This is a genomic window from Streptomyces sp. NPDC003248 (genome assembly GCF_055563235.1).
This window is the reverse complement of sequence record NZ_JBVHDT010000004.1, coordinates 1-57,671: the sequence shown is the minus strand read 5'-3', so window position 1 is coordinate 57,671 and position 57,671 is coordinate 1. Positions and strand designations below refer to the sequence as shown.

43 protein-coding genes are annotated in these 57,671 nt (G+C 72.6%); 33 read left to right on the top strand and 10 right to left on the bottom strand.

Going from position 1 to position 57,671, the window contains the following annotated elements:
• Positions 1-240 precede the first annotated feature (240 nt).
• The gene (locus tag ACZ3KJ_RS12035) at positions 241-570 is read right to left on the bottom strand and encodes a DUF427 domain-containing protein (protein ID WP_467526408.1); all 330 of its coding nucleotides are present in this window, start codon (positions 568-570) and stop codon (positions 241-243) included.
• A gap of 51 nt (positions 571-621) precedes the next feature.
• Here ACZ3KJ_RS12035 and ACZ3KJ_RS12030 point away from each other — a divergent pair, with 51 nt between their 5' ends.
• The 13 genes from ACZ3KJ_RS12030 to ACZ3KJ_RS11970 all read left to right on the top strand — a co-directional run bounded on the left by ACZ3KJ_RS12030 (position 622) and on the right by ACZ3KJ_RS11970 (position 15,796).
• Positions 622-1,161 (top strand): LOG family protein, encoded by a 540-nt coding sequence (locus ACZ3KJ_RS12030; RefSeq protein ID WP_467526407.1) that lies wholly within the window; start codon positions 622-624, stop codon positions 1,159-1,161.
• Between the two features lie 23 nt (positions 1,162-1,184).
• The gene (locus tag ACZ3KJ_RS12025) at positions 1,185-1,883 is read left to right on the top strand and encodes an SDR family oxidoreductase (protein WP_467526818.1); all 699 of its coding nucleotides are present in this window, start codon (positions 1,185-1,187) and stop codon (positions 1,881-1,883) included.
• Positions 1,884-1,956: 73 nt separating this feature from the next.
• Positions 1,957-2,958 carry a methionine synthase gene (locus ACZ3KJ_RS12020; protein WP_467526406.1) on the top strand — a complete coding sequence of 334 codons (1,002 nt, stop codon included), beginning with the start codon at positions 1,957-1,959 and terminating at the stop codon, positions 2,956-2,958.
• A gap of 14 nt (positions 2,959-2,972) precedes the next feature.
• Positions 2,973-5,168 (top strand): NAD-dependent DNA ligase LigA, encoded by a 2,196-nt coding sequence (gene ligA, locus ACZ3KJ_RS12015; RefSeq protein ID WP_467526405.1) that lies wholly within the window; start codon positions 2,973-2,975, stop codon positions 5,166-5,168.
• Between the two features lie 277 nt (positions 5,169-5,445).
• Positions 5,446-7,689 (top strand): putative bifunctional diguanylate cyclase/phosphodiesterase, encoded by a 2,244-nt coding sequence (locus ACZ3KJ_RS12010; RefSeq protein WP_467526404.1) that lies wholly within the window; start codon positions 5,446-5,448, stop codon positions 7,687-7,689.
• A gap of 264 nt (positions 7,690-7,953) precedes the next feature.
• Positions 7,954-8,250 (top strand): Asp-tRNA(Asn)/Glu-tRNA(Gln) amidotransferase subunit GatC, encoded by a 297-nt coding sequence (gene gatC, locus ACZ3KJ_RS12005; protein ID WP_095936815.1) that lies wholly within the window; start codon positions 7,954-7,956, stop codon positions 8,248-8,250.
• A gap of 5 nt (positions 8,251-8,255) precedes the next feature.
• Entirely contained in the window at positions 8,256-9,749 is a 1,494-nt protein-coding gene (gene gatA, locus ACZ3KJ_RS12000; RefSeq protein ID WP_467526403.1) for an Asp-tRNA(Asn)/Glu-tRNA(Gln) amidotransferase subunit GatA, read from the top strand.
• Entirely contained in the window at positions 9,746-9,985 is a 240-nt protein-coding gene (locus tag ACZ3KJ_RS11995; protein ID WP_389520410.1) for a hypothetical protein, read from the top strand. Before gatA ends, ACZ3KJ_RS11995 begins: the two co-directional genes overlap by 4 nt.
• Positions 9,986-10,000: 15 nt before the next feature.
• Complete coding sequence (gene gatB, locus ACZ3KJ_RS11990) at positions 10,001-11,509, top strand: Asp-tRNA(Asn)/Glu-tRNA(Gln) amidotransferase subunit GatB (RefSeq protein WP_467526402.1); 1,509 nt, start codon at positions 10,001-10,003, stop codon at positions 11,507-11,509.
• A gap of 138 nt (positions 11,510-11,647) precedes the next feature.
• Positions 11,648-12,088 (top strand): hypothetical protein, encoded by a 441-nt coding sequence (locus ACZ3KJ_RS11985; protein WP_467526401.1) that lies wholly within the window; start codon positions 11,648-11,650, stop codon positions 12,086-12,088.
• A 207-nt stretch (positions 12,089-12,295) separates the two neighbouring features.
• Positions 12,296-14,530 carry an MMPL family transporter gene (locus tag ACZ3KJ_RS11980; protein WP_467526400.1) on the top strand — a complete coding sequence of 745 codons (2,235 nt, stop codon included), beginning with the start codon at positions 12,296-12,298 and terminating at the stop codon, positions 14,528-14,530.
• Positions 14,508-15,083 (top strand): GNAT family N-acetyltransferase, encoded by a 576-nt coding sequence (locus tag ACZ3KJ_RS11975; protein ID WP_467526399.1) that lies wholly within the window; start codon positions 14,508-14,510, stop codon positions 15,081-15,083. Before ACZ3KJ_RS11980 ends, ACZ3KJ_RS11975 begins: the two co-directional genes overlap by 23 nt.
• 35 nt (positions 15,084-15,118) lie before the next feature.
• On the top strand, positions 15,119-15,796 hold the full coding sequence (locus tag ACZ3KJ_RS11970) for a hypothetical protein (protein ID WP_467526398.1): 678 nt from the start codon (positions 15,119-15,121) through the stop codon (positions 15,794-15,796).
• A gap of 548 nt (positions 15,797-16,344) precedes the next feature.
• Here the strand turns inward: ACZ3KJ_RS11970 and ACZ3KJ_RS11965 are convergent.
• Together ACZ3KJ_RS11965 and ACZ3KJ_RS11960 are read right to left on the bottom strand one after the other, a co-directional pair.
• Positions 16,345-17,505 carry a PQQ-dependent sugar dehydrogenase gene (locus ACZ3KJ_RS11965; RefSeq protein WP_467526397.1) on the bottom strand — a complete coding sequence of 387 codons (1,161 nt, stop codon included), beginning with the start codon at positions 17,503-17,505 and terminating at the stop codon, positions 16,345-16,347.
• 399 nt (positions 17,506-17,904) lie between these two features.
• On the bottom strand, positions 17,905-18,924 hold the full coding sequence (locus tag ACZ3KJ_RS11960; protein ID WP_467526396.1) for an aldo/keto reductase: 1,020 nt from the start codon (positions 18,922-18,924) through the stop codon (positions 17,905-17,907).
• 75 nt (positions 18,925-18,999) lie between these two features.
• Between ACZ3KJ_RS11960 and ACZ3KJ_RS11955 the strand changes: the two genes are divergently transcribed.
• The 6 genes from ACZ3KJ_RS11955 to serA all read left to right on the top strand — a co-directional run bounded on the left by ACZ3KJ_RS11955 (position 19,000) and on the right by serA (position 29,099).
• The gene (locus tag ACZ3KJ_RS11955; RefSeq protein ID WP_467526395.1) at positions 19,000-19,980 is read left to right on the top strand and encodes a 2-hydroxyacid dehydrogenase; all 981 of its coding nucleotides are present in this window, start codon (positions 19,000-19,002) and stop codon (positions 19,978-19,980) included.
• Between the two features lie 413 nt (positions 19,981-20,393).
• Complete coding sequence (locus ACZ3KJ_RS11950; protein WP_467526394.1) at positions 20,394-23,462, top strand: putative bifunctional diguanylate cyclase/phosphodiesterase; 3,069 nt, start codon at positions 20,394-20,396, stop codon at positions 23,460-23,462.
• Between the two features lie 243 nt (positions 23,463-23,705).
• Positions 23,706-25,556, top strand: a complete 1,851-nt coding sequence (locus ACZ3KJ_RS11945) for an acetolactate synthase large subunit (protein WP_467526393.1) — start codon at positions 23,706-23,708, stop codon at positions 25,554-25,556.
• 20 nt (positions 25,557-25,576) lie between these two features.
• On the top strand, positions 25,577-26,101 hold the full coding sequence (gene ilvN / locus ACZ3KJ_RS11940; protein ID WP_467526392.1) for an acetolactate synthase small subunit: 525 nt from the start codon (positions 25,577-25,579) through the stop codon (positions 26,099-26,101).
• A 141-nt stretch (positions 26,102-26,242) separates the two neighbouring features.
• Entirely contained in the window at positions 26,243-27,241 is a 999-nt protein-coding gene (ilvC, locus tag ACZ3KJ_RS11935) for a ketol-acid reductoisomerase (protein WP_467526391.1), read from the top strand.
• 268 nt (positions 27,242-27,509) lie between these two features.
• Positions 27,510-29,099 (top strand): phosphoglycerate dehydrogenase, encoded by a 1,590-nt coding sequence (gene serA, locus ACZ3KJ_RS11930; RefSeq protein WP_385068548.1) that lies wholly within the window; start codon positions 27,510-27,512, stop codon positions 29,097-29,099.
• Between the two features lie 151 nt (positions 29,100-29,250).
• Here serA and ACZ3KJ_RS11925 read toward each other — a convergent pair whose 3' ends face one another.
• The gene (locus tag ACZ3KJ_RS11925; protein WP_467526390.1) at positions 29,251-30,825 is read right to left on the bottom strand and encodes an MFS transporter; all 1,575 of its coding nucleotides are present in this window, start codon (positions 30,823-30,825) and stop codon (positions 29,251-29,253) included.
• 124 nt (positions 30,826-30,949) lie between these two features.
• Between ACZ3KJ_RS11925 and ACZ3KJ_RS11920 the strand changes: the two genes are divergently transcribed.
• Positions 30,950-31,534: a TetR/AcrR family transcriptional regulator gene (locus ACZ3KJ_RS11920; RefSeq protein WP_467526389.1), complete on the top strand. Its 585-nt coding sequence runs from the start codon at positions 30,950-30,952 to the stop codon at positions 31,532-31,534.
• Positions 31,535-31,592: 58 nt separating this feature from the next.
• Here ACZ3KJ_RS11920 and ACZ3KJ_RS11915 read toward each other — a convergent pair whose 3' ends face one another.
• From ACZ3KJ_RS11915 to ACZ3KJ_RS11905, 3 genes are all read right to left on the bottom strand, one after another.
• Entirely contained in the window at positions 31,593-34,682 is a 3,090-nt protein-coding gene (locus ACZ3KJ_RS11915; protein ID WP_467526388.1) for a protein kinase domain-containing protein, read from the bottom strand.
• An 83-nt stretch (positions 34,683-34,765) separates the two neighbouring features.
• Positions 34,766-35,950: an FHA domain-containing protein gene (locus ACZ3KJ_RS11910; RefSeq protein ID WP_467526387.1), complete on the bottom strand. Its 1,185-nt coding sequence runs from the start codon at positions 35,948-35,950 to the stop codon at positions 34,766-34,768.
• A 201-nt stretch (positions 35,951-36,151) separates the two neighbouring features.
• Positions 36,152-37,360 carry a PucR family transcriptional regulator gene (locus tag ACZ3KJ_RS11905; protein WP_467526816.1) on the bottom strand — a complete coding sequence of 403 codons (1,209 nt, stop codon included), beginning with the start codon at positions 37,358-37,360 and terminating at the stop codon, positions 36,152-36,154.
• Positions 37,361-37,534: 174 nt separating this feature from the next.
• Here ACZ3KJ_RS11905 and ACZ3KJ_RS11900 point away from each other — a divergent pair, with 174 nt between their 5' ends.
• Together ACZ3KJ_RS11900 and pruA are read left to right on the top strand one after the other, a co-directional pair.
• Positions 37,535-38,461, top strand: a complete 927-nt coding sequence (locus ACZ3KJ_RS11900; protein WP_467526386.1) for a proline dehydrogenase family protein — start codon at positions 37,535-37,537, stop codon at positions 38,459-38,461.
• 39 nt (positions 38,462-38,500) lie between these two features.
• Positions 38,501-40,132: an L-glutamate gamma-semialdehyde dehydrogenase gene (pruA, locus tag ACZ3KJ_RS11895; protein WP_467526385.1), complete on the top strand. Its 1,632-nt coding sequence runs from the start codon at positions 38,501-38,503 to the stop codon at positions 40,130-40,132.
• A gap of 130 nt (positions 40,133-40,262) precedes the next feature.
• On the opposite strand, the gene ACZ3KJ_RS11890 is transcribed toward pruA, so the two are convergent.
• Positions 40,263-40,469, bottom strand: coding sequence for a DUF5988 family protein (locus tag ACZ3KJ_RS11890; RefSeq protein WP_467526384.1), 207 nt, complete (start codon positions 40,467-40,469; stop codon positions 40,263-40,265).
• A gap of 347 nt (positions 40,470-40,816) precedes the next feature.
• Here ACZ3KJ_RS11890 and ACZ3KJ_RS11885 point away from each other — a divergent pair, with 347 nt between their 5' ends.
• The 10 genes from ACZ3KJ_RS11885 (at position 40,817) to ACZ3KJ_RS11840 (ending at position 54,592) form a co-directional block, all read left to right on the top strand.
• Positions 40,817-40,951 (top strand): hypothetical protein, encoded by a 135-nt coding sequence (locus ACZ3KJ_RS11885; RefSeq protein ID WP_389520372.1) that lies wholly within the window; start codon positions 40,817-40,819, stop codon positions 40,949-40,951.
• A 186-nt stretch (positions 40,952-41,137) separates the two neighbouring features.
• Positions 41,138-42,181 carry a 3-isopropylmalate dehydrogenase gene (locus ACZ3KJ_RS11880; RefSeq protein WP_467526383.1) on the top strand — a complete coding sequence of 348 codons (1,044 nt, stop codon included), beginning with the start codon at positions 41,138-41,140 and terminating at the stop codon, positions 42,179-42,181.
• 259 nt (positions 42,182-42,440) lie between these two features.
• Positions 42,441-43,529, top strand: coding sequence for a branched-chain amino acid aminotransferase (locus tag ACZ3KJ_RS11875; protein WP_467526382.1), 1,089 nt, complete (start codon positions 42,441-42,443; stop codon positions 43,527-43,529).
• A 223-nt stretch (positions 43,530-43,752) separates the two neighbouring features.
• Positions 43,753-44,457, top strand: a complete 705-nt coding sequence (gene ureA / locus ACZ3KJ_RS11870) for an urease subunit gamma (protein WP_467526381.1) — start codon at positions 43,753-43,755, stop codon at positions 44,455-44,457.
• A complete protein-coding gene (locus ACZ3KJ_RS11865; RefSeq protein WP_467526380.1) occupies positions 44,454-46,163 on the top strand; it encodes an urease subunit alpha in 1,710 nt (569 codons plus the stop codon). Before ureA ends, ACZ3KJ_RS11865 begins: the two co-directional genes overlap by 4 nt.
• Before the next feature lie 9 nt (positions 46,164-46,172).
• Entirely contained in the window at positions 46,173-47,207 is a 1,035-nt protein-coding gene (locus ACZ3KJ_RS11860; RefSeq protein WP_467526379.1) for an agmatine deiminase family protein, read from the top strand.
• Between the two features lie 9 nt (positions 47,208-47,216).
• Positions 47,217-47,816 carry a TetR/AcrR family transcriptional regulator gene (locus ACZ3KJ_RS11855; RefSeq protein WP_467526378.1) on the top strand — a complete coding sequence of 200 codons (600 nt, stop codon included), beginning with the start codon at positions 47,217-47,219 and terminating at the stop codon, positions 47,814-47,816.
• Between the two features lie 335 nt (positions 47,817-48,151).
• Positions 48,152-49,762, top strand: coding sequence for a citramalate synthase (gene cimA / locus ACZ3KJ_RS11850; protein WP_467526377.1), 1,611 nt, complete (start codon positions 48,152-48,154; stop codon positions 49,760-49,762).
• Between the two features lie 418 nt (positions 49,763-50,180).
• Positions 50,181-53,201, top strand: a complete 3,021-nt coding sequence (locus ACZ3KJ_RS11845) for a glycoside hydrolase family 3 N-terminal domain-containing protein (protein ID WP_467526376.1) — start codon at positions 50,181-50,183, stop codon at positions 53,199-53,201.
• A 44-nt stretch (positions 53,202-53,245) separates the two neighbouring features.
• A complete protein-coding gene (locus ACZ3KJ_RS11840) occupies positions 53,246-54,592 on the top strand; it encodes a hypothetical protein (protein WP_467526375.1) in 1,347 nt (448 codons plus the stop codon).
• A gap of 89 nt (positions 54,593-54,681) precedes the next feature.
• On the opposite strand, the gene ACZ3KJ_RS11835 is transcribed toward ACZ3KJ_RS11840, so the two are convergent.
• Together ACZ3KJ_RS11835 and ACZ3KJ_RS11830 are read right to left on the bottom strand one after the other, a co-directional pair.
• A complete protein-coding gene (locus ACZ3KJ_RS11835; protein ID WP_467526374.1) occupies positions 54,682-55,308 on the bottom strand; it encodes a hypothetical protein in 627 nt (208 codons plus the stop codon).
• Between the two features lie 211 nt (positions 55,309-55,519).
• Positions 55,520-56,146, bottom strand: a complete 627-nt coding sequence (locus ACZ3KJ_RS11830; RefSeq protein WP_467526373.1) for a YceI family protein — start codon at positions 56,144-56,146, stop codon at positions 55,520-55,522.
• Positions 56,147-56,529: 383 nt separating this feature from the next.
• Here ACZ3KJ_RS11830 and ACZ3KJ_RS11825 point away from each other — a divergent pair.
• A partial coding sequence (locus ACZ3KJ_RS11825; protein ID WP_467526372.1) for an acyl-CoA carboxylase subunit beta occupies positions 56,530-57,671 on the top strand: 1,142 nt, incomplete at its 3' end.

The window sequence follows — 57,671 nt, the reverse complement described above, 5'->3', positions numbered from 1 at the left end:
GATTCGGACAGGCCCGCCCCTGTCCGGAACGGAATCCGGACAAGGGCGTGGCCAGCCCGGACAGCCGTCACCCGTCCGGGACAGCCGGACGCCGTTGCCTCCGCGCCCGGCGATCGACAGGCTCGGTCGTGCCGTCCCGGGGGGCCAGGACGGGTCCCGCCGGGGCGTGGGGGGAGGTGCGGCCGGTGACGACGGGGAAGCCACCGGCCGCACCACGGGGAACGTCACGCGGTCCCGCCGTCACGCCGGCGAGACGGTCACCTCGTAGAAGCAGAAGTGGTCCTTGATCGCCGCCACGTCCGGCTTCGGGTCGGGGTACGCCCACACCAGGTCGGGCGCGCCGGGCAGCGACCAGTAGGACGCCGTGCCCTTGAAGGGGCAGTGGGTGTGGGTGTCGGACGGGGTGAGCAGGTCCACGCGGACGTCCTCGGCGGGCAGGTAGTACCGCACCGGACAGCCGGTCTCCCGCAGGACGAGGGGCCGGTCGCTGTCGGCCAGCACCCGGTCGCCGTGGACGGCCCTGACCCGCAGGGCGTCCCGTTCGATCGTGATCGTGTGTCCTTGTGCCATACCGGAACAGCGCGGGCGGGCGCCCGGGTGTTCCCGCGTACGGTGTACGGCATGCGTATCTGTGTCTTCCTCTCCGCCGCCGACCTCGACGACCGCTACACCCGCCCCGCCCGTGAGTTCGCCGAACTGCTCGGCAAGGGCGGCCACACCCTCGTGTGGGGCGGTTCCGACGTCGGGCTGATGAAGGTGGTGGCGGACGGCGTCCAGGAGGCGGGCGGCCGGCTGTGCGGGGTGTCGGTGGACTTCCTCGCGGCCAAGGCGCGCCAGGGCGCCGACGAGATGGTCGTCGCGCGCGACCTCGCCGAGCGCAAGCGGCTCCTGCTGGAGAAGGCCGACGCGGTCGTGATCATGGTCGGTGGTACGGGCACGCTCGACGAGGCCACCGAGATCCTGGAGCTGAAGAAGCACGGGCACACCGACAAGCCGGTCGTCCTGCTGAACACCGCCGGCTTCTACGACGGCCTCAAGGAGCAGTTCCGGCGGATGGAGGCCGAGGGCTTCCTGCCCCGGCCGCTGACCGACCTGGTGCTCTTCGCGGAGGAGCCGGTCGGGGCGCTGGCCTACCTGGAGGAGAGCCAGGGCGTCGTGTGAGTGGTGCGCCCGGTGGTGCGAGCATGGCGGGCATGGCTACTCATGTGATCACCGGAGCGGGCTCCGGCATCGGTGCGGCCGTCGCCCGCCGGCTCCACGCGCGCGGGGACGAGCTCGTGCTGCACGCGCGCGACGCGGGACGGGCGAAGGAGCTGGCGGCGGAGTTCCCGGGGGCGAAGACGCTCGTCGGCGACCTGGCCGACCCCGACAGGCTGTCCTGGGCCTTCTCCCACCAGACGCTCCCCGACCGGGTGGACTCCCTGCTGCACATCGCCGGCGTGGTCGACCTGGGCCCGGTCGGCGACCTCACCCCCAAGTCCTGGCGCCACCAGCTCAACGTCAACCTCATCGCCCCCGCCGAGCTGACCCGGCACTTCCTGCCGCAGCTCCGCGCGACGCGCGGTCACGTGGTGTTCGTCAACTCCGGGGCCGGGCTGCGGGCCCACGCCCAGTGGTCGGCGTACGCCGCCTCCAAGCACGGTCTGAAGGCGCTGGCCGACTCCCTCCGCCACGAGGAGCACGCGGCCGGCGTCCGCGTCACCTCCGTCTACCCCGGCCGCACGGCGAGCCCCATGCAGGCCAAGGTCCACCAGCAGCTGGGCGAGGAGTACGACCCCGCCCGCTGGATCGACGCCGAGTCGGTCGCGACGACGATCCTGATGGCGCTCGACCTGCCCAGGGACGCGGAGGTCAACGACCTGACGGTACGTCCCGGGCGGTGAGGGAGGGGGCGGCCGGGGCGATCGGCCGGGCCGCACCCGCACCCACCGCGCGGACGCTACGTAGGCTTCACCCGTGAACGACGACACTCGCTTCGGCCCCGCCACCGGCATCGGCTCGCTGCCCGGCGGCGACGCCCGAGAGGCCGCGAAGACAGCCACCGGCTCCCTCGAACACTTCCCGTTCCTCGCCGAGCTGCCCGCCCGCGGCCCCGGCGCCGACATGATCGGCCGGACGGCGGGCCTGCTGGTGGAGCTGTACGCGCGCGTGGAGCCCAGCGGCTGGCGCGTGGGGGACCGGCCGGGCCGGGACACCCGGCGGGCGAGGTCGTGGCTGGGGGAGGACCTGGACGCGCTGGAGGAGTTCACCCAGGGCTACGAGGGACCCCTGAAGGTCCAGGCGGTCGGTCCCTGGACCCTCGCCGCCGGTCTGGAGCTCAGGAACGGCGAGGCCGCCCTCTCCGACCCCGGCGCCTGCCGCGACCTGGCCGCGTCCCTCACCGAGGGGCTGCGCCTGCACCTCGCGGAGGTGCGGCGCCGCGTCCCGGGCGCGCGGGTGGTGCTCCAGCTCGACGAGCCCTCCCTCACCGCCGTCCTGCGCGGGCAGGTGCGGACCGCCAGCGGCTACCGCACCCACCGCGCCGTCGACCGCCAGGTCGTCGAGGCCGGCCTCCGGGACGTGGCGGGGGTGCACGGCGACGGTCCCGTCGTCGTGCACTCGTGCGCCCCGGACGTCCCGTTCGCGCTCCTGCGCAGGGCCGGAGTGGCGGGCATCTCGTTCGATTTCTCCCTGCTCACCGAGCGTGACGACGACGCGATCGGGGAGGCGGTGGAAGCGGGTACCCGGCTGTTCGCCGGTGTCGTGCCGGGGACGGACGGCCCATTGTCGGACCCTGCCGGTAGCGTCATGGGTGTCAGGACGCTGTGGCGCAGGCTGGGGCTGCGACCGGGGCTGCTCGCGGACGCGGTCACGATCACGCCGGCGTGCGGACTCGCGGGCGCTTCCCCCGCGTACGCGCGACAGGCACTCGCACACTGCGTCCGGGCGGCGAGATCCCTCGCGGACAACCCAGAGTAACGGAGGACAACACGGTGGCCGGCGACAAGCAAGCGGACACGACGGTGCCCACCGAGGCACGGGAGCAGCACGCGCAGCTCGCTGAGCAGATCGAGGAGCACCGCTTCCGGTACTACGTGAAGGACGCCCCCGTCATCAGCGACGCGGAGTTCGACCGGCTCCTGCGGTCCCTGGAGGCGCTGGAGCAGGAGTACCCCGAGCTGCGCACGCCCGACTCGCCGACCCAGAAGGTGGCGGGCGCGTACGCGACGGAGTTCACGGCGGTCCAGCACCGCGAGCGCATGCTCTCCCTGGACAACGCCTTCGACGACCTGGAACTGGCCGCCTGGGCCGAGCGCGTCCACAAGGACGTGGGCGCGTCCGCGCACCACTTCCTGTGCGAGCTGAAGGTGGACGGCCTCGCCGTCAACCTCACCTACGAGCACGGGCGCCTCACCCGCGCGGCGACCCGCGGCGACGGCCGCACCGGCGAGGACATCACGCCCAACGTGCGCACGATCGCGGAGATCCCGGACCGGCTGTCCGGCGACGGCGTCCCCACGCTGGTGGAGATCCGCGGCGAGGTCTACTTCCCGATGGAGAAGTTCGAGGAGCTCAACGCCCGCCTGGTGGAGGCCGGCGACAAGCCCTTCGCCAACCCGCGCAACGCGGCGGCCGGTTCGCTGCGCCAGAAGGACCCGCGCGTGACGGCCACCCGCCCGCTGCACATGGTCGTCCACGGCATCGGGGCGCTGGAGGGCTACGAGGGCCTCACCCGGCTCTCCGAGGCCTACGACCTGCTCAAGACGTGGGGTCTGCCGACCTCCACCCACAACCGGGTCGTCGACGGCCTCGACGGCGTACGGGAGTTCATCGCCTACTACGGCGAGAACCGCCACTCGGTGGAGCACGAGATCGACGGTGTCGTCGTCAAGCTCGACGAGATCCCCCTCCAGGGCCGGCTCGGCTCCACCTCGCGGGCGCCGCGCTGGGCGATCGCGTACAAGTACGCGCCGGAGGAGGTCAACACCAAGCTCGTCAACATCCGTGTGGGCGTGGGCCGTACGGGCCGTGTCACGCCGTACGCCCAGGTCGAGCCGGTGACGGTGGCCGGGTCCGAGGTCGAGTTCGCGACCCTGCACAACCAGGACGTCGTCAAGGCCAAGGGCGTCCTCATCGGCGACACGGTGGTGCTGCGCAAGGCCGGTGACGTCATCCCGGAGATCCTCGGACCGGTCGTCGACCTGCGCGACGGCACCGAGCGGGAGTTCGTGATGCCGGCCGAGTGCCCCGAGTGCGGCACGCCGCTGCGGCCGATGAAGGAGGGCGACGTCGACCTGCGCTGCCCCAACGCCCGCACCTGCCCCGCCCAGTTGCGCGAACGCCTCTTCTACCTCGCCGGCCGCAAGGCCCTGGACATCGAGCACTTCGGGTACGTCGCCGCCGCGGCCCTCACCAGGCCGCTGGAACCGGCGGATCCGCCGCTGGCCGACGAGGGCGACCTGTTCGACCTCACCATCGAGCGGCTCCTGCCCATCAAGGCCTACGTCCTGGACCAGGACAGCGGCCTGCCCAAGCGCGACCCGAAGACCGGCGAGGAGAAGGTCGTCACGGTCTTCGCCAACCAGCAGGGCGAGCCGAAGAAGAACGCGCTGGCCATGCTGGACAACATCGCGGCCGCCAAGGAGCGGCCGCTGGCGCGGGTCCTCACCGGCCTGTCGATCCGGCACGTGGGACCGGTCGCCGCCGAGGCGCTCGCGCGCGAGTTCCGCTCCATCGAGCGCATCGAGGGGGCGAGCGAGGAGGAACTGGCCGGCACGGAAGGCGTCGGCCCGATCATCGCCGCCTCCCTCAAGGAGTGGTTCGCCGAGGAGTGGCACCAGGAGATCCTCCGCAAGTGGAAGGCCGCCGGGGTCCGTACGGAGGAGGAGGGCTCCGCCGAGGACGAGGGCCCGCGCCCGCTGGAGGGCCTGACGGTCGTCGTGACCGGCACACTGGAGCACTTCACCCGCGACGGCGCCAAGGACGCGCTCCAGAGCCGCGGAGCGAAGGTGACCGGTTCGGTTTCGAAGAAGACGTCGTTCGTCGTCGTGGGGGACAGTCCCGGGTCGAAGTACGACAAGGCGATGCAGCTCAAGGTGCCTGTTCTGAACGAGGACGGCTTCACCGTCCTGCTCGAACAGGGCCCGGACGCGGCGGCCGAGGCCGCGCTCCCGGCGCCGGAGCAGTGACCCGGTAGCGGGCAACGGCGGTTGAAGGCCACCCGATCGGCGCATATCAGATGCATACGGGTGGCCGGGGCGCATTCGGGCAACCGTCGACGACCGCTGCCCGTGGACGCCTTCCGCGGCCTACTGTTGAGATGTGCGCCTGCCGTGCCCAGCTGCGGTCGGGGCATCCTCGTGCTCTGGGTGAGCAGGGGAAGGGCCGCCCAACGCGGCGCCGCCCGGAGGCTGTCGGGCAACGGGCCGTGTGGAGTGGGCACCGCCGGCCGTGAGAGGGACGGGAATGGAACCGACCGAGAGCGCCGCCACGGAGTCACGGCTGCGCCGACGCCGGGCCGCCGGCACCTGGTGGGGCAGCCGGTGGGTGGTGTGGTCCGAACGCGCGGAGGAGCGCGCGGGCGCTCCGCACGCCTCCATGGCCCGGTGCGCCTCCGACGGGCTCGCCCCCGGAGCCGTCGCCGCGGTGGCGCCCGGCGGCGGCGCCGACCGGCACCCGTCCTGGCCCCCGCTGCCCGCGGCGGTCGTCGCGGCGGCCGGGTTCGTCCTCGGCGCCGGCTTCTACCGCGCCTTCACCGGCCACCACGCGCTCTTCCCGGCCGGCACCGCCGGCTGGTCGCTGGCCCTCCTCACCGGCGTCATCGTCGGACACCTGGTCATGCTCGGCCGGGCCCGCTGGTGGGGCGGCACCGGATCCGGCGCCGCCCTCACCCTCGCCGTCCTGCTGCTGTACGGCTGGGTGCCGGCCGGACTGGTCAGCCTCACCGTCGTCGTCCTGGTCGGCATAGCCCGGCGCCACCGCTGGCGGCAGGGCGTCCTGCACGGCGCCGCGGACATCCTCGGCATCGGCACCGGCGCGCTGCTGCTGGCCGCCTGCGGCCGGGTGCCGTCCGTCGAGCGACCGTGGACCCCGGACACCTGGACGCTCTACACCGCCCCCCAGGTGGCCCTCGTCGCCGTCGCCTACCTCGCGGTCACCCGCGTCCTGCTCTGGTACCTGCACGCGCCGCGCACCGGCGGTCTGCCCACCGTCGCCCGCTCCGCCCTGGTCCGGCAGGGACTGGTCGCGGTCGCCCTGCTCGGCATCGCCCCGCTGGTCTGCGTGGTCGCCGTGGCCAGGCCGATCCTGCTGCCGCTGTTCGCCATCCCGCTCATCGCCCTCGACTCCACCCTGTGGATGGCCCGCGCCCGGGCCGAGGAGCAACTGCGCGACCCGCTCACCGGACTGCCCAACCGCCAGTGGCTGGGGGAGCGCATCTGGACCGCCCTGGACGACGCCGAACGCATCGGCGCCCGGGCCGCGCTCATGCTGATCGACCTCGACCGTTTCCGGTCCGTCAACGACACCCTCGGTCATCTCGCCGGCGACCGGCTGCTGCTCCAGATAGCCGACCGGCTCCGGATCGCCCTCCCGCGCGGGGCCGAGGTCGCCCGGCTCGGCGGCGACGAGTTCGCCGTCTTACTGCCCGTCGCCGACTCCACCACCTCCGCCGCCCGCGTCGCCCGCGGACTCGTCTCCGCCCTCAGCTCGCCGCTCGACCTCGACGGGCTCACCCTCGTCCTGGAGGCCAGCGCCGGCGTCGCCGTCTTCCCCGACCACGCCCTCGACGCCGAGGGGCTGCTGCGCCGGGCGGACATCGCGATGTACCAGGCCAAGCGGGACCGTACGGCCGTCGAGGTCTACGAGTCCAAGCGCGACTCCAACACCCCCGACCGGCTCGGCCTCCTCGGCGACCTGCGGCGCGCGCTCGACGCGCACGAGGTGCAGCTGCACTACCAGCCCAAGGTCCGCTTCGACGGGCAGGTCGCCGGCCTGGAGGCGCTGGTGCGGTGGGTGCACCCCGAACGGGGGAAGGTCCCGCCGGACGAGTTCATAGCGATCGCCGAGTCGTCCGGGCTGATGCCGCACCTCACGGAGTACGTCCTGGAGACCGCGCTCGGCCAGGTCGCCGAGTGGCGGTCCCAGGGGCTGTACGTCCCGGTCGCGGTGAACGTCTCCCCGCGCGACGTCCACACCCCCGGCTTCGCCGGCTCCGTCGCCGCGCGCCTCGCCCGGCACGGGGTCCCCGCGGGAGCGCTCCAGCTGGAGATAACCGAACACGTCCTGCTGGAGGACCCGCAGCGCGCCGCCGACACCCTCAACGGGCTGACCGGGCACGGCGTGAAGATGTCCCTGGACGACTTCGGCACCGGTTACTCCTCGCTCGTCCACCTGCGCCGGCTGCCGGTGAGCGAGCTGAAGATCGACCGCTCCTTCGTGGCCCGGCTGGCGGTGGACACCGAGGACGCGGAGATCGTGCGCTGCACGGTCGACCTCGCGCACTCCCTGGGGCTCCTGGTGGTCGCCGAGGGCGTCGAGGACGACGAGACCTGGGAACGCCTGCGCGACCTGGGCTGCGACGCGGTCCAGGGCTGGCTGGTGGCCGCGGCGATGCCCCCCGAGGAGACCACGGCCTGGCTGCGGGCCCGGGGCTCCCGGGGCTGGCAGCGCCCCGCGGCGGTCCTCCCGGCGGCGGCCGCCGACGAATAGCCCATCCGTCCCCGCCTGTCCCCACCGTCCCCGCCTGTCCCCACCGTCCCCGCCTGTCCCCACCGTCCCCGCCCGTCCCCACCACCGTCCCCGCCCGTCCCCACCGTCCCCGCCCGCGCCCTCCGGACGAGGCCGCGTCACCCGACCGCCGGGGGCCGGCGCCGAACCCCGGGGCCCCGCGGGCGGCGACCGTTTCACGGGTTGCGGGCCCCGCCCCCTAGGATTGGGCCCACACCACACATACTCACCCCAGAGGAACGCTGCATGCCTGGCATCACGCGCGAGGAGGTCGCCCACCTCGCCCGGCTGGCGCGTCTGGAGCTGAAGCCCGAAGAGCTCGACCACTTCGCGGGACAGCTGGACGACATCATCGGCGCGGTCGCCCGCGTCAGTGAGGTCGCCGACCAAGACGTACCGCCGACCTCGCATCCCCTCCCGCTGACGAACGTCATGCGCGTGGACGAGGTCCGTCCGTCGCTCACCCCCGAGCAGGCGCTCTCCGGCGCCCCGGCCCAGGAGCAGCAGCGTTTCAAGGTGCCGCAGATCCTGGGGGAGGACTAACCGCCATGACGGACATCATCAAGCTCACCGCGGCCGAGATCGCCGCGAAGATCGCCTCCGGCGAGCTCACCGCCGTCGAGGTCACCGAGGCCCACCTGGCCCGGATCGAGGCCGTCGACGAGAAGGTGCACGCCTTCCTCCACGTCGACCGCGAGGGTGCCCTGGCCCAGGCCCGCGCCGTGGACGAGAAGCGGGAGCGCGGCGAGAAGCTCGGCCCGCTGGCCGGCGTCCCCCTCGCGCTCAAGGACATCTTCACCACCGAGGGCATCCCGACGACCGTCGGATCCAAGATCCTCGAAGGCTGGATCCCGCCGTACGACGCGACCCTCACCAAGAAGCTGAAGGCCGCCGACGTCGTCCTCCTCGGCAAGACCAACATGGACGAGTTCGCCATGGGGTCGTCGACGGAGAACAGCGCCTACGGCCCGACCGGCAACCCCTGGGACCTCACCCGCATCCCCGGCGGCTCCGGCGGCGGCTCGTCCGCCGCCCTCGCCTCCTTCCAGGCCCCGCTCGCCATCGGCACCGACACCGGCGGCTCCATCCGCCAGCCGGCCGCCGTCACCGGCACGGTCGGCGTGAAGCCGACGTACGGGGCCGTCTCCCGCTACGGCATGGTGGCCTTCTCCTCCTCCCTCGACCAGGGCGGCCCCTGCGCCCGTACGGTCCTGGACGCGGCCCTGCTGCACGAGGTCATCGCCGGTCACGACCCGCTCGACTCGACGTCCATCGACGCCCCGGTGCCGGCGGTCGTCGAGGCCGCCCGCAACGGCAGCGTCGCCGGGATGCGCGTCGGCGTGGTCAAGCAGTTCCGCGGCGAGGGCTACCAGGCCGGTGTGATCCAGCGCTTCGACGAGTCCGTCGCCCTCCTCGGGGAGCTGGGTGCCGAGATCGTCGAACTGGACTGCCCGTCCTTCGACCTGGCGCTGTCGGCGTACTACCTGATCGCGCCGTCCGAGTGTTCGTCCAACCTCGCCCGCTTCGACGGCCTGCGCTACGGCCTGCGGACCGGCGACGACGGCAACCACTCGGCCGAGGAGGTCACCTCCCTCACCCGTGAGGCGGGCTTCGGCCCCGAGGTCAAGCGCCGCATCATGCTCGGCACGTACGCGCTCAGCTCCGGCTACTACGACGCGTACTACGGCTCCGCCCAGAAGGTCCGCACGCTCATCACGCGCGACTTCGAGAAGGCCTTCGAGCAGGTCGACGTGATCGTCTCCCCGACGACCCCGACCACCGCCTTCCCGATCGGCGAGCGCGCCGACGACCCGATGGCGATGTACCTGGCCGACCTGTGCACCATCCCCACCAACCTGGCGGGCAACGCGGCCATGTCGCTGCCCTGCGGCCTCGCCCCGGAGGACAACCTCCCGGTCGGCCTCCAGATCATCGCCCCGGCGCTGAAGGACGACAGGCTGTACAAGGTCGGCGCCGCCGTCGAGGCCGCCTTCGTGGAAAAGTGGGGACACCCGCTGCTCGAGGAGGCTCCGTCGCTGTGAGTGCACTGACCAAGGCCAAGGGCTTCAAGAAGTCCAAGTCCGGCACGTACCTGACCATGGCCACCACCGCGTTCGGCGCGATCGGTGTCGCCAAGCGTCTCAAGAAGGCCCGCGTCGAGAACGACACGCTCGTCCTGATCGACGCCACCTTGTCCGCCGCCGCCATCGTCACCGGCCTCGCCATCCTCTACCGCGAGCTGAAGCGGCTGGGCGACGACGACGTCCTGCTGGGCTGAGAGGGAAGTTTCACCGTGACCACCACGACCGACCTGGTGTCGTACGAGGACGCGCTGGCGTCGTACGACCCCGTCATGGGCCTCGAGGTCCATGTCGAACTCGGCACCAAGACCAAGATGTTCTGCGGCTGTTCGACCGCACTCGGTCAGGGCGCCAACACCCAGACCTGCCCGGTCTGCCTCGGCCTGCCCGGCGCGCTCCCGGTCGTCAACGCGACCGGCGTCGAGTCCGCGATCAAGATCGGTCTCGCGCTGAACTGCGAGATCGCCGAGTGGTGCCGCTTCGCCCGGAAGAACTACTTCTATCCGGACATGCCGAAGAACTTCCAGACCTCCCAGTACGACGAGCCGATCGCCTTCGACGGTTACCTCGACGTGCAGCTGGAGGACGGCGAAACCTTCCGCGTGGAGATCGAGCGCGCCCACATGGAGGAGGACACCGGCAAGTCGACGCACGTCGGCGGTGCCACCGGCCGTATCCACGGCGCCTCGCACTCGCTCCTCGACTACAACCGCGCCGGCATCCCGCTGATCGAGATCGTCACCAAGCCGATCGTCGGCGCCGGCGAGCGCGCCCCCGAGGTCGCGCGGGCGTACGTGCGGGAGCTGCGCGAGGTCATCCGGGCCCTCGGTGTCTCCGAGGCCCGCATGGAGATGGGCCAGATGCGCTGCGACGTGAACCTGTCGCTGATGCCGAAGGGCGCCGAGAAGTTCGGCACGCGTTCCGAGACGAAGAACGTGAACTCCCTGCGGTCCGTGGAGCGCGCGGCCCGTTTCGAGATCCAGCGGCACGCGGCCGTGCTCGGCAGCGGCGGCCTGATCGTCCAGGAGACCCGCCACTTCCACGAGGACACCGGGTCGACGACCTCGGGCCGCGTGAAGGAGGAGGCCGAGGACTACCGGTACTTCCCCGAGCCGGACCTGGTGCCGGTGGCCCCCTCGCGCGAGTGGGTCGAGGAGATCCGCGCCGGACTGCCGGAGCTTCCGCTGGCCCGCCGCAACCGCCTCCTCGCGGAGTGGGGCATCTCGGCCACGGACATGCAGGCGATCACCAACGCCGGCGCGCTGGACCTGATCGTCGCCACGATCGACGCCGGCGCGGACGCGGCCTCCGCCCGCAAGTGGTGGATGGGCGAGCTGGCCCGCAGCGCCAACGAGTCGGGCAAGGCCCTGGACGAGCTGGCGATCACCCCGGAGCAGGTCGCCCGGGTCACCGAGCTCGTCTCGAAGGGCGACCTGAACGACAAGCTGGCCCGCCAGGTCATCGAGGGCGTCCTCGCGGGTGAGGGCACCCCGGACGAGGTCGTCGACCAGCGCGGTCTGAAGGTCGTCTCCGACGAGGGCGCGCTCACCGCCGCCGTCGAGGAGGCCATCGCCGGCAACCCGGGCGTCGCGGACAAGATCCGCGGCGGCAAGGTGGCCGCGGCCGGCGCCCTGGTCGGCGCGGTCATGAAGGCCACCCGCGGACAGGCTGACGCGGCCCGCGTCAAGGAGCTCATCCTGGAGAAGCTGGGCGTCGGCTGACCCCGCCGGATCCCCGAGGGGGACGCGCCGTCGCCGGCGCGTCCCCCTCGGGCGCTTCCGACGGACCTCCGCGGCGTCGCCCCAGCCGCGTCCGCCCGCGCCCGGGGCTCTCAGGCCGAGGCGCTACGCTCCCCCGCCATGAGTGGACGTACCGACTCCGACACCCAGGACGGCATACGGGCCGACACGATGGACGATCAGGAGACCGCGGGACAGGAACCCGCCAGGCCGCACCGGGGAGCCGACCGGGACCGGGCCCCGGACGCGACCCCGGACCCGGACGCGACCCCGGACCCGGACGCGACCCCGGACCCGGACGAGGAGTACCGCATCGAGGACGCCCGGCGGGCCCGCTGGACGGCGACCGGCACTGGTGCCCTCCTCACCCTCGCCGGTCTGGCCGCGGCGCTGCTGCGCCTCACCGGCACCGCCCCGGCCCTCGTCCCGGCGGCCTACGCCCTCGGCGCCGCCGTCTGCGCCCTCGCCGCGGCGCTGGCGTCCCGCGGCCGCACCCGGCGCGCGCTGTGGCTGCTCATCGGCGGCGTGATGATCATGGCGGTCGGTGACCAGGCCGACTGAACCCGGTGACGAGGGCCGACGCCTTCCCTGTCGCCCACCTGTGAGCCGGCTCCCGACCCTGTGATGAGGCTCACGAACCGGGCAAACGATCACATTCGCCTGATTGAGTGGCTCCATATGGCTCATGCGTTCTTTGCGGGCTGACCAGCTCCTTCACGGCTGTTCCCGGTCAAAGATCCACATTTCACCACCTCCGGGAGCACTCTCGTGGCAGCCCTAGCACGCTGGTGTGTCCGGCACCGCCTCGCCGCGGTCCTGCTCTGGCTCCTGACCCTCGTCGGGACGGCCACCGCGGCCGTCGTCGCCGGCTCCGCGTACTCCAACGACTACGACGTCCCGGGCACCGAGTCCGCACGGGCCGGCCGGCTGCTCGCGGAGGGCTTCCCCGGCCTCGGCGGCGACAGCGACACCGTCGTCTGGCACACCGCCTCGGGCACCGTCCGCGCCGCCGACGTCGAGCAGACGATGACCCGCACCCTGGCGAAGATCGCGGACCTGCCGGGCGTCGCGTCCGTGACCGGCCCCTACGGCGACCAGGGCGCCGCCCGGATCAGCGAGAACGGACGGACCGCCTACGCCACCGTCACCTTCGACGACCCGGCCGAGGACGTCGACCCGAGCGAGGCACAGGCCGTCGTCGACACCGCCGAGGCCGCCGCGGGCGACGGACTCCAGGTGGAGCTGGGCGGCAGCGCCGTCGCCCTGACCGAGCCCTCCGGCACCCACGTCGCCGAGGCCGTCGGCGTGGCCGTCGCCGCGGTCGTGCTCTTCCTCGCCTTCGGCTCGCTCGCCGCCAGCCTGCTGCCCATCGCCACCGCGCTGGTCGGCGTCGGCACCGCCTACGCCGGGACCGTGCTGCTCGGGCACGCCATGACCGTCGCCGACTTCGCGCCCATGCTCGGCATGCTCGTCGGCCTCGGCGTCGGCATCGACTACGCGCTGTTCATCGTCACCCGGCACCGGCGCGGCCTGAAGCGCGGGCTGTCGGTCACCGAGGCCGCCACGGACGCCGTGGCCACCACCGGCCGGGCCGTCGTCTTCGCGGGCGCGACCGTGTGCATCGCCCTGCTGGGCATGCTGATCCTGCGCCTGAACTTCCTCAACGGCGTCGCGACGGCCGCCTCCCTGACCGTCGTGCTGACGGTCGCGGCCTCCGTGACCCTGCTGCCCGCCCTGCTGTCCTGGATCGGCCCGCGCGCCCTCAGCCGCCGCGAACGGCGCCGGCTCGCCGAGCACGGACCCCAGCCGGAACTGCCGACCGGCCTCGCCGCCCGCTGGTCGGCGTTCGTCGAGCGCCACCCCCGGCTGCTCGGCGCGCTCGCCCTCGCCGTCGTCGCCGTCCTGGCGCTGCCCACCCTCTCCCTCCGCCTGGGCACCTCCGACCAGGGCAACGACCCCCGCTCCAGCACCACCCGCCAGGCCTACGACCTCCTGGCCGACGGTCTCGGCCCCGGGGTGAACGGGCCGCTCACCCTCGTCGCGCGGGTCGGCGGCGCCGAGGACCGGCTCGCCCTCGACAACCTCGACGCCACCCTGCGCGCCACCGAGGGCGTGGCCTCGGCCACACCGGTGACGTACAGCGCGGGCGGCGACACCGCGTTCCTCACCGTCGTACCCGACTCCGCCCCGCAGTCGCAGCGGACCAGCGAACTCGTCGACCGGCTGCGCGACGAGGTGCTGCCCCGCGCCGAACGCGGCACCTCGCTCGACGTGCAGGTCGGCGGGGTGACGGCCGGCTACGACGACTTCGCGGCGGTCATCGTCGGCAAGCTGCCCCTCTTCGTCGGCGTGGTCGTCGGCCTCGGCTGTCTGCTGCTCCTGCTCGCGTTCCGGTCCGTCGGGATACCCCTGAAGGCCGCCGCGATGAACGTCGCCGCCGTCGCCGCGGCCTTCGGTGTCGTCGTCGCCGTCTTCCAGTGGGGCTGGGGCAGCGACCTGCTGGGCCTCGGCCGGGCCGGCCCGATCGAGCCCTTCCTGCCCGTGATCATGGTGTCGGTCCTCTTCGGGCTCTCGATGGACTACCAGGTCTTCCTCGTCAGCCGGATGTACGAGGAGTGGCTGGAGACCGGCGACAACCGGCGCGCCGTCCGCGTCGGCCTCGCCGAGACCAGCCGGGTGATCAACTCCGCCGCGGTCATCATGATCTCGGTCTTCCTCGCCTTCGTCCTCAGCGGCGACCGGGTGATCGCCATGTTCGGCATCGCGCTCGCCGCCGCCGTCGCCATCGACGCCTTCGTCCTGCGCACCCTCCTCGTCCCCGCCCTCATGCACCTCCTCGGCAGCGCCAACTGGTGGCTGCCCCGCTGGCTCGACCGGCGGCTGCCGCGCCTCAGCATCGAACCCCCCGAGTGCCGCGCCGCCGCCCGTGAGAGGCTCACGGACGGGACGGCGGAGTGGGAGACCGAGCGGGGGCGACAGGATGTACGCGACATCCCTGGGTGACGACGGGGCCGAACTGCGGCCGCTGGAGGTCTGGCACGCCACGGAACTCCTCGCCTGCATCGACCGGGGGCGGGACTTCATCGGCCGCCACATCGGACTGCCCGACGCCATCCGCGACCTGGACGGGTCCCGCGCCTTCCTGCGCTCGTACGCCGACAAGCGCGCCGCGGACGCCGGCAGCCTGCACGGCGTGTGGCTGGACGGGACGCTCGTCGGCGGACTGCTGTTCCGCGTCTGGGACACCGCCGCCGGCGTCTGCGAGGCCGGCTGCTGGCTGGTGCCGGAGGCGGCGGGGCGCGGACTCGTCACGCGCGGGATGCGGACGATGCTGGACTGGGCGTTCGACGAGCGCGGCATGCACCGTGCGGAGTGGCGGGTGTCGTCGGCCAACGAGCCCAGCGTCGACGTGGCGCGGCGACTGGGCATGACCCGTGACGGTGTCCTGCGCGAGCACTACCCGCACCGGGGAGTGCGCACGGACACCGAGATCTGGTCGGTGCTCGCCCCGGAGTGGCGCGCGGCACGCGCGCGTACCGCTCACAACGATCATTAAGAGACCTCTCAGAGAGCCTCCGTACGGTGCGGGGCATGGGAACGAAGACTGTTGACGAGGCCGCAGTGGCCGAGACGGAGACCGACGAGACCGCGGCGGCCGCCGACGAGGCCGTGACGGCCCGGAAGGGCGGCGGGACGGAGGAATCCGGCGCCACCGAGCCCGGCACTCCGGAATCCGTGGCGGCCGAGGCCGTGGCCGCGGAATCCGAAGGTCCGGAGTCCGACGCGCCGGAGTCCGCGGCTTCGCAGACCGTCGCTCCGGAGGACGAGGCCTGGGAGATCGGCAAGGACGCCGAGGCCGCCGTCGCGGACGGCCCCTCGGGCGTCGGCCAGGGCGCCGGAGCCGTCGTCTCCGCCGTGCTCGGCCTGGTGTCGCTGAGCGGCGGCTGGATCGGCACCGTCGCCTCCGCGCGCGCGACCCTCATCGGCCAGCTGGAGACCTCCTCGACCGCCAGCGTCGCCCAGCAGATCCAGGCGGTCTACGGCGACGCCTGGCAGACCACCGCCCTGTGGGCCGGCCTGTTCGCGCTGGCGGGGCTGATCACCGGCGTCGTCGTGCTGGTCCGGCCCGCCTTCGGGGCGTCCGGCAGGCCGCAGGCGCCCTGGATCAAGTCGGTCGCCTGGGCGGGCGTCGTGATCGGCGTCATCGGGCTGCTGCTGGCCGTGCTGAAGTACACCGACGCGCTGCTCGGACTGCCGTCGGCGAGCTGAGCCACCGCACGTCCCGAGGGCCACGGCGGCCCGGGGCACCACCACTGAAGGGCTTCCGAGAGGGGTTCCGACGGGCCGTAAGCACCTTACGGCCCGGCCGGGACCCCTCACGCACGTCTGAGGCCCCGACCGCCCCCGGAGATGCGGAACTCTCCCGATGCGGCGGACCCCCCTGGGAGACGAGGGTTGAGCCATCGCGCACAGCGAGGCCGTCCATCCCGACCGAACCCGCCGAGGGGCACATCGTGTACGAGGACCGGTACCAGTACCCGCGGTTCCGCGCCGCCGAGCTCATCCGCAGCGCCGAGCGCGAGCGGCTCGCCCGCGAGGCCGTCCGCGGCCGCCGCGCCGCCCGCCGCGAGGCAGCCGAGCGCGAACGGGACGCGGCCGAACGCGTCCGGGAGGCCGCCCCGCGGCCACGGGACTGCGCCGAGCGGCCCCGCGACACCGCCGCCCGGGCCCCGGACGCCGCCGCGCCGGGTGACGATGGTGTCCCGGGAGGACGTCGGAGACGCCGACCCGGGGCGCGGACCGATAGGCCTCGCGCCTCAGCTCACCTCCAGCTCCAGGATCCGGTCGTCCCCCTCCTCCGGCGTGCCCCGTCCGTCCGTGTTGCTGGTGGTCACCCACAGCTTGTCGCCGCCGGCCGCGACCACCGTGCGCAGCCGGCCGTAGTCGCCCTCCAGGAACGCCTGCGGGTCCGCCGACGCCTCCGTGCCCTTCAGCGGGACGCGCCACAGGCGTTCGCCCTTCAGACCGGCCATCCAGATCGATCCCTCGGCGTAGGCGATGCCGCTCGGGGAGGCGTCGTCCGTGCCCCACTGGGCCAGCGGGTCGTGGTACGCGGCGTCGTCCGACGTCCCTTCGGCCTGCGGCCAGCCGTAGTTGTCGCCCGGCTCGATCGCGTTCAGCTCGTCCCAGGTGTCCTGGCCGAACTCCGCCGCGAACAGGCGCTGCTTGCCGTCCCAGGCCAGCCCCTGCACATTGCGATGGCCGTACGTGTAGACCGGGGAGTCCGGGAACGGGTTGCCGGGGGCCGGTTCGCCCTCCGGGGTCAGGCGCAGGATCTTGCCGCCCAGGGACTCCTTGTCCTGGGCCAGGCCGCGGTCGCCGCTCTCGCCCGTGCCGACGTAGAGCATCCTGTCCGGGCCGAAGGCGATCCGGCCGCCGTTGTGGATCACGCCCTTGGGGATGCCCTTGAACACCGTGTCGGGCGCCCCCAGCTGGTCGCCGGCCGGCCGCTGCGGGTCGTACAGCATGCGGACGACGCGGTTGTCCGAGACCGAGGTGAAGTAGGCGTAGACCATGTGGTCCGAGGCGTAGTCGGGGGAGAGGGCGATACCGAGCAGACCGCCCTCGCCGGACGCGGAGACCCCCGGCACCTCGCCGATCTCCGTCTTCGCGCCGCTCTCCTCGTCGACACGCAGGATGGTCCCCTCGTCGCGGGAGGAGACCAGCAGACCGCCGTCGGGCAGCGGGGCGAGGCCCCAGGGGCTGTTCAGGCCCTCGGCGACCGTCCGCACCACCTTGACCGTGCCCTTCGCGGGCGGGGTCTCCTCGGCCGTGGGCGAGGGCGAGCTCCGGGCGGCCGTGGGGCTCGGGGACGGGCTCGCGGCGCTGCCGGGGGTCCCTCCGCCGTCGGAGGTGCAGCCGGCCGCCAGCAGGAGCGCACTCGCGGCCAGCACGGCCGTCACCGCTCGACGTTGCACGATCTCGGTCCCTTTCGACGTGACGGTTCGCCCCGTGGGTTCCCGGCGACGGGCGCACCCGCCGGATCCACCGGATCCACCGGATCCCACCGGGAGCCTCTCCCTGTCATACACCGCCGACGCCCCAGGGGTTCCCGATCACCGCAACCCGATGCGCACACAGGCATACCTCCACGGCCTTTCCGGCCGTCGGCGGTGCGCCCCGGTTCTCGCGGCCGTCGGCGGTGCGTCTCGGTTCTTCCGCCCGTCGGCGGTGCGCCTCGGCTCCTCCCGCCGTCAGCCGTGCGCCTCCCCTCTCGCGGCCGCCGCCCCCGCTGACGACCCCGCGCCGCCGCCCCCGCGCTGTCGGCCCCGGGCTCTCCGGCCCCGGCCCACCCCGCCCGAGCCCCCCGCACCGCCCTACTCCCAAGACCCCTGAGCCGCCGGCAGCCCCGCCACCTCCGCCAGGTCCCGGGCCGTCAGCCGCAGGCCGGCCGCCGCCGCGTTCTCGGTGACCCACCGCTGCTGCTTGGCGCCGGGCACCGGCACCACGTGCCGGCCCTGGGCCAGCACCCACGCCAGTGCCACCTGGGCCGGTGTCACGTCCTCGCCGTGCCGGGCGGCCACCCGGCGCAGTCCGGCGACGATCGGCTGGTTCGCGGCCATCATCTCGGCGGTGAAACGGGGGTGGCGGGCCCGCATGTCGTCCGGCTCGAACCCCTCACCGGGGGTCAGCGTGCCGGTGAGGAAGCCGTTGCCGAGGGGCATCGCCGCGAGGAACCCGATGCCGCGCGTCTCGCACCACGGCAGCAGGGTGTCCAGCGCCTCCGGCGACCACACCGACAGCTCCGCCTCCACCGCGCTCACCGGGAACACCTGCTGCACCCGGTTCAGTTGCCGGATCGTCGCGTCGTACAGCCGCTTCGTCGCGTCGTACGGCCGCCCGCCCGCCCGGCGGCCGCCCCGCGCCCCGACCGCGCACAGCCCCAACGCCCGTACCTTGCCCGCCTGCACGAGCTCCGCCATGGCGCCCCAGGTCTCCTCGACGGGCACCTCGGGGTCGGCGCGGTGCAGCTGGTAGAGGTCGATGACATCCGTCTGGAGACGGCGGAGGGAGGCGTCGCACGCCCGTCTCACGTACCCCGGGCGGCCGTTGGCGACGATGTGCTGCTCGCCCACCAGCAGGCCGACCTTCGTGGACACGAACGCGTCCCCGCGCCGCCCCTTCAACGCCCGCCCCACGAGCAGCTCGTTGGTGTACGGGCCGTACATGTCGGCCGTGTCCAGCAGGGAGACACCGAGGTCCAGCGCCCGGTGCAAGGCCCTCAGCGACTCGTCGCCCCGCCGCCGCGACCCGCTGTACCCCCAGCTCATCGGCATGCACCCGAGTCCGACGGCCCCCACCGCGAGCGCCGCCGCGCCGATCGTCCTGCGCTCCACCTGCTCGTGACCCTCCCTTTCCCGGACCCCAACCTAACCTCTGCACGCGCGCGTGCCTGACGTAGCCTCCGGATCATGACTGCTGACGACCTGCACCGCGATGTGTGGCTCCCCATTCCTCCCGACGAGATCGACGGCCTCCCCGAAGGGCCCCGGTACCTCTTCTGGGACGGAGGCGAGGACGGCGACCAGCCGTTCCCCGGGGACCCCGCGGACTGCGCCGTCTACGTGGTGCCGTACATGAAGCCGCAGTCGGTGCGGGTGCGGCCGCTGCGGGAGATGCGTCACCTCCAGCTGGTCCAGACGCTCACCGCGGGCGTCGACGACATCACCGCGCGCCTGTCGGACCTCGGGCCGGGCGTGCGGCTGTGCAACGCGCGCGGGGTGCACGAGGCGAGCACCGCCGAACTCGCGCTCACCCTGACCCTCGCCGCCCTGCGCGGCATCCCCGGATTCGTGCGCGCGCAGCAGGAGGGCCGCTGGCAGAGCGGCTTCCATCCGGCGCTCGCCGACAAGAACGTCCTCGTCGTCGGCTACGGGGCGATCGGCGCCGCCATCGAGGACCGGCTCGTGCCCTTCGAGGTGGCGCGAGTGGCGCGCGTCGCGCGCTCCCAGCGCGCAACGGCGCGCGGCCCGGTGCACCCACTCACCGAACTTCCCGCGCTGCTCCCCGAGGCGGACGTCGTCATCCTCTCCACGCCGCTGAACGAGACCACCCGCGGCCTGGTCGACGCCGACTTCCTCGCCCGGATGAAGGACGGCGCCCTCCTCGTCAACGTCGCCCGCGGCCCGGTCGTCGACACCGAGGCGCTCCTCGCGGAACTGGAGCGCGGCCGTCTCACCGCCGCCCTGGACGTGACCGATCCGGAACCCCTGCCTCCCGCCCACCCGTTGTGGCGGGCGCCGGGCGTGCTGATCAGCCCGCACGTCGGCGGCCCCACGTCCGCCTTCCTGCCCCGCGCCAAGCGGCTGCTGACGGACCAGTTGAGCCGTTTCGTGAACCGGGAGCCCCTGCGCCACGTGATCCTGACGACGAGTGCCACGAGTGGGCCGTGACGGACTGGGCACACGTGTGGTCCGGTTCGCGCACCCTCCGCAGTCCCCCGGACGCGGTCGGTACGCGCGTCCCCACTGATCGTCACGGAGCGTAGAGGAACTATGTCCCTGAGTGACGATACTGGTGTATCGTCCCGACAGGGGCTGCGCCGCGCACCGTTCGGCGCCGGGGACGGACATTCCAGACTGTGAGGGGGGCGACGGGCGATGCACGGCCTATGGACGAACGATCCGACGCGGCGGAGCCGCCGCCGGCGACCCTGCTGCACGGCCACCCGCGGACGCGGCGGTCCCGGCCACGGCAGTCGGCACCGACAGCACCACCGGGGGCACGGCAGCCGCCGGAGGCAGACCCAGCAGGCGCAGCGGCACCGGCACGACCGGGGGGCGGCGCGGACCGGGAGGCTCCGGTGATGTCACCGCCGACCTCGACGACCCTCCTCGACGGAGCCCTGCGGACCCAGCCTCCGGAGGGGGCGCCGCCGACCCGGCGGCCGTCCTCCGGCCGTCCCGGCGCTCCCTGCGTACTCCACCAACTGCTGCTGGTCCTGCTGTGCGCGGGGTACGCCGTCGGCTCGGCGCTCGGCTGGGGTTCCAGCGAACTCGCCCTCATCATGGGCGACTTCGGCCTCTCGGCGGCGGCCGGCGCCGCCGCCGTGTCCTGCTTCCTCTACGCGCGCACCCGCCACGTCCGCTTTCGACCCGCCTGGCTGCTGTTCGGCCTCTCCTCCGCGATGGCCGCCCTGGGCAACCTGGTCTGGGGGTGGTACGAGGTGGTCCTGGACCGTCCCGTGCCCAGCCCCAGCTACGCCGACCTGTTCTTCCTCTGCTTCGCGCCGCCCGCGATCGTGGGGCTGCTGGTGCTCGCCGCCCGTCCCGTGACGAAGGCGGGCTGGGTCTGCCTGGCGCTGGACGCCTGGTTGATCGCGGGCTCGCTGATCACGCTGTCCTGGAGCCTCGCGCTCGCGCAGGCCGCGCGGTTCGACGGCCCGAGCGTGGCCCACGCGGCGCTGACGCTGGCGTACCCGCTCCTCGACATCGCCCTGGTGAGCATGGTGCTGGTGCTGCACTTCCGGCGCTCGTCGGTCAACCGCACGGCGGTCAACACCGCCGTCGGCGCCCTCGCGCTGACCGTGATGTGCGACGCCCTGTTCACCTCGCCGCTGCTGCACCACTCCTACCGCTCGGGCCAGCTCCTCGACGCGGGCTGGTTCGCCGGCTCGCTGCTGCTCGCGTACGCGCCCTGGGCCGCCGTGCGGCGGCACGCTCCGGTGGACGACGGGCACGCGCGCCCGGGGCACGAGCACCTGCCCGGACACCGCCCCGGCGGCCACCCGCACTCCAAGCCGTCCGCCCCGGGCGGTGACGACGGCCGGTATCAGGCCACCCGGCCCATCACCGGCTCCCTCGCCGCCCTCACCCCCTACCTCGCCGCCGCCGTCTGCACCCTGGGCATCCTCTACAACGTCCTCAACGGCCGCAGCGTCGACCGCGTGGTCCTGCTGACCGGCGGCACCGTCGTGCTCGCCCTCGTGGTCCGCCAGGGGATCATGCTGCTCGACAACATCGCCCTCACCCAGGAACTGGCCCAGAAGGAGAACCACTTCCGCTCCCTGGTGCAGGGCTCCAGCGACGTCATCATGATCGCCGCCCCCAGCGGCGTCCTGCGCTACGTCTCCCCGGCCGCCGCCGGCGTCTACGGACGGCCCGCCGAGGACCTGGTCGGCACCGAGCTGGCCCATCTGATCCACCCGGAGGACCTGGGCTGCGTGGTGCACGAGGTGCGCCGCTTCCTCGCCGCCAGCCCCCAGGAGGAGCCCACCACCCGCATCGAGTGCCGCTTCCGCTCCGGCGACGGGAGCACCTCCCGCCCGAGCGAGGCCGAGAGCGGGGGAGGCTGGCTGAACGTCGAGTCCACCGTCAGCCGCCACCACGGCGGCCTGATCTTCAACTGCCGGGACGTGACCGAACGGGTGCGCCTCCAGGCACAGCTCCAGCACAACGCCGAGCACGACCCGCTCACCGACCTGCCCAACCGCGCCCTGTTCACACGGCGCGTCCAGCAGGCGCTGTCCGGCCGCCGCAGCTCCGACCGGGGCACCGCCCTGCGCAACACGGCCGTCCTCTTCATCGACCTCGACGGCTTCAAGGCCGTCAACGACACCATCGGCCACCAGGCCGGGGACGAACTGCTCGTCCAGGCCGCGCGCCGGCTCCAGGAGGCGGTCCGGCAGGGCGACACCGCCTCCCGACTGGGCGGTGACGAGTTCGCCGCCCTGATCGTGGGCGACACCACCCGCGACCGCGGCGCCCGGGAGCGGCACATCGTGGAACTCGCCGACCGCCTCAGGATCACGCTCTCCCAGCCCTACCTCATCGACGGCAACGAGGTACGGGTCGCCGCGTCCATCGGCGTCGCCTTCGCCGAGCCGGGGCTCGGCGCGGGCGAGCTGCTGCGCAACGCCGACCTCGCCATGTACCGGGCCAAGGCGGGCGGCAAGGGCCGGGTCGAGCTGTACAAGCCGCAGATGCAGCAGGACGTCGTACGGAAGGCGGAGCTGGCCACGCGGCTGCGTGCCGCGCTGCACGACGGCGAGTTCGCGCTGCTGCACCAGCCCGTGGTGCGGCTGGAGGACGGCAGGGTCTCGTCGGTCGCCGCCCACGCCCGGTGGCGCTCCTCGCAGGGAGTGCTCTTCACGCCCGCGGAGTTCCTGCGGGTGGCGGAGGACGGCGACCGTACCGCCGAGCTCAGCCGCTGGACGCTGGAGCGGGCCGTCGAGCAGGCCGCCGACCGGTCCGCCGGCGGACTGAACGTACCGGTGCTGGTCCGGCTGAGCGCCCGGCGGCTGCTGGACCGCTCCCTGCCGCCGGGCTCCGTCGAGGCGCTGCTGACGCGGTACGGGCTGCCGTCCGGATCGCTGGTGGTCGAACTGTCGGACCTCGAGTCCGACCTGCCGCTGGACGAACTCGAGCGACGCCTGAGCGCCCTGCACCGGCTCGGCGTGCGGATCGCCCTCGACGGCTTCGGCGGCGGCCGCATGGCCATGACGGCACTGCGCCGGCTCCCCGTCGACGTCCTGAAGCTGGACCGCGGACTGGTGGAGGGCGTCGTCGAGTCCACACGACTGCAAAGGATCACCAGTGGGCTGCTGAGGATCGCCGGCGACCTCGGGCTGCCGTCCGTGGCGGAGGGCGTGGACCTGCCCGAGCAGGTCGTCGCCCTGCGCGCGATGGGCTGTACGCACGGCCAGGGCATGGCGTTCTCCGGCCCGCTCGACGAGTACCGGCTGCGCAGGGCGCTCGGCCGGGGCCCGTTCACGGTGCCGCACGGCCCCGGCGAGCCCGCGTTCGCAGGCGGCGCCACGGGGGTGTACACCGGAGGTGTCCCCGCGGTCCTGGGAGGCGGAACCCTCGGTGGCACACCCCTCGGAGGCGGAGCAACCCTTCGCTCACATAATGAGACCCCTGTCCCACCCACTTGACAGTGGGTGCGTGCCGGGGGGAGGGTCAGTGCCATGCGCACCCGAATTCTCGTACTTGGACAGCGCGTCGGCTGAGCTGGGAACGACCGGAGGACGATCCGGCAACCCCAGCGACCTCACCGGCGCGCTCCCCTCGCTTGCCTTTCGGCACGAGGGGTTTTTTGTTGCACGGGCACCTGCCGTACAGCAGTCGAACACCGCACAAAACTCGCAAAAACCCTCAGCATCGAGAAGAGAATGCCGATGACCGAGCAGGCCACCGGGGCCCATCACCCGCAGCCGCGGCCCCGATCCGGAGGACAGCACTCCGCGCCCGTCGAGCACGTCACGGGCGCGCAGTCCCTCATCCGCTCTCTCGAGGAGGTCGGCGCCGACACGGTATTCGGCATTCCCGGCGGCACGATCCTGCCCGCCTACGACCCGATGATGGACTCGACGCGGGTGCGCCACGTCCTGGTCCGCCACGAGCAGGGCGCCGGCCACGCGGCCACCGGCTACGCGCAGGCCACCGGCAAGGTCGGCGTCTGCATGGCGACCTCCGGCCCCGGTGCCACCAACCTGGTCACGCCGATCGCCGACGCCAACATGGACTCCGTGCCGCTGGTCGCGATCACCGGGCAGGTGGTGTCCTCCGCGATCGGCACGGACGCCTTCCAGGAGGCGGACATCGTCGGCATCACCATGCCGGTCACCAAGCACAGCTTCCTGGTCACCAAGGCCGAGGACATCCCCCGGGTGATCGCGCAGGCGTTCCACATCGCCTCCACCGGCCGTCCCGGCCCGGTTCTGGTCGACATCCCCAAGGACATCCTCCAGGCGAAGACCACCTTCTCCTGGCCGCCGGTCATGGACCTGCCCGGCTACCGCCCGGTGACCAAGCCGCACGCCAAGCAGATCCGCGAGGCCGCCAAGCTGATCACCGCCGCCAAGCGGCCGATCCTCTACGTCGGCGGCGGCGTCCTCAAGGCCGGTGCCACCGCCGAGCTGAAGGTCCTCGCCGAACTGACCGGCGCGCCCGTCACCACCACCCTGATGGCGCTCGGCGCGTTCCCCGACAGCCACCCGCAGCACCTGGGCATGCCCGGCATGCACGGCTCGGTGGCCGCCGTCACCGGTCTGCAGAAGGCCGACCTGATCGTCGCCCTCGGCGCCCGCTTCGACGACCGCGTCACCGGCAAGCTGGACAGCTTCGCGCCGTACGCCAAGATCGTCCACGCGGACATCGACCCGGCGGAGATCGGCAAGAACCGCGCCGCCGACGTGCCGATCGTCGGGGACGCCCGCGAGGTCATCGCCGACCTGATCCAGGCCGTCCAGAAGGAGCACGGCGAGGGCGGCCGGGGCGACTACACCGCCTGGTGGAAGGACCTCGACCGCTGGCGCGAGACGTACCCGCTGGGCTACGACCAGCCCGAGGACGGCTCGCTCTCCCCGCAGCAGGTCATCCAGCGCATCGGTCAGCTCGCCCCCGAGGGCACGGTCTTCACGGCGGGCGTCGGCCAGCATCAGATGTGGGCCGCCCAGTTCATCCAGTACGAGAAGCCCGCCACCTGGCTGAACTCCGGCGGCGCGGGCACCATGGGCTACGCGGTCCCGGCCGCGATGGGCGCCAAGGCGGGAGCCCCGTCGAAGACGGTCTGGGCGATCGACGGCGACGGCTGCTTCCAGATGACCAACCAGGAACTCACCACCTGCGCCCTGAACAACATCCCGATCAAGGTCGCCGTCATCAACAACGGCGCCCTCGGGATGGTCCGCCAGTGGCAGAGCCTCTTCTACAACCAGCGCTACTCCAACACGGTGCTGCACTCCGGCCCGAACGACGTGAACCCGGAGGCGAGGGGCACCCGCATCCCCGACTTCGTGAAGCTGTCGGAGGCCATGGGCTGCTACGCCATCCGCTGCGAGGACCCCGCCGACCTCGACAAGGTCATCGAGGAGGCGAACTCGATCAACGACCGCCCGGTCGTCGTCGACTTCATCGTCCACGAGGACGCCATGGTGTGGCCGATGGTCGCCGCCGGCACCTCCAACGACGAGATCATGGCCGCCCGGGACGTCCGCCCCGACTTCGGCGACAACGAAGACGACTGAGCGAGGAAGACCCAAGAGACATGTCCAAGCACACGCTCTCCGTCCTGGTGGAGAACAAGCCGGGCATCCTGGCCCGGATCGCCGCCCTCTTCTCCCGCCGCGGCTTCAACATCGACTCCCTCGCCGTCGGCGTCACCGAGCACCCCGACATCTCCCGCATCACCATCGTCGTGGGGGTGGAGGAGCTGCCGCTGGAGCAGGTCACCAAGCAGCTCAACAAGCTCGTCGAGGTGCTGAAGATCGTCGAGCTGGAGCCGGCCCAGGCCGTCCAGCGCGAACTCGTCCTGGTGAAGGTGCGCGCCGACAACGAGACGCGCTCCCAGATCGTCGAGATCGTCCAGCTGTTCCGCGCCAAGACCGTGGACGTCTCCCCGGAGGCCGTGACCGTCGAGGCCACCGGGAGCAGCGAGAAGCTGTCCGCCATGCTCAAGATGCTGGAACCGTACGGCATCAAGGAGCTGGTCCAGTCCGGCACGATCGCGATCGGCCGCGGCGCCCGTTCGATCACCGACCGCTCACTGCGCGCACTCGACCGGTCGGCATAGCACGCGTACCGGACGCGTCCGGTACCGGGAACGGGCGGTCGGCGCGCCGTCGACCGCCCGCATACCGAGACCCCCAGACTTCCCCTCAGCCCGCCGTCATACGGTGGGACGCAACACCTGCACACAAGGAGAGAACCCAAAGTGGCCGAGCTGTTCTACGACGCTGACGCCGACCTGTCCATCATCCAGGGCCGCAAGGTCGCGGTCATCGGCTACGGCAGCCAGGGCCACGCCCACGCCCTGTCGCTCCGTGACTCGGGTGTCGACGTGCGGGTCGGTCTGCACGAGGGCTCCAAGTCCAAGGCCAAGGCCGAGGAGCAGGGCCTGCGCGTGGTGACCCCGTCGGAGGCCGCCGCCGAGGCCGACGTCATCATGATCCTGGTCCCGGACCCCATCCAGGCGGAGGTCTACGAGGCGTCCATCAAGGACAACCTCAAGGACGGCGACGCCCTGTTCTTCGGTCACGGCCTGAACATCCGGTTCGGCTTCATCAAGCCCCCGGCCGGCGTCGACGTCTGCATGGTCGCCCCGAAGGGCCCCGGCCACCTGGTCCGCCGCCAGTACGAGGAGGGCCGCGGCGTTCCCTGCATCGCCGCCGTCGAGCAGGACGCCTCCGGCAACGCCTTCGCGCTGGCCCTGTCGTACGCCAAGGGCATCGGCGGCACCCGCGCCGGCGTCATCAAGACGACCTTCACCGAGGAGACCGAGACCGACCTCTTCGGCGAGCAGGCCGTCCTCTGCGGTGGTACGGCCGCGCTGGTCAAGGCGGGCTTCGAGACCCTGACCGAGGCCGGCTACCAGCCGGAGATCGCCTACTTCGAGTGCCTCCACGAGCTGAAGCTGATCGTGGACCTCATGTACGAGGGCGGCCTGGAGAAGATGCGCTGGTCGATCTCCGAGACCGCCGAGTGGGGCGACTACGTCACCGGCCCGCGGATCATCACCGACGCCACCAAGGCCGAGATGAAGAAGGTCCTCGCCGAGATCCAGGACGGCACCTTCGCCCGCGAGTGGATGGCGGAGTACCACGGCGGTCTGAAGAAGTACAACGAGTACAAGCAGCAGGACTCCGAGCACCTGCTGGAGACCACCGGCAAGCAGCTGCGCAAGCTGATGAGCTGGGTCGACGAGGAGGCGTAAGCCTCGGGCCGAGGGGCCGGAGCATGCTGCTCCGGCCCCTTCGGCGAACCACGGGTAACGTCGTGTGAAACGGTGTTGTCCATCCCGTCCAGACACGGACGGGTGATCCTTCCGCAGAGGCGCATGACGCCCTTTGCCACGGCACTAGACTGCTGCACTACATACGCGTCAGGCCCACAGCGTCGTGCGTCTTCCACGCGGCTAGCCCCTCCTCCGCCTGCGGCCGTCGGGACGGCCGTCCGCACGCATTGGAACTGTGAGGACTCACGTGAGCTCGAACCCCGTCGTACTCATCGCTGAAGAGCTGTCGCCCGCGACCGTGGACGCGCTCGGCCCGGACTTCGAGATCCGGCACTGCAACGGAGCGGACCGAGCCGAACTGCTCCCGGCCATCGCCGACGTCGACGCGATCCTGATCCGCTCGGCCACCAAGGTCGACGCCGAGGCCATCGCCGCCGCGGGCAAACTGAAGGTCGTCGCGCGAGCCGGCGTCGGCCTGGACAACGTCGACGTCTCCGCCGCCACCAAGGCCGGCGTGATGGTCGTCAACGCCCCCACCTCCAACATCGTGACCGCCGCCGAGCTGGCCTGCGGTCTGATCCTCGCCACCGCCCGCCACATCCCGCAGGCCAACGCCGCGCTGAAGAACGGCGAGTGGAAGCGCAGCAAGTACACGGGTGTGGAGCTGGCCGAGAAGACCCTCGGTGTCGTCGGGCTCGGCCGCATCGGCGCGCTCGTCGCCCAGCGCATGTCGGGCTTCGGCATGAAGGTCGTCGCCTACGACCCCTACGTGCAGCCCGCGCGCGCCGCCCAGATGGGCGTGAAGGTGCTGTCGCTGGACGAGCTGCTGGAGGTCTCCGACTTCATCACCGTCCACCTGCCCAAGACCCCCGAGACGGTCGGCCTCATCGGCGACGAGGCGCTGCGCAAGGTCAAGCCGGGCGTGCGCATCGTCAACGCCGCCCGCGGCGGCATCGTCGACGAGGAGGCGCTGTACTCGGCGCTGAAGGAGGGCCGGGTCGCCGGCGCCGGCCTCGACGTGTACGCCAAGGAGCCCTGTACGGACTCCCCGCTGTTCGAGTTCGACCAGGTCGTCGCCACGCCGCACCTCGGTGCCTCCACCGACGAGGCGCAGGAGAAGGCGGGCATCGCGGTCGCGAAGTCCGTCCGTCTCGCCCTCGCCGGCGAGCTGGTGCCGGACGCGGTGAACGTCCAGGGCGGTGTCATCGCCGAGGACGTCAAGCCGGGCCTGCCGCTCGCCGAGCGCCTCGGCCGCATCTTCACCGCGCTCGCGGGCGAGGTCGCCGTCCGCCTCGACGTGGAGGTCTACGGCGAGATCACCCAGCACGACGTGAAGGTGCTGGAGCTGTCCGCCCTCAAGGGCGTCTTCGAGGACGTCGTCGACGAGACGGTGTCGTACGTCAACGCCCCCCTGTTCGCCCAGGAGCGCGGCGTCGAGGTGCGGCTGACCACCAGCTCGGAGTCGGCCGACCACCGCAACGTCGTCACCGTGCGCGGCACGCTCGGCAGCGGCGAGGAGGTGTCGGTCTCCGGCACGCTGGCCGGCCCCAAGCACCTCCAGAAGATCGTCGCGGTCGGCGACTACGACGTGGACCTCGCGCTCGCCGACCACATGGTGGTGCTGCGCTACGAGGACCGTCCGGGTGTCGTCGGCACCGTCGGCCGTATCTTCGGCGAGGCCGGGATCAACATCGCCGGCATGCAGGTCGCCCGGGCGGCGGCGGGCGGCGAGGCGCTGGCCGTGCTCACCGTGGACGACACCGTGTCCGCCACGGTGCTGGGCGAGGTCGCCGCGGAGATCGGCGCGACGTCGGCCCGCGCGGTGAACCTGGCCTGACCGTTCCGTCTCCGGTGACCGCCCGCCGCGGTCGCCGCGGCCCGGGGCCGCCGCCCCGGGCCCCCTCTCGGCCCTGAACGGGCCTTCCTCGCCGAACCGGACGCCGGACGGGCCGCAGCAGCCCGTCCGGCGTCCGTCTGTCCGGGGTACGTCACACGCAGGCCTTCCCCGCCTCCCCGGCACCCCTCTCCCCGGCGCCCGTCTCCCCGGCGCCCGCCTCCCCGGCATCCGCCTCGCGCACCTCCGCCCGCCGCAGGCTCAGCGTCGCCAGCACCGCCGCCCCCGCCAGGACCACCGCGCCGGTGATCGCCGCGCCCCGCATCCCGTCGGTGAACGCCTCCCGCGCCACGGCCGCCAGGCCCGGGAACCGGTCGGCGACCGCCAGGGCCCCGCCCAGCGTCTCGCGGGCCGCGTCCGGCGCCGACGCCGGCATCCCATGGCGGTAGACCGCCGTCCCGACGGAGCCGAGCACCGCCATGCCGAGGGCGCCGCCGAACTCGGCGGAGGTCTCCATCAGCGAGGACGCGGTGCCCGCCCGCTCGACCGGGGCCGCGCCCATCGCGAGATCCATGATCTGGGACATCACGGTGACACCCCCGACGGCGAGGACGGCGCACGCGACCAGCACCAGCACCATCGAGTCGGTACCGGCGAGGGCGAGCAGCGCGAAGCCGCCCGCGGAGACCGCGAATCCGGCGGTGACGACGTGCGCCCGGGGGACGCCCCGCTGCACCAGCCCCGTCGCGACCGGCGCGGCCGCGCCGATCGGGACCGACGGCAGCAGCGCCCACAGGGCGGCCTCCAGCGCGCTCTTGCCCAGCACCGACTGAAGGTACTGGGTGGTGAAGTAGGCGGAACCCAGCACGCCGAACGCCGAGAGCAGGTTGAGGACGACGGAGGGGGCGAAGCCGCGGCCGCGGAACAGGGCCGGGGGGATCATCGGTGAGGCGGCCGTGCGCTGGCGGCGGACGAAGAGCGCGGCGAAGAGCAGGCCGACGGTGATCGAGACGACGTAGCGGACGTTCCAGCCCTCGGACGGGATCTCCTTCAGGCCGTAGACCACGGGCAGCACGGCGGCCATCGACAGGGGGATGCCGATCCAGTCGAAGCGGCCGGGGGAGGGATCGCGCGACTCGGGCAGCAGGACCGGCCCGAGGACCAGCAGGAGGACCATCGCGGGCAGGTTGACCAGGAAGACCGAGCCCCACCAGAAGTGCTCGACCAGCACGCCGCTCATCACCGAGCCGAGCGCGATCCCGGCCGTCATCACACCCGACCACAGGCCGACCGCCTTCGCGCGCTGACCGGGGTCGGTGAACATCGTGCGCAGCAGGGCCATCGTCGACGGCATCAGCGTGGCGCCGCCGATCCCGAGGACCGCGCGGGCCGCGATGAGGGTCTCGGCGCTGTCGGCGTACGCCGCGACGAGCGAGGCGGCGCCGAAGGCCGCCGCGCCGGCCAGCAGCAACCGGCGCCGGCCGATGCGGTCGCCCAGCGAGCCCATCGTCATCAGCAGGCCGGCCAGGACGAACGCGTAGATGTCGAAGATCCACAACTGTTGGGTGCCGGTCGGCTCCAGGTCCGCGCTGATCGCCGGGACGGCGAAGTAGAGGACCGAGACGTCCATGGAGACCAGGAGCAGCGGAAGCATCAGGACGCCGAGAGCGGTCCATTCGCGGCGCCCGGCGCGGGCGCCGCCCGCGGAAGTACGCGTCGAGTTCGTCATGGCGAGGACTGTACGGCTGTATTAAACGTCTGTCTAGAACGGCTGTATAAATCAGTCGTCTGGGACGGTCGTACCAGTCATGCGTCTAGGACGGATGTATGGATCGGGGGATAGGGTGGCCCGCATGGGACACCGTGAGGATCTGCTCGAAGGCGCTCAGCGCTGCCTGCTGGAGAAGGGGTTCGTGCGGACGACGGCGCGCGACATCGTCAAGGAGTCGGGGACCAACCTCGCCTCGATCGGCTACCACTACGGCTCGAAGGACGCGCTGCTCGCCCAGGCCTACGTGGCGCTGGTCGAGGGGATGGGCGACACCTTCGCGGGAGGCGACGAGAGCGGGCTCGCCGGCGAGCCGGGCTCGCTGGAGCGGTTCCGGGCGGTGTGGTCCAACATCATCGCGACCATGCGGGAGCCGGGTTCCATCTGGCGGCTCAGCATGGAGATCGTGGTCATGGGCGACCAGCTGCCCGAGGTCCGCGACCACCTCGTCCGCGCCCAGCGCGAGGCCGGACGCGGACTCGTCCCGCTGCTCATGGGCGGGCGGGAGGAGGACGTCTCGGACGAGACCGCGGACACGGTCGGCCTGTTCTACGTGACCCTCATGACGGGCCTCATCGCCCAGTGGACCTTCGACCCGGAGACCGCGCCCGACGCGGACCGGCTCACCGAGGGGCTGCGCCGGATGCTCCGGGCGGCCGCCCGGGAATGACGGGCCCGCCGCCTCCCGCACCGGGTACGCGACGTGCCGTACGACCGGTACGGGGGCGTCAGGACCACGCGCGGCGCAGGCGCCTGGACCAGCGGTGCATCAGGGCGATCCCGGGGTGTTCGGCCTCCAGGCGCTCGATGTGCGGTACGGCCGCCCGGTCGCCGCTGTCCATGGCCCACCGGTACCACTCCAGGGCCTCCCGGTACCGGCCGCGGTCCTCGTACGCGCGGGCGCCGTCCAGCATGGCTCCGGTGCTGCCCCGCCCGGCGGCCGCGTGCAGCCAGTGCAGGGCTTCCTGGAAGGAGTCCTCCGTCGCCGCCCGCAACTGCGTGCGGGCCACGGCGCGCATCGCCTTGATGCTTCCCGCCTCGGCGGCCTGCAACCGCGTCTCCGCCTGGGTCCGGGCTTCGCCGTCCAGCTCGGCGAGGACCAGGATCGACGGCTGGTCACCCTCCTCCGCCAGCTTCCGGTACAGCCGCAGCGCCCGCTTCTTGAGGCGCCTGCGCTCGTCGGCGCCGGTGCTGTGGTCGTGCAGCCGCAGGCAGAGCCGGGCGACGTCCCGCCGGGAGGCCACGTCTCCCTGATCCGCGGCCTGGACGTAGCCGTCCAGGGCCTTCTGCAGTCGGCCCTCCCGCTCGTGCGCCGCGGCCTCCTTGCGCAGCTGGGACACGCTCGGCCGGCCGCTCCTGGGGGCGGTGTCGGACTTCGGCTTCACCCGGGCCGGTGTCTTCTTCTGGGGCGGGTCGGCCTTGGGCGCGGGGGTGGACTGTGGCTGTGGGGTGGTCTTCTGCGTAGGGGTGGGCTTCGGCGGAGTGGTCGGCCTGGGCGGAGTGGTGGGCTTGGATGCAGGGGTGGGCTTGGGGGCGGGTGTGGGCTTGGGGGCAGGGGTGGTTTTGGGGGCGGGTGTGGGCTTGGGGGGAGGGGTGGTCTTGGGCGCAGGGGGTGCCTCGGGAGGGGGAGGCGCGGTGCGCCGCAGGGCGGCTCGGAGCCGGTTCGCCTCCTTGGCCGCCGCCGTGCTGCCCTGTGCCGTGGCGCGGGCCAACCACTCCAGCGCCCGGTCCGGCCGCCCCGTCTGCTCCAGGATGCGCGCCGTGTCGACCATGGAGTTCACGTGTCCCTTGCCGGCGGCGGTGCGGAAGTGGCCCAGCGCTTCCGCCGGCCGGTCGGCCCGCAGGAGGAGGCGTCCCGCCCGGACCATGGCGGCCACGTTGCCCTTCTCGGCCGCCTTGCGGTACCAGTCGAGCGAGTCGTTCCAGCGCTCGGGATCCTTCTCGAGCAGTTGCGCGGTCACGTGCATGCTGTGCTCGTGGCCGGCCTCGGCGGCCCGCCAGTACCAGACGAGCGCGGACTCGTCGCGTTTGTGCTGCTTGTACCAGTTCGCGATCGCCAGGATGGATGTGAGCCGCCCCTCCAGGGCCGGGGCCCGGTGCTCGCGGAGCAGCGCCTGTTCCCCCGCGGGCATCGGCGCCCGACCGGCCCGGGCGTCGGCGCCGGGGGTGGCGGCGGGCGCGGGGGCGGGACCGCGCGCCGGCGTCTCGCCGGTCCGCACGACCGCCTTGCCGTTCTGCTGCGGCGCCGCGGCCTTCTCGGTCTGCTTCGGTCCCGCCGTCTTTCCGTTCCGCTGCGGCGCCGGAACCTTCTTCGCCTGCTCCGCCGGGACCTTCTTCGCCTGCTCCGCCGGGACCTTCTTCGCCTGCTCCGCCGGAACCTTCTTCGCCTGCTCCGCCTTCTCCTGCTCCGCTCCCAGCAACTCGGTCAGCCGTGTCCTGGAGAAGTCCTCCCCGGCCGCTGCCGCCGCCCGGTACAGCGCGACAATCTGCGCCCGCCGCTCGGGGAAGTGCTTCTCCAGCAGCTGCCCGGCCTCGCGGGCGCCGGTGGGGTTGCCGGAGTCCGCCGCGCGCCGGTACCACAGCAGAGCCGACTCCACGTCACCGGCGCTCTTGTGGCGGGCGGCCAGCTGGCGCATGGCCTCGGCGTTCCCCGCCTCGGCGGAGGCCCGGAGCGCGGCGGGCGCGACGTTCCGCTTCTTCTCCGGGAGCCGCACCTCGGGCCCCGCCGCCGGCGGGGGCAGGGTGGTCGTGTCGGCCCCCGGCCGGGCCGGAGGCGCCGTGGGCAGCTCGCGTTCCCGCAGCGGACGGGCGTGCGGCGCGGACCGCAGCTCCGCCGGGGTGGGGTCGTACGGGATCCCGGACGGGGTGTCCGCCGGTGCGGGCCGGAGGTGCCCGTGGGGCCGTGGACGCAGCGGATGCTCCGTGTCGATGGCGAAACGGGACCGCTCGTCGATCTCTGCCCGTACTCCCGGAGGCAGCCAGTCCTTCGCGTTCGACGGCGCGTCCGCGGCCACCAGGGCGGCGACCTCCGCGGGCTCGGGCCGGTTCCGCGGCTTCGGCTCCAGACAGGGCAGGACGATCTTCCGGACCGTGGGAGGCAGGCCGTCCAGCGAAGGCCGGCCGGTCAGGATGCTCGCGCCGATCTGCATCGTGGAGCCGGTCCCGTACGGGTGGCGGTTCAGGGCGGTGTAGCCCAGCACCAGCCCCAGGGCGAAGACGTCAGCGGCCGGCCCCACCCGCTCGTCCCGGAGCTGTTCGGGCGAGGCGAAGGTCGTGGTCCGCGGGGTGGCCCCGGTCGCGGTCAGTGAGGCACCGTCCTCGGGGGCCAGGTGCCGGGCGATGCCGAAGTCGATGACGGAGGCGCCGTCGGCGGCCAGGAGGATGTTGGCGAGTTTCAGGTCGCGGTGGACCAGGCCCGCACGGTGGATGCTGCGCAGCGCGTCGGTCAGGTCGGCCGCCAGGACCCGCCAGGTCCGCAGCGGCAGGGGGCCGCCGCAGTGCTCCAGCGCCTCCGCCAGGTTCACGCCGGCGACGTAGCGGGTGGCGAGCCAGGGCTCGGGGGCCCGCGTGTCGAAGTCGACGACCTCGGCGGTGTGCTTCGGGTCGACCGCCTTGGCGGCCTCGACCTCCCGGGCGAAGCGCCTGCGGAACCGCTCCGGGTCCTCCTGGAGACGATCGGGCCGGATCGTCTTCAGCGCGATCGAGCGGCCGCCGTCGGTGCGGGCGAAGTAGACGTTCCCCCAGCCGCCCTGGCCCAGGAGGGCCAACAACCGGTGCCCGCCGATCCGTTCGGGATCGTCCTCCCGCAGTGGCTCCACTCGGCCCCCCACCGGCTCCACCCGTTCCCCGCCGTCATGTTGTCCGCGCGTCCCGCCGGACCCCGCCCCGAGCCCGCGCCCGCTCAGCCCGGACGCGTCAACTCGTCACCGCCCCTGGGGCGCCTCGGCGGTCTGGCCCGCACGCCCTCGGGCCGCTCCTCCGGCCAGCGCTGCCCGCTGCGGCGCAGCACGACCCCGGGGACCAGTTCGATCTCGTCGTCGGGCCCGAAGGCGCGCGGGAGCTGCCCGGACCCGACCCCGGCGGCCGCGTCGCGGCGCGGCAGGGGGCGCCAAGCCGTCGGCTCCGCGCCCGGCCGGACGGTCCGCACCCGGCTGCCCGCCAGGCTGGTGTCGAGGACCCGCAGCACGCCCCGGCTGGAGACGAGCAGCAGGTGCTGCCTGCTGATCCCGGCCCGCCGCTCGTCGGACAGATGGCGTTCCTCGATCCGCGCGAGGTGGTTGCGGCCGAGCACGAACTCCTTGTCCTGCCCCTCGGATGCCTCGGTCAGGTTCTCCCAGGCGTGGCAGGTCCCGTCGACGAGGACCTTCAGCTGGATCCGGCGGCGGCGCGGGCCGAGGTCCGTCAGCAGGGTCCGGTGGGACCGGCAGACCACCTTGCCCCGCTGGATGGCCGGGCCGGGGTTGCAGTGCGGGCGCGGGCAGCGCCAGGACCGGCCCAGCACGTCCGCGCGGGGCCTGCCCTTGAAGTCCAGCAGGTTGCGGGCCTTGAGCCCGTCGCGCTCGCCCTCGCGGGAGACCTCCCGGTCGGCGAACACCCGCATGTCCCGCAGCACCAGCCGCACCGGCCCGCCCCCGCTCCGCTCGGGCTTGAGGAAGTGCTCGCGGTCCCCCTGGATCCAGGGGTGCTCTCCCCGGTGCCCGGTGAAGAAGTCACCGCTGACGACCCTGGTCCCGAACTCCGCGGCGTGGTCGAGCAGGTCGGGGTCCGCCTTGGCGATGGCGGCGATCAGGCCCCGGTCCCGCCACGCGCGCAGCAGCGCGCCCTCCGCGGGGTCGGGGAACTCCCCGTCGTACCGCGGATGCAGCAGGCTGTTGTCGGCGATCGCGTGGACGGTGACCTCCCGGTCGCCGGTGGACTCGCACAGCGCGCGCAGGACCAGCCGCAGCCGGTGCAGGGAGCGCGGTGCGGCGCCGCCGAGCGCCCGGTCGCGCACCACGTTGGACAGGTCGATCAGGTAGTTGGCCTCCTGCGCCGTCCCCAGCAGATGACGCTCCATGCGGCGCAGCGCCGCCATGTCGCTTCCCACGCCCCTCGCCCCCCAGCAGTCGGCCGCCCGGTACGGGAGGAGAGGCTAGCGTCCGGGGCCACCGCGTGCTGTCCTGTCCGACATATCAGCCCGTGGCCGACCTCAGGTCAGCCGGGTGTGCGCCCGTGGCCGACCTTGGGTCGGCCGGGTGTTCGCCCGTGGCCGGCCTCGGGTCGGCCGGGTGGCCGCCGGTGGCTGACCTCAGGTCAGCCGGACGCCCTTCAGCGCCATGTGCAGCAGCAGCCGGTCCTCCCCGTCGTCCAGGTCCAGGCCCGTCAGCTGCTCCACCCGCGACAGCCGGTAGTACAGGGTCTGCCGGTGCACGCCCAGTTCGGCGGCGGCGCGGCCGGCCTGGCCCGCGCAGTCGAGGTAGGTCTCGGCGGTGCGGGCGAGTTCGCGGTGCGCCGGATCGAGCAGCGACCGGACGGCCGGATCGTGGGCGCTGTGCGCGGGGAGCGCCGTGAGCAGGCGGTACGGGCCGATCTCCGCCCACTGCGCGACCGGGCCCAGCCGTGGCTCCGCCCGCGCGGCCCGCGCCGCCGCGGCCGCCTCCCGCCAGGCCGTGCCCAGCTCGTCGAGGCCGGCCCGGGGCGCGGCGAGGCCGGCCGCGGCAGGACGGTGCGCCGTCCCGGCCCGCTCCAGCAGGCGGGCCGCGCCCGAGAGCGCCGGCCCCAGGGCCTCCGTCGACCGCAGCCGCACCAGCAGCGCCAGCGACGGCGAGGAGCCGTGCCGGGTGCCCGGCGGCACCGTGCACAGGGCCTCCGCCCCCGGCAGGGTGCGCAGCGAGGGCGCGTCGTCCGGGTCGGCGGACGGCCAGGGGGCCACGCAGACCACCGTGTGGGGGCCCTCGGCGCGGACGCCGAGCGCGGTGCGCAGCTCCGCCACCGCCATGTCCCGCTGCCAGTCCCGTTCGGCGGTCAGCACCGCCCGCAGTTCCCGGGTGAGGTCGGCGCCGTGCTGGGCCTCGTCGGCGAGCAGGGCGCCGATCCGGCCGGTCACCTCCATCGCGGCCGACAGCTGGGCGTCCGAGGGGCCCGGATCGCCGTCCAGCAGCCAGACGTAGCCGTAGACGACGGACCGGTGCCGTACGGGGAGGCAGACGCGGCCCCGGTGCACGCCGGCCTCCGGGGTGGGCGGGATACGGACCGGGCCGGTCGCCCGGGTGATGCCGAAGCCCTCGAACCAGGCCCGGACCGCCGCCGTGGAACGCCGGGTCAGGATCGAGCGGGTGCGCACCGGGTCCAGGGCGGAGGCGTCCAGCTCGTCCTCGCTGTCGTAGACGCCGAACGCGATCAGCTCGAAGTCGCGGTTCTCCAGGGTCGCGGGGGCGCCGAGGAGCTCCGAGATCTCGTCGACGAGTTCCTGGTAGTCGCCCTTGTAGTCCGTTGCCACCTGCGCATTCTCCCGCATTCGGCCCTGGTCGAGGGCGTCCTTCATACATCTGTCTGAGATCTGCGGCACGGATGCGTGACAGCTGTCGATGGCCGACGATCGGAGGGATCCTTAGGTTTCACGGTGGTTCTCCGTGCCGGTCCCGAATCGTCGGGCACCGGCCTCGTATGGGTTGGTAAGTGGAGGTGCCCCGTGCTGGGTCCCGTGATTCTCGCCGCGTCGCGCAGCGACCGGATGCGACGCCTGATCTCGGCGGCCCCGGTGACCAAGCAGGTCGTCGACCGCTTCATCCCGGGTGAGACCGTCGACGACATCGCGCCGATCATCGAGGAGCTCACCGCCAAGGGCCTGGAGCTGACGATGGACGTCGTCGGCGAGGACATCACCACCCCCGAGCAGGCCACCGCGGCCCGGGACGCCTACCTGGCGCTGATCGACCGCCTGAAGGAGCTGGACCTCGGCACCCGGGTCGAGATGTCCGTCAAGCTGTCGATGTTCGGCCAGGCGCTCCCCGGCGGCCACGAGCTCGCGCTGGCCAACGTCCGCCCGGTCGTCGAGGGCGCCGCCGCCATCGGCACCACCGTCACCCTGGACGCCGAGGACCACACCACCCTCGACTCGATGTTCGCCATCCACGACGAGCTGCGGAAGGACTTCCCGCAGACCGGCTGCGTCATCCAGGCCTACCTCTTCCGCACCGAGGCCGACGCCCGCCGCCTCGCCGCGAACGGCAGCCGCGTCCGGCTGGTCAAGGGCGCGTACAAGGAGCCCGCCGAGGTCGCGTACCAGGACCGGCACGAGATCGACAAGGCGTACGTCCGCGTCCTGCGCACGCTGATGGAGGGCGAGGGCTACCCGATGATCGGGTCGCACGACCCGCGGCTCATCAGCATCGCCCAGGAGCTCGCCCGCTCCGCGGGGCGCAAGCTCGACGAGTACGAGTTCCAGATGCTGTACGGCATCCGCGGCGAGGAGCACCTGCGGCTCGCCGCCGAGGGCCACCGCATGCGCGTCTACACCGCCTACGGCACCGACTGGTACGGCTACTTCATGCGGCGCCTCGCGGAGAAGCCGGCGAACCTGCGCTTCTTCGTCCGCTCGATGGTCAGCAAGGGCTGAGCCCGAACCACCCGCTCAACTCAAGGAGTCACGGAACCCATGGACGCTGTCACCCAGGTCCCCACGCCCGTCAACGAGCCGGTGCACGGCTACGCCCCCGGCTCTGCGGAGCGCGCCCGTCTGGAGGCCAGGCTCAAGGAGCTGGCCGACAACCCGATCGACCTGCCCTGCACCATCGGCGGCGAGCGGCGGATGGGCGGTGGCGAGCGCTTCGACGTCGTACAGCCGCACAACCACAAGGCCCGCCTCGGCACCTACGCCAACGCCACCCGGCAGGACGCCCAGGACGCCGTCGACGCGGCCCTCGCCGCCGCCCCGGCCTGGCGCGCCATGTCCTTCGACGACCGCGCGGCGATCATCCTGCGCGCCGCCGAGCTGCTGGCCGGCCCCTGGCGCGAGACGCTGGCCGCCTCCACCATGCTCGGCCAGTCCAAGACCGCCCAGCAGGCCGAGATCGACACCCCCTGCGAGCTGGTCGACTTCTGGCGCTTCAACGTGCACTACGCCCGCCAGATCCTCGCCGAGCAGCCCCCGGCCAACTCCCCGGGCGTGTGGAACCGCCTCGACCACCGGCCGCTGGAGGGCTTCGTCTACGCGATCACGCCGTTCAACTTCACGGCCATCGCGGGCAACCTGCCCACCGCCCCGGCCCTGATGGGCAACGTCGTGGTGTGGAAGCCGTCCCCGACGCAGACCCACGCCGCCGTGCTGCTCATGCGGCTCCTGGAGGAGGCGGGCCTGCCCAAGGGCGTCATCAACCTCGTCACCGGCGACGGCATCGAGGTCTCCGAGGTCGCCCTGACCCACCGCGACCTCGCCGGCATCCACTTCACCGGCTCGACCAAGACCTTCCAGTACCTGTGGAAGACGGTCGGCGCCAACATCGAGAACTACCGCGCCTACCCGCGCCTGGTCGGCGAGACCGGCGGCAAGGACTTCGTCGTCGCCCACCCGAGCGCCGACCGCGCCGTCCTGAAGACCGCCCTGACCCGCGGTGCCTTCGAGTACCAGGGCCAGAAGTGCTCGGCGACCTCCCGGGCGTACGTCCCGGCGTCGATCTGGAACTCCGGATTCAAGGAGGAGTTCGCCGCCGAGGTCGACGGCATCGCCATGGGTGACGTCACCGACCTGTCGAACTTCATCGGCGCCGTCATCGACGAGCGCGCCTTCGCCAAGAACAAGGCCGCGATCGACCGCGCCCAGGAGGACCCGTCCTGCACGGTCGTCGCGGGCGGCTCCTACGACGACTCGGTCGGCTGGTTCGTCCGCCCGACCGTCATCGAGTGCAGCGACCCGGAGAACGAGGTCTTCACCACCGAGTACTTCGGCCCGGTCCTCGCCGTGCACGTCTACGAGGACGACAAGTACGACGAGATGCTGACCCAGATGGAGTCGGTGTCCGACTACGCCCTCACCGGCTCGGTCATCGCGAACGACCGCGCGGCGGCGGCGCACACCATGGACCGGCTCCGGTACGCGGCCGGCAACTTCTACATCAACGACAAGTCGACCGGCGCCGTCGTCGGCCAGCAGCCCTTCGGCGGCGGCCGCGCCTCCGGCACCAACGACAAGGCCGGCGCCCCGCAGAACCTGACGCGCTGGACCCTGACCCGCGCCATCAAGGAGACGCTGGTCCCGCCGACCGACTACACCTACCCGCACATGGGCTGACGGGCGGATGGACACGGGAGGGGCCGGGCGGACAGCCCGGCCCCTCCCGCGTAGCCGGCGCCGGGCGCCGGGCCCCGGCGGCCTGGGCGGCCCCGTCCCGCCCAGGACCGGGGCCCGGCCCCGCTCCGCCCTAACCGGGCATCTCCGTCCGCTCCCACCACTCGTACACCGGCAGCCTGCCCTGCGGGGTGTCGGCCCGGCGGTCGGTGGGACGGAAGTGTTCGTAGCCGTTGCGGAGCTCGATCTTCACGTCCTCTCCGGGAGTCGTGATCGGGACGATCCGGTCGGGCAGATCGGCCGGCCCGCCCTCGAGAAGTGCCTGGGGCTCGTCGCTCATGACCAAGACCGTTCCCCGGCCGGAACGCGATGTCGCACGCCGTGCGCGGAGGATCAGCCGTGTGGACGACCGGTCCCGCGGCGGGCGGCGCACCGGGTCCGGGAAACCGCAGGTGGGGACCGTGTGACGCGCGGCACTGTCTCAGATAGTAGGAAGTCCGAGTAATTGTGGAGACAGGCGCGTGCTCCTCGCTTAGCTTTGTAGGAGCCGAACGTCTCGCTCGATCCAGCGAATGGCGGTCGTGAGCCCGGCCCCGGCAGGCCACCCCTGCGGCCACGCTCCCCGCCCATCCGGCGTCTCGCACCCCCTTCCGTACTCCCTGCTGTGTCGAAGGAGTCGATTCCCCCATGGCCGAGACGACCGTCCGCCGCCGAGTCCGCCGTGCCCCCCGTACGAGCGAGTCCGACCGCAAGAACGCCGCCGCCGCGCTCCAGCGCGCCCTCGACCGCCGCGACAACGGCGGCGAGACCGGCCACCTGTAGGCCTGCCCCAGGCCGCCCCGGACCGGGAGCCGCACCCGAACGGGGTGCGGCGCGGGCCCCGAACGGGACTTCGGGCTCCGCGCCGCACTCCGGAACCGCCGTTCCGGCACGCCGCCGACACACCCCGGCTGTCCGTATGACGGACGGTCCATGTCATTCCATGGGACGAGGAGTAGGGTGCCGGGCATGTCTCGCAGCATCAATCTCGCAGTGATCCCGGGTGACGGCATCGGCCAGGAAGTCGTGGCCGAAGGTCTCAAAGTCCTCTCCGCCGTCCTCCCGCAGGATGTGAAGCTGGAGACCAAGGAGTACGACTTCGGCGCCCAGCGCTACCACGCCACCGGTGAGACCCTCACCGACGCCGACCTCGACGCCCTGAAGAAGCACGACGCCATCCTGCTCGGCGCGATCGGCGACCCGAGCGTCCCCTCCGGCGTCCTGGAGCGCGGCTTCCTGCTCAAGCTGCGCTTCGCCTTCGACCACCACGTCAACCTGCGCCCGTCCAAGCTGCTGCCGGGTGTCGCCACCCCGCTGGCCGGCGAGCCGCAGATCGACTTCGTCGTCGTCCGTGAGGGCACCGAGGGCCCGTACACCGGCAACGGCGGCACCATCCGCAAGGGCACCGAGCACGAGGTCGCCACCGAGGTCTCCGTGAACACGGCCTTCGGTGTCGAGCGCGTGGTCCGCGACGCCTTCGCCCGCGCGCAGGCCCGCCCGCGCAAGAAGCTCACGCTGGTCCACAAGAACAACGTGCTGACCTTCGCCGGCCACCTGTGGACGAACATCTTCAACAAGGTGGCCGAGGAGTTCCCCGAGGTCACCACCGAGTACATCCACGTCGACGCGGCGACCATCTTCCTGGTCACCCAGCCCGAGCGCTTCGACGTGATCGTCACCGACAACCTCTTCGGCGACATCATCACCGACCTCGCCGCGGCCGTCTCCGGCGGCATCGGCGTCGCGGCGAGCGGGAACATCAACCCGTCCGGCGCGTTCCCGTCGATGTTCGAGCCGGTCCACGGCTCGGCCCCGGACATCGCCGGCCAGGGCAAGGCCGACCCCACCGCCACGGTCCTGTCCGTCGCCCTGCTCCTGCGCCACCTCGGCTACGACGCCGAGGCGGCCCGCATCGAGGAGGCGGTCTCCGCCGACCTCGCCGAGCGCACCGGCAAGCCCGCCCGCTCCACCTCGGAGATCGGCGACGCCCTCTCCGTACGAGTAGCCGGCTGACCCGCCGCGCACTCGATCTCCCGCAGATCACTTCAAGCCGCCGGGTCGCTTCCGCACCCGGCGGCTTCTCGTATGCCGTCGCCGGGTGCCACCATCGATCCTGGGCCGCATTCACCCCGTCTTCTTCCAGCGCCGCCGCCGCGAGATAATCGAACGCGGAGTCGCGGTACGAGGGAATGCTCGGACGTCCTAGCACCGGCCACCGGCCGTGCGGGGGTGAGCGCGGCCCGTCACTACAACCGGTGAAGGACAACCACCCATGACGACGCCCACGATCGAGCTCAAGCCGTCCGCCGGCCCGCTCTCCGACGCCGAGCGCGAGGCCATCCTGGCCAACCCCGGCTTCGGCCGCCACTTCACCGACCACATGGTGACGATCAAGTGGACCGAGGGCCGCGGCTGGCACGACGGCCAGCTCGTTCCGTACGCGCCGATCCCGCTCGACCCGGCGACCAACGTCCTGCACTACGCCCAGGAGATCTTCGAGGGCCTGAAGGCCTACCGGCGCCCCGACGGGTCCGTCGCCACCTTCCGTCCGGACCAGAACGCCAAGCGCTTCCAGCGTTCCGCGCGCCGCCTCGCCATGCCCGAGCTGCCGGTCGAGACGTTCATCGAGGCGTGCCACGTCCTGGTCGAGCAGGACAAGGCGTGGGTGCCGGCCCACGGCGGCGAGGAGTCCCTCTACCTGCGCCCCTTCATGATCGCCACCGAGGTCGGTCTGGGGGTCAAGCCCGCGAACGAGTACCTCTTCCTGGTGATCGCCTCGCCGGCCGGCGCCTACTTCGCCGGTGGTGTGAAGCCGGTCTCCATCTGGGTCTCCGAGGACCGCGTCCGCGCCGTCCCCGGCGGCATGGGCGACGCCAAGACCGGCGGCAACTACGCGGCGTCCCTGCTCGCCCAGGCCGAGGCCGCCGCCCAGGGCTGCGACCAGGTCTGCTACCTCGACGCGGTCGAGCACCGGTGGGTCGAGGAGCTCGGCGGCATGAACCTGTACTTCGTGTACGGCAACAAGATCATCACGCCGGCCCTCACCGGTTCCATCCTGGAGGGCGTCACCCGCGACTCCCTCCTCACCGTCGCCCGCGACCTCGGCTACGAGGCCGAGGAGGGCCGCGTCTCCGTCGAGCAGTGGCAGCGCGACTCCGAGAACGGCACCCTCACCGAGGTCTTCGCCTGCGGCACCGCCGCCGTCATCACCCCCGTCGGCACCGTCAAGCGCGCCGGCGCCGAGTGGAAGCAGTCGGACGGCGAGCCCGGCGAGGTCACGCTGCGGCTGCGCCGGGCCCTGCTGGACATCCAGCGCGGCACCGCCGAGGACCGGCACGGGTGGATGCGGCGGCTGGGCTGAGCCCCGCCGGCACCCCGCCACACCACCGCCACACCGCCGTCACCCCAGGGCCGCCCCGGACGCCACGCGTCCGCGGCGGCCCTGCCGCGTCCCCGGCCACCACCAGATGTTTGAGTGACGCTCAATGTGACGAAGTGCATGGTGGTCGGCTCAGGCTTCTGCAACCTTCCCCTTGCCGTTAGAGTGCTGCTCTAAAGTGTGGGAAGGCAAGGAGGTCCCCGGCGTGAGACTGACCCCCACGGAACGTGACCGGCTGCTGCTCTTCGGCGCCGCCGAGCTGGCCCGCGCGCGCCGCGCCCGCGGGCTGCGGCTCAACGTGCCCGAGGCGACCGCGCTGATCGCGGACACCGTCTGCGAGGCCGCCCGTGACGGCGCCCGGCTCGCCGAGGCGATCGAGCGCGCCCGGTCGGTCCTCGGCCCGGACGACGTGCTGCCGGGTGTCGCCGACGTCGTCACCGAGGTGCACGTCGAGGCCGTCTTCGACGACGGTTCACGGCTCGCGGTGGTCTCCGAGCCCCTCGGCGGCGGGCTCGGCCCCGAAGCCCCCGGCGCGCTGCTGCCGGGCCCCGGGCACACCGAGCCCGAGCCGGCCGTGCGGCTCACCGTCACCAACACCGCCGGCGTGCCCGTCTCCGTCACCTCCCACTTCCACTTCTTCGAGGCCAACCCGCGCCTGGACTTCGTCCGCGAGCGGGCCTACGGGATGCGGCTCGCGGTCCCCGCCGGCTCCTCGGTGCGGTTCGGGCCGGGGGAGACGCACGAGGTCGGACTGGTGCCGATCGGCGGCGACCGGATCGCGGTCGGCTTCGCCGGACTGGTCGACGGGCCGCTGGACGCGCCCGGCGCGAAGGAAGAGGCCCTGCGCCGGGCCGCCGCCTGCGGCTACCTCGGCGTACCGGGAACGACGGACGAGGAGGACGGACGATGAGCCGCCCCGGAGGACACCCCGCCGAGAACCGCCGCCTCACCCCGTACGAGTACGCCGCCACGCACGGCCCGCGCGCGGGCGACCGCGTCCGCCTCGGCGACTCGGGGCTGGTGATCCGCGTCGAGTCCGACTCCCAGCGCCCCGGCGACGAGTTCCTGGCCGGCTTCGGCAAGACCGCCCGCGACGGACTGCACCTCAAGGCCGCCGCCGTGCGCGACACCTGCGACGTCGTGATCAGCAACGTCGTCGTGATCGACGCCGTGCAGGGCATCCGCAAGGTGTCCATCGGGATCCGCGAGGGCCGGATCCACGCGATCGGGCGGGCCGGCAACCCCGACACCCTCGACGGCGTCGACGTCGTCGTCGGCACGGGCACCTCGATCGTCTCCGGCGAAGGGCTGATCGCCACCGCCGGTGCCGTCGACACGCACGTCCACCTGCTGTCGCCGCGGATCATGGAGGCCTCGCTGGCCTCCGGCGTGACCACGGTCATCGGGCAGGAGTTCGGGCCGGTGTGGGGCGTCGGCGTCAACTCGCCCTGGGCGCTGAAGCACGCGTTCGACGCCTTCGACGCCTGGCCGGTCAACATCGGCTTCCTCGGCCGGGGTTCGTCCTCGCACGAGGCACCCCTCGTCGAGGCGCTCGCCGAGGGCGGCGCGTCCGGCTTCAAGGTGCACGAGGACATGGGCGCCCACACCCGGGCGCTGGACACGGCCCTGCGCGTCGCCGAGGAGCACGACGTCCAGGTCGCGCTGCACAGCGACGGGCTGAACGAGTGCCTCTCCGTCGAGGACACCCTGCGGGTGCTGGAGGGCCGCACCGTCCACGCCTTCCACATCGAGGGCTGCGGCGGCGGACACGTGCCCAACGTCCTGAAGATGGCCGGCGTCCCGAACGTCATCGGCTCCTCCACCAACCCCACCCTCCCCTTCGGCCGGGACGCCGTCGCCGAGCACTACGGCATGATCGTCTCCGTCCACGACCTCAAGCCCGACCTGCCCGGCGACGCCGCCATGGCCCGCGACCGCATCCGCGCCGGGACCATGGGCGCCGAGGACGTCCTGCACGACCTGGGCGCCATCGGCATCACCTCCTCCGACGCGCAGGGCATGGGCCGCGCCGGCGAGACGGTCCGCCGCACGTTCGCGATGGCCGGGAAGATGAAGGCCGAGCTCGGCGCGCCCGAGGAGCACGACAACGAGCGCGTCCTGCGGTACATGGCCAAGCTGACCATCAACCCCGCCATCGCCCACGGCCTCGCGCACGAGGTCGGCTCGATCGAGACCGGCAAGCTCGCCGACATCGTGCTGTGGCGCCCGGAGTACTTCGGCGCCAAGCCGCAGCTCGTACTGAAGGCCGGCTTCCCGGCGTACGGCGTGGTCGGCGACCCGAACGCGGCGACGGACACCTGTGAACCCCTGGTCCTCGGGCCGCAGTTCGGGGCCTACGGCGCCACCCCCGCCGACCTCTCGGTCGCCTTCGTCGCGCGCGCCGCCCTCGACCAGGGCCATGACTCGATGCCGACCCGCCGCCGCCGGGTCGCCGTCCGCGGCACCCGCGGCATCGGCCCGGCCGACCTGCGCCTGAACTCCCGCACCGGAGCCGTCGACGTCGACCAGCGCACCGGTCTGGTCACCCTCGACGGCGAGCCGCTGCGTTCCGAACCGGCCGAGTCCGTCTCCCTCAACCGCCTCTACTTCCTCTGAGGACCCGTCATGTCTGCTGCCGCCGACGGCTTCCGCATGCCCGCCGAGTGGGCCCCGCACGAGCGCACCTGGATGGCGTGGCCGTCCCCCAACCCCACCTTCGACGACCCCGCGGACCTCGCCGCCGCGCGGAGCGCCTGGGCGTCCGTCGCCCGGGCGGTCCGGCGCTTCGAGCCGGTCACGGTGGTGTGCGGCCCCGGGCAGTCGTCCGCGGCGCGGACCCTGCTGGGACCCGGCGTCGACACCGTCGAGCGGGAGCTCGACGACGCCTGGATGCGCGACATCGGCCCCACGTTCCTGACGAACGGCCGGGAACTCGCCGCCGTCGACTGGACGTTCAACGGCTGGGGCGCCCAGCACTGGGCCCGCTGGGACCACGACGCGAAGATCGCCGCGTCCGTCGCGGACCTCGCCGGCGCCCGGACGTACGCCTCGAAGCTGGTCAACGAGGGCGGCGCGATCCACGTGGACGGCGAGGGAACGGTCCTGCTGACGGAGACGGTCCAGCTCGGCCCCGAGCGCAACCCGGACTGGTCCCGCGAACGGGTCGAGGCCGAGATCCACGCCCACCTCGGCACCCGCAAGGCCGTCTGGCTGCCGCGCGGCCTCACCGGCGACTACCCTCCCCACGGCTACGGCACCCTCGGCCACGTCGACATCGTCGCCGCCTTCGCCCGCCCCGGCCTGGTCGTCGCCCACCACCAGCCGGACCCGGCCCACCCCGACCACGAGGTGACGAAGGAGGTCATCGGCCTGCTGCGGTCCAGCACGGACGCCCGGGGCCGCCGTCTGGAGGTCGTCGAGGTACCCGCCCCGACCGCCTTGGAGGCCGACGGCCACTGGGCCGACTACTCCTACATCAACCACTACCTCTGCAACGGCGGGGTCGTGCTGTGCGGCTTCGACGACCCGCGCGACGAGACCGCGGCCGGCATCTTCCGGCGGCTGTTCCCCGAGCGCACGGTGACGCTGGTGGACGCCCGTACGATCTTCTCGGGCGGCGGTGGCATCCACTGCATCACCCAGCAGCAGCCGAAGATCTAGGAGCCGCAGATGGCCGGTGGGCGCAGGCAGGCGCCGCCGCGCGAGGACGTCCTCGCCGCCGCCATGGAGATGATCGCCGAACGCGGGCTGGAGAAGCTCACCATGGCGGCGCTCGGCCGCGAGGTCGGCATGAGCAGCGGCCACCTCCTCTACTACTTCCGCTCCAAGGACGAACTCCTGCTGCGCACCCTGGAGTGGAGCGAGGGCCGGCTGGGCGCCGAGCGCAGCCGGCTGCTGGCCCGCGGGGGACCGGCCCGTGAACGCCTCGACGCCTACGTCGACCTGTACGTCCCCGACGGCCACCGCGATCCGCACTGGACCCTGTGGCTGGAGGTCTGGAACCGCTCGAAGAACGCCGACGACGACGCCCGGGACCGGCAGGCCGCCATCGAGGGGGCCTGGCACCGCGACCTGGTGGCGCTGATCGCCGAGGGGACCTCGCGCGGGGAGTTCCGCCCGGTCGACCCCGACCGGGTCGCCACCCGGCTGCGCGCCCTCCTCGACGGCTTCTCCATCCATGTGGCGATCGGCCTGCGCGGCACGGACCGGGACCAGGTCCTCGGCCACGTGCGGGAGTTCGTGGAGCGGACGCTCCTCACGGACGCCTGAGCCGGGGCCGTACGGGGCGGTGCCGGGACACCGCACCGCCCGCATCCTGAGACACTCCGTGGCTACGGGGGCGGCTTGTGCAACACTGCCGCCGTGCTCTCGTTCGCCATGATTATTGGCAGCAGGCGCGCCGGTCCGCAGTGACCGCCATGTACGACCAGGTACGGGCGGCCACCGTCGTCCTCGACCCGCGCGCAGACCTCTCGCACCCGCGAGAGGTTTTTCGTTTTCCTGGCCCACCTTCAGCCGGGAGCGAGAGCGTGAGGGACCATGGGGGGATGGTGGAGCCGGTCATTCCGGTAAGACCGAAGATCCACAACAGGAGCCTTGAGACCATGACCGAGACGGCAACCAGCGAACTCGACGACTCGTTCCACGTCTTCGACACGACCCTGCGGGACGGCGCCCAGCGTGAGGGCATCAACCTCACCGTCTCCGACAAGCTCGCGATCGCACGGCACCTGGACGACTACGGTGTCGGCTTCATCGAGGGCGGCTGGCCGGGCGCCAACCCGCGGGACACCGAGTTCTTCGCCCGTGCGCGCCAGGAGATCGACTTCCGGCACGCCCAGCTCGTCGCCTTCGGCGCCACCCGCCGGGCCGGGGCCAAGGCCGCCGAGGACCCGCAGGTCAAGGCGCTGCTGGACTCGGGCGCCGAGGTCATCACGCTGGTGGCGAAGTCCCACGACCGGCACGTCGAACTCGCCCTGCGCACCACGCTCGACGAGAACCTGGAGATGGTCCGCGACACCGTCTCCTTCCTCCGCGCGCAGGGCCGCCGCGTCTTCGTCGACTGCGAGCACTTCTTCGACGGCTACCGCGCGAACCCGGAGTACGCCAAGTCGGTCGTCCGGGCCGCCTCGGAGGCCGGCGCCGACGTGGTCATCCTCTGCGACACCAACGGCGGCATGCTCCCGGCGCAGATCCAGGCCGTCGTCTCGACCGTCCTCGCGGACACCGGCGCCCGCCTCGGCATCCACGCCCAGGACGACACCGGCTGCGCGGTGGCGAACACGCTGGCCGCCGTGGACGCGGGCGCGACCCACGTCCAGTGCACCGCGAACGGCTACGGCGAGCGGGTCGGCAACGCCAACCTCTTCCCGGTCGTGGCGGCCCTGGAACTGAAGTACGGCAAGAAGGTCCTCCCCGAGGGCAAGCTGCGCGAGACGACCCGCATCTCGCACGCCATCGCCGAGGTCGTGAACCTCACCCCCTCCACGCACCAGCCCTACGTGGGCGTCTCGGCCTTCGCGCACAAGGCGGGCCTGCACGCCTCCGCGATCAAGGTCGACCCGGACCTGTACCAGCACATCGACCCCGAGCTGGTCGGCAACACCATGCGGATGCTCGTGTCCGACATGGCCGGCCGCGCCTCGGTCGAGCTCAAGGGCAAGGAACTCGGCATCGACCTCGGCGGCGACCGCGAGCTGGTCGGCCGGGTCGTGGAGCGCGTCAAGGAGCGCGAGCTCAAGGGCTACACGTACGAAGCGGCCGACGCCAGCTTCGAGCTGCTGCTGCGCACCGAGGTCGAGGGCCGGCCCCTGAAGTACTTCACCGTCGAGTCCTGGCGCGCGATCGTCGAGGACCGCCCCGACGGCACCCACGCCAACGAGGCCACCGTCAAGCTCTGGGCCAAGGGCGAGCGCATCGTCGCCACCGCCGAGGGCAACGGCCCGGTCAACGCCCTCGACCGCGCCCTGCGCGTGGCCCTGGAGAAGATCTACCCCCAGCTCGCCAAGCTCGACCTGGTGGACTACAAGGTCCGCATCCTGGAGGGCGTCCACGGCACCCAGTCCACCACCCGCGTCCTCATCGCCACGACGGACGGCGCCGGCGAGTGGTCCACGGTCGGCGTCGCCGAGAACGTGATCGCAGCCTCCTGGCAGGCCCTGGAGGACGCCTACACGTACGGCCTCCTGAGGGCCGGGGTGACCCCGGCCGAATAGCCCGTCCGGGGGTGCCCCCTCCGGGGCAGTTCGAGGACGAGGCCGCCCCCCCCAGCCCGTCCGGCGTTTGAGGACGAGGCCCGTTCAGGGCCGAACGGGGGTCCGGGGGCAGAGCCCCCGGGGACGATGGGGGTCCCCCCGCTCGAGCGAAGCCGAGAGTGGGGGAGGGAAGGGGCGGCGGGGGCGAACAACCCCCGCCGCCGCCCCTGCCCCGCACATGACCCCGCGTCAGCCACACCGGGCGCCACCCCCGCCCGCCTTCACCAGCCGAACGGACGACGCACCCGATCCGGCCGTCCGCCACCTCTGCACCAGTCCCGACGTGAAGTCTTGACGCCGCCACGCCCCGTCAGTTAACTCACGGCCTGATCTAAGCCATGAGTGATTCAGTGGACTAACGAGTGCCGAGGGAAGGTCCATGCGAAGAACCGCCCTGCTCGCCTCCGCCACCCTGCTCGCAGCCCTGCTCCCCTGGGCGTCCGCCACGGCCGCCGACGACCCCGCTCCCGTCTCCGTCGACCGCTTCGAGGGCGAGGTGCCCTTCGCTGGGCAGCCCGCCGAGTCCATCTTCACCTGGGGCGGCGACGCCGACGACCCGCCCGCCCTCCGGCTGGCCGACCGCGCCGACGCCCCCGAGGGGGACAAGGTCCTCACCGGCACCTACGACATCAGCGGCTACGGGGGTTTCACCCACGACTTCGCCGCGGACCGACCCGCCCACGACTGGTCGGCCCACCGCGGCATCCGCTTCTGGTGGGAGGGCCGCGGCAACGGCGCGAAGATCGCCTTCGAGCTCAAGGACGGCGGCGCCCACGGCGAGGCCTCCGAGCTGTGGACGACGTCGTTCACCGACGACTTCACCGGCTGGAAACAGATCGAGCTCCCGTTCACCGACTTCACCTATCGCACGGACTACCAGCCCGTCGGCGGCATCGACCAGGTCCTGGCCCTCACCGGGATGTGGGGGTACGCCGTCACCCTGCCCGCCGGCGCCAAGGGCGACTTCGCCATGGACGCCGTCGAGCTGTACGGGACGGCCGACCAGTCCCTGCGCGCCTCGGTCACCACCGACGCGGCCGTCTACCCGGTGACGGAGGGCGGCACGGCGAAGGTGAAGGTCACCGTCGCCACCACCGGCGCGGTGCCCGTCGACGAGCCGGTGACGGTGACGTACGAGACCGGCGGCGGCAGCGCCGGCTCCGGCAGCGACTACACGCCGGCCGGCGGCACCCTCACCTTCCCCGCGGGCACGGCCTCCGGCGCCTCCCGGACCATCGAGGTGCCGACGCTGAAGGACCGGACGGGCGAGACCGCCGAGACGATCCCCCTGCGGCTGACCGTCACCGGAGCCAAGGCGCCGGCCGAGAACCCGACCGTGGTCGTGGACGCGCACGGACTGCCGTACCTGGACGAGCGGCTGCCCGTGCGGAAGCGGGTCGCCGACCTGCTCTCCCGGATGACCCTGGCGGAGAAGGCCGGGCAGATGACCCAGGCCGAACGCGGCGCGCTCACCGCCGCCGGTGACATCGCCGCCTACGACCTCGGCTCACTGCTGTCCGGCGGCGGCTCCACACCGACGCCCAACACCCCCGAGGCCTGGGCGCAGATGATCGACTCCTTCCAGTTGCGGGCGCAGGCCACCCGCCTCCAGATCCCGCTGATCTACGGCGTGGACGCGGTGCACGGCCACAACAACCTCGTCGGCGCGACGGTCCTGCCGCACAACATCGGCCTCGGCGCGACCCGCGATGCGGACCTGGTCCGGCGCACCGGCCGGGTGACCGCCGCCGAGACCCGGGCCACCGGTGTCCCGTGGACGTTCGCCCCCTGCCTGTGCGTCGCCCGTGACGAACGCTGGGGCCGTACCTACGAGTCCTTCGGCGAGGACCCGGCGCTCGTGGAGTCGCTGGAGACGGTGATCCAGGGCCTCCAGGGCCGCGCCGACGGAGGCGACCTGGACCGCTCCGACACGGTCCTGGCCACGGCCAAGCACTTCGTCGGCGACGGCGGCACCGCCTACGGCTCCTCCACCACCGGCGGCTACACCCTCGACCAGGGCGTCACCGAGGTCACCCGGCAGGAGCTGGAGGCCGTCCACCTGGCGCCCTACCAGGACGCCGTGGACCGGGGCGTCGGCACGGTCATGCCGTCGTTCTCCTCCCTCGACATCATCGGCGACGACCAGGGGCCGGTGAAGATGCACGCCCGCGCCGACATGATCAACGGTGTGCTCAAGGACCGGATGGGCTTCGAGGGCTTCGTCGTCAGCGACTGGCAGGCCATCGACCAGCTCCCCGGCGACTACGCCTCCGACGTGCGGACGTCCGTCAACGCGGGCCTCGACATGATCATGGTCCCGTACGCCTACAAGACCTTCCACACCACGCTCGTCGACGAGGCCGAGGCCGGCCGGATCAGCGAGCGGCGGATCGACGACGCGGTCTCCCGCATCCTCACCCAGAAGTTCCGGCTCGGCCTGTTCGAGCAGCCGTACGCCGACACGAGCGGCATCGCGGAGATCGGTTCCGCCGCGCACCGGGCCGTGGCCCGCGAGGCGGCCGCCGAGTCCCAGGTGCTGCTGAAGAACGCGGGCGGCGTGCTGCCCCTGAAGAAGTCCCAGAAGGTGTACGTCGCCGGCTCCAACGCCGACGACATCGGCAACCAGACCGGCGGCTGGACCATCACCTGGCAGGGCTCCTCCGGTGACATCACCCCCGGCACGACCGTCCTGGAGGCCATGCGGGCGGCGGACCCCGACCTGACGTACAGCAAGGACGCCTCCGCGCCGACCGCCGGCCACGACGTCGGTGTGGTCGTCGTCGGCGAGACGCCGTACGCCGAGGGCGTCGGCGACGTCGGCAACGGCCACGACCTGGAACTGTCCGCCGCCGACCGGGCCGCCGTCGACACCGTCTGCGCGGCGATGAAGTGCGTGGTGCTGATCGTCTCCGGACGGCCCCAGCTCGTCGGCGACCGGCTGGACGCCGTCGACGCCCTGGTCGCCTCCTGGCTGCCGGGCACGGAGGGCGACGGCGTGGCCGACGTGCTCTACGGCAGGCGGCCCTTCACCGGGCAGCTCCCCGTCACCTGGCCGCGCTCCGAGGCGCAGCTGCCGATCAACGTCGGCGACACCGCGTACGACCCGCAGTTCCCCTACGGGTGGGGTCTGACCACGCTGACCGAGGTGCCGAAGGGCGGCGAGGGGACCCTGCGGACGCTCGCCGTCGCGGCCCGGGCGGCCGAGCGGACCGGCGCCGACAGCGCGGGCCGTGAGCTGGTCACCAAGGCCCGGCTGATCGTCCAGCAGCGGGCCGGCCGGATGACGGCGGCCGTCGCGGGCCCGTTCGCCGACGCCGACCACCTGCTGCTGACGGGACGGTACGGAGAGGCGGTGGGGAAGCTGGCCGAGGCCTATCGGGAAGCACAGAAAGCCCAATAGCACTCATATGCCCTAATTGCTGGCGATTCGGGTAGCTTCGAAGTATGAAGGTCGCACCATCGGCCCGAGCCTTCGCCGGCCTCCTGGCCGCGCTGGCGCTCGCCACGCTGACGCTGCTGTCGGCGGGCGCCCCGCGCGCGGTCGCGGACAGCAGCGTCACGACGATCGCCGAGGCCCTCCGCGAGAGCCCCGTGTACGTCGACCCGGAGGCGTCCGCCCTGCTGTCACGGGCGGACGCCGACGCGCTGCGCAAGACGATCGAGAGCGCCGACAAGCCCGTGTTCGTCGCGGTCCTGCCCGCGGACCAGCCGACCGAGAACCTCTTCACGGACCTGCGCACCGCCACCGGCGTGACCGGCCTGTACGCCGTCCGCCTCGGCGACCGCTTCGACGCCCGCGCCGACTCCGCCGTCCTGCCGAACGCGGCCGTCCGCAACCTGGTCTCCAGTGTGCGGGGCGAGACCGACACCGCCACCCAGCTCGACGCGTTCACCGACCGGGCCCTGGCCAACATGGGCGGCTCGGCCCCGGCGAGCTGGAGCCCGGACGGTGCCGGGATCTCCTCCACCGCGCTGATCACCACCGGCGCGGTCCTGGTGGCCGGCGGCGCCGGCGCGTACACCCTCGTCCGCCGCAACCGCCGGCGGCACGCGGAGGAGCAGCGGGCCGCCCTCGAACGGCTCCGGGTCGTCGTCGACGAGGACATCACCGCGTTCGGCGAGGAACTGGACCGCCTGGACTTCCACCCGGCCGAACCGGGCGCCGACGACGCCATGCGCGCCGACTACGAGCACGCCCTCGACGCCTACGACCGGGCCAAGTCGTCCATGGCCGCCGCGACCAGACCGGAGGACGTGCGCCCGGTCACCGAAGCCCTGGACGACGGCCGGTTCTCCCTGGCCCGGCTCGCCGCGCGCAGGACGGGCGGGGAACTGCCCGAGCGACGGCCGCCCTGCTTCTTCGACCCGCGCCACGGCCCCTCCGTGGCCGACGCCACCTGGACGCCGTCCGGCGGCGCGCCGCGCGAGGTCCCGGTCTGCGCCGCGGACCGGACCCGCCTCGCCGACGGCCTCGACCCGGCGGTCCGCGAGGTCGACACCGACTACGGCCGCCGCCCGTACTGGGAGGCGGGCCCGGCCTACGGCCCCTGGGCGGGCGGCTACTTCGGCGGCGGCGTCCTGCCCGGCCTGCTCGTCGGCACCCTGCTCGGCAGCATGATGGCCACCCCGTCCTACGCCGCCGACTACGGCAGCGGCTACGGCGACTTCGGCGGTGGCTACGAGGGCGGTGACGTCTCCGGCGCGGACTTCGACACCGGGGACTTCGGAGGCTTCGGCGGGTTCGGGGGCGGCGACCTCGGCGGCGGCGGGGACTTCGGGGGAGGCTTCTGACCCGGTCCCCGCGGGAGACCGGCACGGGCCCGGCGCGGGGCGCGCCGGGCCCGTGAACGCCGCAGGACGGGTACGGGACCCGGGCCCCGCTATCCCTTGGCCAGCTCCAGCAGCCTCTCGAAGTCGATGGCTCCCGGATCCCCGTGCGTGTTCTCCGGTACGTGCATGTGCCCGCACACGCCCTTGAAGGCGTTCCAGCGCGCCTTGCTCATCCGCTGCCCGCCGCCGTTGCCGTAGGACTTCGGGTACGCGGGCCACAGGGCCGGGCCGCGCAGGGGGACGTCGTGCTCGGTGTGCATCCAGGTGAGGAAGCGGGCGACGCCGAGCAGGGCCCAGTCGGGGGCCTTGGGCCAGTAGACGTGGGGCCGGTCGCCGGTGCGCCACTTGGTGTGCGTCTCGGGGTCGCAGGTGCCGGCCAGTTCGACCTGGCAGACGTTCAGGGTGTTGGTCTCGACGCCGCCGGGCTTGTTGAGCAGGGCGCGCGAGGAGATGTCGATGTCGAAGTGCTGGTACCACTTCAGCTTCTTGGCCGCGAGGTCGGGCACCGCCGTCAGGTTCGGCGCGGAGGAGCCGCCTCCGTAGCCGGGGAGGGAGGTGCCCTCCGTGGTGTGCAGGACGACGACGTTGACCTCCATGCGGTCGCCTTCGAAGTCGTCCTGGTACCAGTGGCCGCGGTCGGCGCCCGGGTATTTCTGCGGTCCTGTCCTGGTGCTCATGCTGCCTCCTTGCTCGAGCGTCTTCCCTGCCGTCTCAGGGAGACACCCTGGGCAACGAGTGACGGCGGCGAGCGTGGTGGCACGGGGCAGGGGCGCGGGAAGCACGGCCCGGACACGCCGAGCGCCCGCCCTCCTCAGGTCCTGTCGGCCTGGGGGAGTGGAGGGCGGGCGCGCTCCGGAGGGATGGCGTCGGTGGGCCACCGGTGGTGTGTCACGCGTTGCGGACGGCCGAGATGTCGAAGTTCAGCTTGATCTTGTCGGAGACCAGGACGCCGCCCGTCTCCAGCGCCGCGTTCCAGGTCAGTCCCCAGTCGGAGCGCAGGATCTCGGCCCGGCCCTCGAAGCCGACGCGCTCGTTGCCGAACGGGTCCTTCGCGGATCCGTTGAACTCCAGGTCGATGGTGAGCGGCCGGGTGACGCCGAGGATGGTCAGGTCGCCCGTGATCCGGTAGTCGTCGCCGCCGAGGGCCTGCGCCGCGGTGGAGCGGAAGGTCATCGCCGGGAACTCGTCGGTCTTGAAGAAGTCGGCGCTCTTCAGGTGCCCGTCGCGGTCGGCGGACCCGGTGTCGATGCTGTCCATCGTGACGTCGAGCGTGGCGGTCGACCGTGACGGGTCGGTGCCGTCCAGGTGCAGCGTGCCGGTGAAGTCGTTGAACTTGCCCTTGACGTTGGTGACCATCGCGTGCCGGGCGACGAAGCCGAGCGTCGAGTGCGCCGGGTCGATCGTGTACTCGCCGGTGAGCGCGGCGAGCTCCGGGTTCACGGTGGCGACGGCGGTGGCCGTGGCGGACGCGGTGGCGGGGGAGGTCTCGGAGTTCTTGCGGCCGAAGATGCCCATGACGTGCTCCTGGGGGTCGGATCGATGACGGGGCGAATGCTGTTGAATGTTCAACGACTTCAACGAGGTCGACTGTAGACCCATTCCGTTCAACTTTCAACCTCATGCGCAGAGTGATGCGGAGGTCACGGAAGGTCGTCCGTCCGAACCCGACCGCGCAGGCTAAGCTCGTCGCGTCACCCGCGTGGAGGGATCGCCCCCCGGCGAATGTGCGGCGGGTCTCGCCGACCGCTTTTGTGCGGTCTCCACAACCGTGACGCCCTCTGAGCAGTCGGAAAGCCTGCATGCCCCCTTGGATCTGTTCAGGGGCGCCAGGAAAACGCGTCGGACACTGTACGGAGTCGACGTCTCGCTTTCCTTGGTGGGCTTCGTAAGGTCGCTACATGACCGTTTTGGAAGAGACGACGGGTGAGCCGACCACGGAGCCCACGGACGCGCGCGGGCGCGTCGCCGAGCTGCACGAGATCCGTGCGCAGGCGCTGGCCGGGCCGAGCGAGAAGGCGACCCTGGCGCAGCACGCCAAGGGCAAGCTGACCGCCCGTGAGCGGATCGAGCTGCTGCTGGACCCGGGGTCCTTCCAGGAGGTCGAGCAGTTGCGCCGGCACCGGGCGACGGGGTTCGGTCTGGAGGCGAAGAAGCCGTACACCGACGGTGTGATCACCGGTTGGGGCACGGTGGAGGGCCGTACGGTCTTCGTCTACGCCCATGACTTCCGGATCTTCGGCGGGGCGCTGGGCGAGGCCCACGCGACGAAGATCCACAAGATCATGGACATGGCCATCGCGGCGGGTGCTCCGCTGGTGTCGCTGAACGACGGTGCCGGGGCCCGGATCCAGGAGGGTGTCTCCGCGCTCGCGGGTTACGGCGGGATCTTCCAGCGCAACACCAGGGCCTCGGGTGTCATCCCGCAGATCTCGGTGATGCTGGGCCCGTGCGCGGGCGGCGCGGCCTACAGCCCCGCTCTGACCGACTTCGTCTTCATGGTCCGTGAGACCTCGCAGATGTTCATCACCGGGCCCGACGTGGTCAAGGCCGTCACCGGTGAGGAGATCACCCAGAACGGGCTGGGCGGCGCGGACGTGCACGCCGAGACGTCCGGGGTGTGCCACTTCGCCTACGACGACGAGGAGACCTGCATCGCGGAGGTCCGCTACCTGCTGTCGCTGCTGCCGCAGAACAACCGCGAGAACCCCCCGCGCGTGGAGTCGGGCGACCCGGTCGACCGCCGGGGCGAGGTGCTGCTGGACCTGGTCCCGGCGGACGGCAACCGGCCCTACGACATGGCCAAGGTGATCGAGGAGATCGTCGACGACGGGGAGTACCTGGAGGTCCACGAGCGCTGGGCGCGCAACATCATCTGCGCGCTGGCCCGCCTGGACGGACAGGTGGTGGGCATCGTCGCCAACCAGCCGCAGGCGCTGGCCGGCGTGCTGGACATCGAGGCGTCGGAGAAGGCCGCCCGCTTCGTGCAGATGTGCGACGCGTTCAACATCCCGATCCTCACCCTCCTGGACGTGCCCGGCTT

What these genes read in the sequence shown, in the direction of transcription:
- ACZ3KJ_RS11920 (WP_467526389.1), top strand. Translation starts at nt 30,950, where the DNA reads ATGGGACACCGTGAGGATCTGCTCGAAGGCGCTCAGCGCTGCCTGCTG.
- ACZ3KJ_RS11835 (WP_467526374.1), bottom strand. Translation starts at nt 55,308, where the DNA reads ATGAGCACCAGGACAGGACCGCAGAAATACCCGGGCGCCGACCGCGGC.
- ACZ3KJ_RS11830 (WP_467526373.1), bottom strand. Translation starts at nt 56,146, where the DNA reads ATGGGCATCTTCGGCCGCAAGAACTCCGAGACCTCCCCCGCCACCGCG.
- ACZ3KJ_RS12010 (WP_467526404.1), top strand. Translation starts at nt 5,446, where the DNA reads ATGGAACCGACCGAGAGCGCCGCCACGGAGTCACGGCTGCGCCGACGC.
- ACZ3KJ_RS11925 (WP_467526390.1), bottom strand. Translation starts at nt 30,825, where the DNA reads ATGACGAACTCGACGCGTACTTCCGCGGGCGGCGCCCGCGCCGGGCGC.
- cimA (WP_467526377.1), top strand. Translation starts at nt 48,152, where the DNA reads ATGACCGAGACGGCAACCAGCGAACTCGACGACTCGTTCCACGTCTTC.
- ilvN (WP_467526392.1), top strand. Translation starts at nt 25,577, where the DNA reads ATGTCCAAGCACACGCTCTCCGTCCTGGTGGAGAACAAGCCGGGCATC.
- ACZ3KJ_RS11840 (WP_467526375.1), top strand. Translation starts at nt 53,246, where the DNA reads ATGAAGGTCGCACCATCGGCCCGAGCCTTCGCCGGCCTCCTGGCCGCG.
- ACZ3KJ_RS11975 (WP_467526399.1), top strand. Translation starts at nt 14,508, where the DNA reads ATGTACGCGACATCCCTGGGTGACGACGGGGCCGAACTGCGGCCGCTG.
- ACZ3KJ_RS11950 (WP_467526394.1), top strand. Translation starts at nt 20,394, where the DNA reads ATGTCACCGCCGACCTCGACGACCCTCCTCGACGGAGCCCTGCGGACC.
- ACZ3KJ_RS11855 (WP_467526378.1), top strand. Translation starts at nt 47,217, where the DNA reads ATGGCCGGTGGGCGCAGGCAGGCGCCGCCGCGCGAGGACGTCCTCGCC.
- ACZ3KJ_RS12025 (WP_467526818.1), top strand. Translation starts at nt 1,185, where the DNA reads ATGGCGGGCATGGCTACTCATGTGATCACCGGAGCGGGCTCCGGCATC.
- gatC (WP_095936815.1), top strand. Translation starts at nt 7,954, where the DNA reads ATGCCTGGCATCACGCGCGAGGAGGTCGCCCACCTCGCCCGGCTGGCG.
- ACZ3KJ_RS12030 (WP_467526407.1), top strand. Translation starts at nt 622, where the DNA reads ATGCGTATCTGTGTCTTCCTCTCCGCCGCCGACCTCGACGACCGCTAC.
- ACZ3KJ_RS11880 (WP_467526383.1), top strand. Translation starts at nt 41,138, where the DNA reads ATGTCTCGCAGCATCAATCTCGCAGTGATCCCGGGTGACGGCATCGGC.
- ACZ3KJ_RS11970 (WP_467526398.1), top strand. Translation starts at nt 15,119, where the DNA reads ATGGGAACGAAGACTGTTGACGAGGCCGCAGTGGCCGAGACGGAGACC.
- gatA (WP_467526403.1), top strand. Translation starts at nt 8,256, where the DNA reads ATGACGGACATCATCAAGCTCACCGCGGCCGAGATCGCCGCGAAGATC.
- ACZ3KJ_RS11885 (WP_389520372.1), top strand. Translation starts at nt 40,817, where the DNA reads ATGGCCGAGACGACCGTCCGCCGCCGAGTCCGCCGTGCCCCCCGTACG.
- ACZ3KJ_RS11985 (WP_467526401.1), top strand. Translation starts at nt 11,648, where the DNA reads ATGAGTGGACGTACCGACTCCGACACCCAGGACGGCATACGGGCCGAC.
- ACZ3KJ_RS12035 (WP_467526408.1), bottom strand. Translation starts at nt 570, where the DNA reads ATGGCACAAGGACACACGATCACGATCGAACGGGACGCCCTGCGGGTC.
- ACZ3KJ_RS11890 (WP_467526384.1), bottom strand. Translation starts at nt 40,469, where the DNA reads ATGAGCGACGAGCCCCAGGCACTTCTCGAGGGCGGGCCGGCCGATCTG.
- ACZ3KJ_RS11865 (WP_467526380.1), top strand. Translation starts at nt 44,454, where the DNA reads ATGAGCCGCCCCGGAGGACACCCCGCCGAGAACCGCCGCCTCACCCCG.
- ACZ3KJ_RS11845 (WP_467526376.1), top strand. Translation starts at nt 50,181, where the DNA reads ATGCGAAGAACCGCCCTGCTCGCCTCCGCCACCCTGCTCGCAGCCCTG.
- pruA (WP_467526385.1), top strand. Translation starts at nt 38,501, where the DNA reads ATGGACGCTGTCACCCAGGTCCCCACGCCCGTCAACGAGCCGGTGCAC.
- ACZ3KJ_RS11945 (WP_467526393.1), top strand. Translation starts at nt 23,706, where the DNA reads ATGACCGAGCAGGCCACCGGGGCCCATCACCCGCAGCCGCGGCCCCGA.
- ACZ3KJ_RS11860 (WP_467526379.1), top strand. Translation starts at nt 46,173, where the DNA reads ATGTCTGCTGCCGCCGACGGCTTCCGCATGCCCGCCGAGTGGGCCCCG.
- ACZ3KJ_RS11905 (WP_467526816.1), bottom strand. Translation starts at nt 37,360, where the DNA reads ATGCGGGAGAATGCGCAGGTGGCAACGGACTACAAGGGCGACTACCAG.
- ACZ3KJ_RS11875 (WP_467526382.1), top strand. Translation starts at nt 42,441, where the DNA reads ATGACGACGCCCACGATCGAGCTCAAGCCGTCCGCCGGCCCGCTCTCC.
- ACZ3KJ_RS11955 (WP_467526395.1), top strand. Translation starts at nt 19,000, where the DNA reads ATGACTGCTGACGACCTGCACCGCGATGTGTGGCTCCCCATTCCTCCC.